Annotated in this window: 51 protein-coding genes (2 of these 51 cut by a window edge); 15 read left to right on the top strand and 36 right to left on the bottom strand. The window is 68.3% G+C overall.

Annotated elements, in window-relative coordinates; all coding sequences use genetic code 11:
• The 3 genes from H570_RS0108720 to ppsR form a co-directional block, all read right to left on the bottom strand.
• Positions 1-58, bottom strand: the start of a protein-coding gene (locus tag H570_RS0108720) for a hypothetical protein (RefSeq protein WP_027080400.1). The gene continues 125 nt to the left of window position 1, outside the view; the window shows 58 of its 183 coding nt (coding positions 1-58); its start codon is at positions 56-58; its stop codon lies off the left edge, out of view.
• A 107-nt stretch (positions 59-165) separates the two neighbouring features.
• Complete coding sequence (locus tag H570_RS0108715; RefSeq protein WP_036135673.1) at positions 166-654, bottom strand: DUF1249 domain-containing protein; 489 nt, start codon at positions 652-654, stop codon at positions 166-168.
• A 143-nt stretch (positions 655-797) separates the two neighbouring features.
• Positions 798-1619: a posphoenolpyruvate synthetase regulatory kinase/phosphorylase PpsR gene (gene ppsR / locus H570_RS0108710; protein WP_027080398.1), complete on the bottom strand. Its 822-nt coding sequence runs from the start codon at positions 1617-1619 to the stop codon at positions 798-800.
• Positions 1620-1790: 171 nt separating this feature from the next.
• Between ppsR and ppsA the strand changes: the two genes are divergently transcribed.
• Entirely contained in the window at positions 1791-4166 is a 2376-nt protein-coding gene (gene ppsA, locus H570_RS0108705; protein ID WP_027080397.1) for a phosphoenolpyruvate synthase, read from the top strand.
• Positions 4167-4340: 174 nt separating this feature from the next.
• Here ppsA and orn read toward each other — a convergent pair whose 3' ends face one another.
• The 6 genes from orn to folD all read right to left on the bottom strand — a co-directional run bounded on the left by orn (position 4341) and on the right by folD (position 10598).
• The gene (gene orn, locus H570_RS0108700; RefSeq protein ID WP_027080396.1) at positions 4341-4913 is read right to left on the bottom strand and encodes an oligoribonuclease; all 573 of its coding nucleotides are present in this window, start codon (positions 4911-4913) and stop codon (positions 4341-4343) included.
• Positions 4914-4972: 59 nt separating this feature from the next.
• On the bottom strand, positions 4973-5476 hold the full coding sequence (gene tadA / locus H570_RS0108695) for a tRNA adenosine(34) deaminase TadA (protein WP_281167562.1): 504 nt from the start codon (positions 5474-5476) through the stop codon (positions 4973-4975).
• A gap of 47 nt (positions 5477-5523) precedes the next feature.
• Positions 5524-6360: an aminoglycoside phosphotransferase family protein gene (locus H570_RS0108690; protein WP_027080394.1), complete on the bottom strand. Its 837-nt coding sequence runs from the start codon at positions 6358-6360 to the stop codon at positions 5524-5526.
• The gene (guaA, locus tag H570_RS0108685) at positions 6351-7916 is read right to left on the bottom strand and encodes a glutamine-hydrolyzing GMP synthase (RefSeq protein ID WP_027080393.1); all 1566 of its coding nucleotides are present in this window, start codon (positions 7914-7916) and stop codon (positions 6351-6353) included. Before guaA ends, H570_RS0108690 begins: the two co-directional genes overlap by 10 nt.
• Before the next feature lie 182 nt (positions 7917-8098).
• Positions 8099-9556, bottom strand: a complete 1458-nt coding sequence (gene guaB, locus H570_RS0108680; RefSeq protein ID WP_027080392.1) for an IMP dehydrogenase — start codon at positions 9554-9556, stop codon at positions 8099-8101.
• 166 nt (positions 9557-9722) lie between these two features.
• Complete coding sequence (gene folD / locus H570_RS0108675; RefSeq protein WP_027080391.1) at positions 9723-10598, bottom strand: bifunctional methylenetetrahydrofolate dehydrogenase/methenyltetrahydrofolate cyclohydrolase FolD; 876 nt, start codon at positions 10596-10598, stop codon at positions 9723-9725.
• 141 nt (positions 10599-10739) lie between these two features.
• Between folD and H570_RS0108670 the strand changes: the two genes are divergently transcribed.
• Positions 10740-11048, top strand: a complete 309-nt coding sequence (locus H570_RS0108670; RefSeq protein WP_027080390.1) for a DUF1244 domain-containing protein — start codon at positions 10740-10742, stop codon at positions 11046-11048.
• An 11-nt stretch (positions 11049-11059) separates the two neighbouring features.
• Here the strand turns inward: H570_RS0108670 and H570_RS16960 are convergent, their stop codons facing one another.
• The 11 genes from H570_RS16960 to ndk all read right to left on the bottom strand — a co-directional run bounded on the left by H570_RS16960 (position 11060) and on the right by ndk (position 22764).
• Positions 11060-12220, bottom strand: a complete 1161-nt coding sequence (locus H570_RS16960) for a DUF2272 domain-containing protein (RefSeq protein ID WP_156899908.1) — start codon at positions 12218-12220, stop codon at positions 11060-11062.
• A gap of 75 nt (positions 12221-12295) precedes the next feature.
• Positions 12296-13435, bottom strand: a complete 1140-nt coding sequence (gene moeB, locus H570_RS0108660; protein ID WP_027080389.1) for a molybdopterin-synthase adenylyltransferase MoeB — start codon at positions 13433-13435, stop codon at positions 12296-12298.
• Positions 13436-13579: 144 nt separating this feature from the next.
• Positions 13580-14815, bottom strand: coding sequence for a molybdopterin molybdotransferase MoeA (locus H570_RS0108655; RefSeq protein ID WP_027080388.1), 1236 nt, complete (start codon positions 14813-14815; stop codon positions 13580-13582).
• Positions 14816-14832: 17 nt separating this feature from the next.
• Entirely contained in the window at positions 14833-15438 is a 606-nt protein-coding gene (gene mobA / locus H570_RS0108650; protein ID WP_051176246.1) for a molybdenum cofactor guanylyltransferase, read from the bottom strand.
• A 333-nt stretch (positions 15439-15771) separates the two neighbouring features.
• Positions 15772-17187: a ribosome biogenesis GTPase Der gene (gene der / locus H570_RS0108645; protein WP_027080386.1), complete on the bottom strand. Its 1416-nt coding sequence runs from the start codon at positions 17185-17187 to the stop codon at positions 15772-15774.
• Positions 17188-17367: 180 nt separating this feature from the next.
• Positions 17368-18570, bottom strand: a complete 1203-nt coding sequence (bamB, locus tag H570_RS0108640) for an outer membrane protein assembly factor BamB (protein ID WP_036135715.1) — start codon at positions 18568-18570, stop codon at positions 17368-17370.
• Positions 18571-18611: 41 nt separating this feature from the next.
• Entirely contained in the window at positions 18612-19244 is a 633-nt protein-coding gene (locus H570_RS0108635) for a YfgM family protein (RefSeq protein WP_027080384.1), read from the bottom strand.
• Positions 19245-19412: 168 nt separating this feature from the next.
• Positions 19413-20228, bottom strand: a complete 816-nt coding sequence (locus tag H570_RS0108630) for a helix-turn-helix domain-containing protein (protein WP_027080383.1) — start codon at positions 20226-20228, stop codon at positions 19413-19415.
• Positions 20225-21040, bottom strand: a complete 816-nt coding sequence (gene pilW, locus H570_RS0108625) for a type IV pilus biogenesis/stability protein PilW (protein WP_027080382.1) — start codon at positions 21038-21040, stop codon at positions 20225-20227. Before pilW ends, H570_RS0108630 begins: the two co-directional genes overlap by 4 nt.
• Positions 21027-22238, bottom strand: coding sequence for a dual-specificity RNA methyltransferase RlmN (rlmN, locus tag H570_RS16955; protein WP_051176245.1), 1212 nt, complete (start codon positions 22236-22238; stop codon positions 21027-21029). Before rlmN ends, pilW begins: the two co-directional genes overlap by 14 nt.
• Before the next feature lie 100 nt (positions 22239-22338).
• Entirely contained in the window at positions 22339-22764 is a 426-nt protein-coding gene (gene ndk, locus H570_RS0108615; RefSeq protein WP_027080381.1) for a nucleoside-diphosphate kinase, read from the bottom strand.
• Between the two features lie 212 nt (positions 22765-22976).
• On the opposite strand from ndk, the gene H570_RS0108610 reads away from it, so the two are divergent.
• The 3 genes from H570_RS0108610 (at position 22977) to H570_RS0108600 (ending at position 27459) form a co-directional block, all read left to right on the top strand.
• Positions 22977-23594: a TetR/AcrR family transcriptional regulator gene (locus tag H570_RS0108610; protein WP_027080380.1), complete on the top strand. Its 618-nt coding sequence runs from the start codon at positions 22977-22979 to the stop codon at positions 23592-23594.
• 132 nt (positions 23595-23726) lie between these two features.
• Positions 23727-26099, top strand: coding sequence for a 3-hydroxyacyl-CoA dehydrogenase/enoyl-CoA hydratase family protein (locus H570_RS0108605; RefSeq protein WP_027080379.1), 2373 nt, complete (start codon positions 23727-23729; stop codon positions 26097-26099).
• A 157-nt stretch (positions 26100-26256) separates the two neighbouring features.
• Positions 26257-27459 carry an acetyl-CoA C-acyltransferase gene (locus tag H570_RS0108600; protein ID WP_027080378.1) on the top strand — a complete coding sequence of 401 codons (1203 nt, stop codon included), beginning with the start codon at positions 26257-26259 and terminating at the stop codon, positions 27457-27459.
• Between the two features lie 209 nt (positions 27460-27668).
• On the opposite strand, the gene galU is transcribed toward H570_RS0108600, so the two are convergent.
• From galU to cmk, 8 genes are all read right to left on the bottom strand, one after another.
• Positions 27669-28571, bottom strand: coding sequence for a UTP--glucose-1-phosphate uridylyltransferase GalU (galU, locus tag H570_RS0108595; protein WP_027080377.1), 903 nt, complete (start codon positions 28569-28571; stop codon positions 27669-27671).
• Positions 28568-30478 (bottom strand): polysaccharide biosynthesis protein, encoded by a 1911-nt coding sequence (locus H570_RS0108590; protein WP_027080376.1) that lies wholly within the window; start codon positions 30476-30478, stop codon positions 28568-28570. Before H570_RS0108590 ends, galU begins: the two co-directional genes overlap by 4 nt.
• Complete coding sequence (locus H570_RS16950) at positions 30475-31509, bottom strand: MraY family glycosyltransferase (protein WP_051176244.1); 1035 nt, start codon at positions 31507-31509, stop codon at positions 30475-30477. Before H570_RS16950 ends, H570_RS0108590 begins: the two co-directional genes overlap by 4 nt.
• Before the next feature lie 3 nt (positions 31510-31512).
• Entirely contained in the window at positions 31513-32691 is a 1179-nt protein-coding gene (gene lapB, locus H570_RS0108580; RefSeq protein WP_027080375.1) for a lipopolysaccharide assembly protein LapB, read from the bottom strand.
• A 1-nt stretch (position 32692) separates the two neighbouring features.
• The gene (locus H570_RS0108575) at positions 32693-32965 is read right to left on the bottom strand and encodes a lipopolysaccharide assembly protein LapA domain-containing protein (protein WP_027080374.1); all 273 of its coding nucleotides are present in this window, start codon (positions 32963-32965) and stop codon (positions 32693-32695) included.
• Between the two features lie 107 nt (positions 32966-33072).
• Positions 33073-33378 carry an integration host factor subunit beta gene (locus H570_RS0108570; RefSeq protein ID WP_027080373.1) on the bottom strand — a complete coding sequence of 102 codons (306 nt, stop codon included), beginning with the start codon at positions 33376-33378 and terminating at the stop codon, positions 33073-33075.
• A gap of 66 nt (positions 33379-33444) precedes the next feature.
• Positions 33445-35139, bottom strand: coding sequence for a 30S ribosomal protein S1 (gene rpsA / locus H570_RS0108565; protein WP_027080372.1), 1695 nt, complete (start codon positions 35137-35139; stop codon positions 33445-33447).
• Positions 35140-35511: 372 nt separating this feature from the next.
• Positions 35512-36186, bottom strand: coding sequence for a (d)CMP kinase (cmk, locus tag H570_RS0108560; protein ID WP_027080371.1), 675 nt, complete (start codon positions 36184-36186; stop codon positions 35512-35514).
• A gap of 161 nt (positions 36187-36347) precedes the next feature.
• On the opposite strand from cmk, the gene ykgO reads away from it, so the two are divergent.
• The 7 genes from ykgO to H570_RS0108525 all read left to right on the top strand — a co-directional run bounded on the left by ykgO (position 36348) and on the right by H570_RS0108525 (position 42319).
• Positions 36348-36473 carry a type B 50S ribosomal protein L36 gene (gene ykgO, locus H570_RS0108555; protein ID WP_010342887.1) on the top strand — a complete coding sequence of 42 codons (126 nt, stop codon included), beginning with the start codon at positions 36348-36350 and terminating at the stop codon, positions 36471-36473.
• 251 nt (positions 36474-36724) lie between these two features.
• Entirely contained in the window at positions 36725-37054 is a 330-nt protein-coding gene (locus H570_RS0108550; RefSeq protein WP_027080370.1) for a hypothetical protein, read from the top strand.
• A 70-nt stretch (positions 37055-37124) separates the two neighbouring features.
• Positions 37125-38156: an agmatine deiminase family protein gene (locus tag H570_RS0108545; RefSeq protein ID WP_027080369.1), complete on the top strand. Its 1032-nt coding sequence runs from the start codon at positions 37125-37127 to the stop codon at positions 38154-38156.
• 121 nt (positions 38157-38277) lie between these two features.
• Positions 38278-39162: a carbon-nitrogen hydrolase gene (locus H570_RS0108540; protein WP_027080368.1), complete on the top strand. Its 885-nt coding sequence runs from the start codon at positions 38278-38280 to the stop codon at positions 39160-39162.
• A gap of 270 nt (positions 39163-39432) precedes the next feature.
• Positions 39433-40032 carry a TetR/AcrR family transcriptional regulator gene (locus H570_RS0108535; protein ID WP_027080367.1) on the top strand — a complete coding sequence of 200 codons (600 nt, stop codon included), beginning with the start codon at positions 39433-39435 and terminating at the stop codon, positions 40030-40032.
• Between the two features lie 72 nt (positions 40033-40104).
• Positions 40105-40986, top strand: a complete 882-nt coding sequence (locus tag H570_RS0108530) for an alpha/beta fold hydrolase (protein WP_156899907.1) — start codon at positions 40105-40107, stop codon at positions 40984-40986.
• Between the two features lie 112 nt (positions 40987-41098).
• On the top strand, positions 41099-42319 hold the full coding sequence (locus tag H570_RS0108525; RefSeq protein ID WP_027080365.1) for a TraB/GumN family protein: 1221 nt from the start codon (positions 41099-41101) through the stop codon (positions 42317-42319).
• A gap of 128 nt (positions 42320-42447) precedes the next feature.
• Here H570_RS0108525 and H570_RS0108520 read toward each other — a convergent pair whose 3' ends face one another.
• The 4 genes from H570_RS0108520 to H570_RS0108505 all read right to left on the bottom strand — a co-directional run bounded on the left by H570_RS0108520 (position 42448) and on the right by H570_RS0108505 (position 51125).
• Positions 42448-43164, bottom strand: a complete 717-nt coding sequence (locus tag H570_RS0108520) for a CPBP family intramembrane glutamic endopeptidase, BDIM_20840 family (protein ID WP_027080364.1) — start codon at positions 43162-43164, stop codon at positions 42448-42450.
• A gap of 77 nt (positions 43165-43241) precedes the next feature.
• Positions 43242-46349: an efflux RND transporter permease subunit gene (locus H570_RS0108515; RefSeq protein WP_027080363.1), complete on the bottom strand. Its 3108-nt coding sequence runs from the start codon at positions 46347-46349 to the stop codon at positions 43242-43244.
• Between the two features lie 121 nt (positions 46350-46470).
• On the bottom strand, positions 46471-49971 hold the full coding sequence (locus H570_RS0108510) for an efflux RND transporter permease subunit (RefSeq protein WP_027080362.1): 3501 nt from the start codon (positions 49969-49971) through the stop codon (positions 46471-46473).
• Positions 49972-49979: 8 nt separating this feature from the next.
• Positions 49980-51125 (bottom strand): efflux RND transporter periplasmic adaptor subunit, encoded by a 1146-nt coding sequence (locus tag H570_RS0108505; protein WP_027080361.1) that lies wholly within the window; start codon positions 51123-51125, stop codon positions 49980-49982.
• Between the two features lie 231 nt (positions 51126-51356).
• On the opposite strand from H570_RS0108505, the gene H570_RS0108500 reads away from it, so the two are divergent.
• Together H570_RS0108500 and H570_RS0108495 are read left to right on the top strand one after the other, a co-directional pair.
• Complete coding sequence (locus H570_RS0108500) at positions 51357-51761, top strand: c-type cytochrome (protein WP_084499973.1); 405 nt, start codon at positions 51357-51359, stop codon at positions 51759-51761.
• 8 nt (positions 51762-51769) lie between these two features.
• Positions 51770-52207 carry a c-type cytochrome gene (locus tag H570_RS0108495; protein WP_027080359.1) on the top strand — a complete coding sequence of 146 codons (438 nt, stop codon included), beginning with the start codon at positions 51770-51772 and terminating at the stop codon, positions 52205-52207.
• A 207-nt stretch (positions 52208-52414) separates the two neighbouring features.
• On the opposite strand, the gene H570_RS0108490 is transcribed toward H570_RS0108495, so the two are convergent.
• Positions 52415-54139, bottom strand: coding sequence for a hypothetical protein (locus H570_RS0108490; protein ID WP_156899905.1), 1725 nt, complete (start codon positions 54137-54139; stop codon positions 52415-52417).
• Between the two features lie 27 nt (positions 54140-54166).
• Positions 54167-54760, bottom strand: a complete 594-nt coding sequence (locus tag H570_RS0108485) for an NfuA family Fe-S biogenesis protein (protein ID WP_027080357.1) — start codon at positions 54758-54760, stop codon at positions 54167-54169.
• A gap of 193 nt (positions 54761-54953) precedes the next feature.
• On the opposite strand from H570_RS0108485, the gene H570_RS0108480 reads away from it, so the two are divergent.
• On the top strand, positions 54954-55292 hold the full coding sequence (locus H570_RS0108480; RefSeq protein ID WP_027080356.1) for a 4a-hydroxytetrahydrobiopterin dehydratase: 339 nt from the start codon (positions 54954-54956) through the stop codon (positions 55290-55292).
• A gap of 118 nt (positions 55293-55410) precedes the next feature.
• On the opposite strand, the gene H570_RS0108475 is transcribed toward H570_RS0108480, so the two are convergent.
• Positions 55411-56196, bottom strand: coding sequence for an NAD kinase (locus tag H570_RS0108475; protein ID WP_027080355.1), 786 nt, complete (start codon positions 56194-56196; stop codon positions 55411-55413).
• Positions 56197-56308: 112 nt separating this feature from the next.
• Positions 56309-57217: the 3' portion of an NAD-glutamate dehydrogenase gene (locus H570_RS0108470; protein WP_084499971.1), read on the bottom strand. 4059 nt of this gene lie beyond the right edge of the window; only the last 909 of its 4968 coding nucleotides appear in the window; its start codon lies off the right edge, out of view — the gene reads right to left on this strand; the stop codon is at positions 56309-56311.

Here is a 57217-nt window from a genome sequence, read left to right as displayed (position 1 = left end):
TATAGGCCTTGTCGCCGATCTGGACTTCGCGCCGCAATGGCTTGTCGAGCTTGGTCATCGGTGTCTCCTCATGCGCATTCAGGCGCGTTGGAGGGCGATGCTAGCAGCCGGATGTTTGCAGCGCGTAAAGGCCGTGAACGAAGCATTAAAAATGCGGTGCGCGTCTCAGGCGACCCTGGTTTCGGCCGCAGTCGCGCGCAGCGTGGCCACGCCGTGGCCGCCTTCGGCCAGGTACTGCAGCCATTTGCCGAGGAACGTGTTCATGCGCATGCGGTGACTGATCACCTGCGCCGGCGGCGGATACATCCCGATCACGTCCTGCCAGCGCCGCCCCACATAGCAGTGCGTCGCCTCGACCTGGCGCGCGTCGCGATACAGGCGCAGGAAAGCCGACGGGTCGGGCTCGCCGGTCACGGGATCCTGCAGGCCGTAGGTCAGTCGCAGTTCGGTCGTGTAGGCATGCTGCTCGATGACCTGCAGGTGCAGGTCGAGGCCGTCGCCGATCGTCGAGACATAGCGACCCGATGCAAGGTCGGCGGGCTCGAACAGCCGCGTCAGGCGATTGAAGTTTTCCGCATACAGGCCCATCAGCCAGCCGAAGCGGCTGAGCTTCGGAATGCGTGCCGTGCGATCGGTGACGTGGACCCGGGACATGGCCCGATGCTACACGCACAGGCCAGGGCGCGGCAGCATTGACGGAAGCGTTCGCGGCGCCTAACGTGAACCTTCTCCACCGGCATTTTCCGCCGCCGCGATGCGGCTGGCGGGAAGGCGCCTCGCAGGCCCGGACGTCGTGCTCAGAACATCCCGCGCCGGATGCCGAACGTGGTCAGCACCGTGCTGGCGATTTCCTCGATCGACTTGTGCGTGGTGCTCAACACCGGGATGCGCTCCGCGCGGAACAGGCTCTCGGCCGCGGCCACTTCCCTCTTGCAGGTCTCCAGCTGCGCATAGCGCGATTTAGGGCGCCGCTCCTCGCGAATCTGGTGCAGGCGCACCGGATCGATGCTCAGCGCGAACAGCTTGTTGCGATACGGCTGCAGGCGCGGCGGCAGGCGATCGTGTTCGAGGTCTTCCTCGGTCAGCGGGTAGTTCGCGGCGCGCACGCCGTAGTGCAGCGCCAGGTACACGCAGGTCGGCGTCTTGCCGGCCCGCGACACCGCCACCAGGATCACGTCGGCGTCGTCGTAGTTGACGGCGATACCGTCGTCGTGGGTCAGCGCGTAGTTCATCGCGTTGATGCGGGCATGGTAGGTATCGAAGTCGACCATGCCGTGCGCCTGGCCGACCTGCGACTTGCGTTGCTGTCCCAGTTCGCGCTCCATCGGCTCGATGAACGGCGCAAACGTGTCCAGCACCAGCGCGCCGCTTTCGCCGATCAGCCGGGTCAGCTCCGGATCGACGCAGGAACTCACCACCACCGGACGAACACCGACCTCCTCGCCTTTCGCCCGGATCCGCGCAGCGGCCTCGCGCGCGCGCTCCGGGCTGTCGACGAAGGGAATGCGGTCGGTACTGAAGCGGGTGTCGGCAAACTGGGTCAGCAGGCTGTGGCCGATCGTCTCGGCAGTGATGCCGGTGCCGTCGGAAACATAGAAGACCGGGCGCGTGTCAGCCATGTGTAATCGCTTTCCTGTGGGTGCGTGCGGGGGCGGCATGGCCGCGATGCACGGAATCCGGCCCCGAACGTGGCCGCTGCCGTGCGCTGGCGGCTAAAATAGCCAACTTCGGCCGGTCCTGCCTGCCCTCCCCGCTTTCCACTACCGCCCGCACAACCCGGAGTGCCCGTTTTGAGCGCCAATATCCTGTGGCTCCACGACCTGCGACTGACCGATCTGGCCCAGGTCGGCGGCAAGAATTCATCGCTCGGCGAGATGATCGGCGAACTCGCCGGGCTTGGTGTCTCGGTCCCGGGCGGCTTCGCGACCACGGCGGACGCGTTCAAGGCCTTCATCGCCCACAACACCCTGCACCAGCGCATCTTCGACCGCCTGGCGACGCTGGACGTCGAGGACGTCCCGGCACTGACCGCCGCCGGCAAGGAAATTCGCGGCTGGGTGATCGACGCGCCGCTGCAGCCGGAGCTCGACGCCGACATCCGCAAGGCCTACGCGCAGCTGTGCGAACAGAACGGCGGCGGCAGCGTCGCCGTGGCCGTGCGCTCTTCGGCCACCGCGGAAGACCTTCCCGACGCCTCGTTCGCCGGCCAGCAGGAAACCTTCCTCAACGTCACCGGCGCCGACGACGTGGTGCGCAAGGTCAAGGAAGTCTTCGCCAGCCTCTACAACGATCGCGCCATCGCCTATCGCGTGCACCACGGCTTCAAGCACGAGGACGTGTTCCTCTCCTCCGGCGTGCAGCTGATGGTGCGCTCCGACGTGGGCGCGTCGGGCGTGCTGTTCACGCTCGACACCGAATCTGGTTTCCGCGACGTGGTGTTCGTGACGTCGAGCTACGGCCTGGGCGAGATGGTCGTGCAGGGTGCGGTCAACCCGGACGAGTTCTACGTCTACAAGCCGACGCTCGCACAGGGCAAGCCGGCGATCCTGCGCCGTTCGCTGGGCAGCAAGCAGATCCGCATGGTCTATTCCGATGCCCCCGGCGAGCGCGTGCGCACCGAGGACACGCCGGCCGAACTGCGCAGCAGGTTCTCGCTCAGCGACGCCGACGTGCACGAACTTTCGAAGCAGGCACTGGTGATCGAGAAGCACTACCAGCGCCCGATGGACATCGAGTGGGCGAAGGATGGCGTCAGCGGCAAGCTGTTCATCGTGCAGGCGCGGCCGGAAACGGTGAAGTCACGCGCCAAGGCCACGCAGATCGAACGATTCCAGCTGGAACTGCGCGGCGACGTGCTCGTGGAAGGCCGCGCGATCGGCCAGAAGATCGGCAGCGGCGTGGCACGCGTGGTACGCACGCTCGACGACATGAACCGCGTGCAGCCTGGCGACGTGCTGGTCGCCGACATGACCGACCCAGACTGGGAGCCGGTGATGAAGCGCGCTGCCGCCATCGTCACCAACCGCGGCGGTCGTACCTGCCACGCCGCGATCATCGCGCGCGAACTTGGCGTGCCCGCCGTGGTCGGCACCGGCAACGCGCTGGACCTGATCGAGGACGGCGCGCAGGTCACGGTGAGCTGCGCCGAAGGCGACACCGGTTTCATCTATGCCGGCACGCTGCCCTTCGAGCGGATCACCACCGACCTGTCGTCGATGCCCGAAGCGCCGCTGAAGATCATGATGAACGTGGCCAACCCCGAGCGCGCGTTCGACTTCGGCCAGCTGCCCAACGCCGGCATCGGCCTGGCACGGCTGGAGATGATCATCGCCAGCCACATCGGCGTGCATCCCAAGGCGCTGCTGGAATACGACGACCAAGACGCCGACGTCCGCAGGAAGATCGACGAGCGCATCGCCGGCTACGCCGGCCCGGTGGAGTTCTACGTCGATCGCCTCGCCGAGGGCATCGCCACCATCGCCGCCTCGGTGAACCCGAAGCCGGTGATCGTGCGCATGTCCGACTTCAAGTCCAACGAGTACGCGAACCTGCTCGGCGGACAGCGCTACGAGCCGCACGAGGAGAATCCGATGATCGGCTTCCGCGGCGCCAGCCGCTACGTCGATCCGTCGTTCGCCGAAGCGTTTGCGCTCGAGTGCAAGGCCGTGCGCAAGGTGCGCAACGAGATGGGCCTGTCCAACGTGTGGGTGATGATCCCGTTCGTGCGCACGCTCGACGAAGGCCGCAGGGTGGTCGAGGTGCTGGAGGCCAACGGCCTGAAGCAGGGCCAGGACGGCCTGAAGATCATCATGATGTGCGAGGTGCCGTCCAACGCGCTGCTGGCCGACGAGTTCCTCGACATCTTCGACGGCTTCTCCATCGGCTCCAACGACCTGACCCAGCTCACCCTCGGCCTGGACCGCGATTCGGGCATCGTCGCGCACCTGTTCGACGAGCGCGACCCGGCGGTGAAGAAGCTGCTGTCGATGGCGATCCAGACCGCACGCCGCAGGGGCAAGTACGTCGGCATCTGCGGCCAGGGCCCGAGCGACCACCCGGACCTGGCGCAGTGGCTGATGGAAGAAGGGATCGAATCGGTGTCGCTGAATCCGGATACCGTGGTCGATACCTGGCTGAGGCTGGCCAGGTCGAAGGCCGCTTCCTGACGAGAAGATCGCTTGCCTGTCGAAACGAAACGAAGCCGGCCACAAGCCGGCTTCGTTCTTCGTGGGTTTTTGCGGGAGCGGCGCAAGCCGCAAGCTTCCTACCGACGATTGTGGGCCACGAAGAACTCGCGGCTTCCGCCGCTCTTGCAGAAGCAACGGCGTCGGCAACGCGCGCTAGTGCGGCGCGCCGAACACGCCCATCGCGCTGCGGTAATGCTTCAACTCCGCGATCGAGTCGCGCACGTCGCTCAGCGCGGTATGCGCGGCTTCCTTGCGCACGCCTGCCAGCACTTCCGGCGCCCAGCGGCGCGCGAGTTCCTTGATCGTGCTGACGTCGAGGTTGCGGTAGTGGAAATACCGCTCCAGCGACGGCATCTGCCGGTGCAGGAAGCGGCGGTCCTGGCAGATCGAATTGCCACACATCGGCGACTGATTGTGGCCGACCCACTGCTGCAGGAAATCCAGCGTGCGCGCTTCGGCCTCGGCCATCGGCACGCCCTCTTCCAGGACCCGCCGCCAGAGCCCGGACTTGCCGTGCTGGGTGCGATTCCAGTCGTCCATCGCCTCGAGCGTGGACAACGGGTGGGAGATGGCGAACTGGGGGCCGTCGGCCAGGATGTTGAGCTCGGAGTCCGTCACCACCGTGGCGATCTCGATGATCGAGTCGCGGCCGGTGTCGAGCCCGGTCATCTCCAGGTCGATCCAGATCAACCTGCCGTCGCGCGCGTGTCCGCCATTGCTTGTCATGGATATCCTGCTGCGGGAAGTAGCAGGACATGATAGTCCGCTGCGTGTCGTCGCTGCATTCAGGCCAGCGGCGGTTGCCCGCGCCGGCGACGGAACCAGTTGGTCAGCCGCATGCCGGCTTCTTCCGCCAGCACCCCGCCCCGGACCTCGACGCGATGGTTGTGGCGCGGATCGGCGAGCAGGTCGAATACGCTCCCGGCCGCACCGGTCTTGGGGTCGCTGGCGGCGAACACCACGCGTGCCAGTCGCGCGTGCACCATCGCCATCGCGCACATCGCGCAGGGTTCCAGGGTCACGTACAGCGTGCAGCCAACCAGTCGGTGGTTGTGCAACGCCCTGCCCGCCTGCCGCATCGCCACGATCTCGGCATGCGCAGTGGGGTCATGTTCACCGATGTTGCGGTTCCAGCCCTCGCCGACGACATGGCCGCGGGGGCCGACCAGCACCGCGCCGACCGGAATCTCGTCATCCTCGCGTTCGGCACGCCCGGCCAGGGCAAGCGCGTGGCGCATCCAGCGTTCGTCGCCAAACGCCTGCGCTGCTGGGTCTGGTTGGTTGGTCAAGGCCAAGGCCGTGTGTTCCGTCCTGGAAATCCAGGCGCGCCATTATCTCATGCCGGCTGCGATTGCCAGCCGAGCGCGGCTCCGGCCAGGCTCGCCACCGTCAGGTCGCTGTCTGCAGAGGCCGTGTCGCCGTCTTCCAGGAACCACGCGGCCGAGAGGCCCGCGTACGCCAGCGTCCAGCGCAGCAGTCGCTCCGGCGAAAGGCCCGACGCTGCGGCGATCACGTCGACCTGCCGCGAGAATCGCGCCGGCTCGGTGACCGTGCGCAGCTCCGGATTGCACAGCAGGTTGGCGTAATCGTAGCCACGGTCGCCAACAATGTATTTCGCGTCGATGGCGAGCCAGCCGCGCTCACCGAAATCCAGCACGTTGTCGTGGTGGATGTCGCCATGGAGGGGGCGCGCGGGTTCGGCCGTTGCCAACAGGTCGTCTGCCACTGCAAGCGCGCTGGCGAACATGCCGCCGTCGCGCGCGGCCGCGGTACGCAGCGCCTCGAACCAGTGCTGCAGCGGCACCATGTCGCGCGGCCACGGCGCTTCGCGACGGACATGCAAATGCGCAACGACATCGCATGCAATCCGGCTGGCCGCGTCGTCCTGCCCCTGCAGTGCCATTGCCATCAGCGAACGCCGTCCCTGCGCTCGCTCCATCAGCAGCGCATCGCCTTCAAGCTCGAACACGCGGGCCGCGCCGACGCCGTTCCACCATTGCATCAGTGCCGCGCCCGCGCGCTCGTCGTGGTCGCGCGCAATCTTGAGCATCGCCGCCGTGCCGTTGGGCAGGCGCACGGGCAGCAGGTCGCTGCCCGGCGTGGCAAGGCCGTCGCCATCCGCAGACAACTGCCAGCGCTGCAGCCACGGCTGGAAAACCGCGCCTACTCCCACTCGATCGTCGCCGGAGGCTTGCCGCTGATGTCGTAGACCACGCGCGAGACGCCGCGCACTTCGTTGATGATGCGGTTGGAGACGCGGCCGAGGAAGTCGTACGGCAGGTGCGCCCAGTGCGCGGTCATGAAGTCGATGGTCTCCACCGCACGCAGCGCGATCACCCACTCGTAGGCACGCGCGTCGCCGACCACGCCGACGGACTTGACCGGAAGGAACACCGCGAACGCCTGGCTGGTCCTGTCATACAGGTCGGCCTTGCGCAGCTCCTCGATGAAGATGGCGTCGGCCTTCGCCAGCAGCTCGGCGTACTCGGGCTTCACTTCGCCAAGGATGCGCACGCCCAGGCCCGGGCCGGGGAACGGATGCCGGTAGACCATCTCGCGCGGCAGGCCGAGCTCCACGCCCAGGCGCCGCACCTCGTCCTTGAACAGTTCGCGCAGCGGTTCGACCAGGCCTAGCTTCATGTGCTCGGGCAGGCCGCCGACGTTGTGGTGGCTCTTGATCACGTGCGCCTTGCCGGTCTTGCTGCCGGCCGACTCGATCACGTCGGGGTAGATCGTGCCCTGGGCCAGCCAGCGGGCATTGGCAAGCTTGCCGGATTCCTCGTCGAAGATCTCGACGAACAGGTTGCCGATGATCTTGCGCTTGGCTTCGGGATCGGTAACGCCCTTGAGCCGGTCGAAATAACGCTGCTGCGCATCGACGCGGATCACCTTGACGCCCATGTGCTCGGCCATGGTCGCCATCACCTGGTCGCCTTCTTGCCAGCGCAGCAGGCCGGTATCGACGAACACGCAGGTCAGCTGGTCGCCGATCGCCCTGTGCAGCAGCGCCGCGACCACCGACGAATCGACGCCGCCGGAAAGGCCGAGGATCACCTCGTCCGAACCAACCTGCTCGCGCACCCGCGCGACCTGGTCCTCGATGATCTGCGCGGCGGTCCACAGCGTCTGGCAGCCGCAGATGTCGACCACGAAGCGGCGCAGCATCTGCTGCCCGGAGCGAGTGTGGGTGACTTCCGGATGGAACTGCACGCCATACCAGCGCCGCTTGTCGTCGGCGAAAGCGGCGACCGGCACGCGGTCGGTCTTCGCAGTCACCGTGAAGCCCGGCGGCGCCTTCGACACATGGTCGCCGTGGCTCATCCACACGTCCAGCCGCGGCGGCGCGCCGGGATGGTCCTTGAGCCCTTCGAACAACTGGTCGGCGGCGACCAGGGTGACTTCGGCGTGGCCGTATTCGCGCGAGTCGGCAGCTTCGGTTTCGCCGCCGAGCTGCTTGGCCATCGTCTGCATGCCGTAGCAGATGCCCAGCAGCGGCACGCCGCTGTCGAACACCTGCTGCGGTGCGGCCGGCGCGCCGTGCCCGGTGGTCGACTCCGGACCGCCCGACAGGATGATGCCCCTGGGCGCGAACTTAGCGATCTCGGCCGGGTCGTGGTCCCAGGCCCAGATTTCGCAATAGACACCGAGCTCGCGGATGCGGCGCGCGATCAGCTGCGTGTACTGCGCGCCGAAGTCGAGGATTAGGATCTTGTCGGTGTGGAGGTCCATGGAAACCTTGGTTCGTCATTCCCGCGAAAGCGGGAGGTGCTTTGCAACAGACAAAGGCTGGTCATCCAGCGACTTCGCCGCGGCCATCCATGGCGTCGCCGTCCGGCTTTGGATCGTCGGCCCGGCCATCCATGGCCGGGCGTTCGGCGGCGCGCGAACCCGTGGTCCGCGAAAGCGCCGCCTTACCCCGCGCGATAGTTCGGCGGTTCCTTGGTGATCTGCACGTCGTGCACGTGGCTTTCGCGCTGTCCGGCGCCGGTGATCTTCACGAAGTTCGGCTTGGTCCGCATGTCCTCGATCGTTGCGCAGCCCACGTAGCCCATCGTTGCGCGCAGGCCGCCGGCGAGCTGGTGGACCACGCCGCTGAGCGGTCCGCGATACGGCACGCGGCCCTCGATGCCTTCCGGCACCAGCTTGTCGGCATCGCTGCTGTCCTGGAAGTAACGGTCCGAGCTGCCCTTCTCCATCGCGCCCAGGCTGCCCATGCCGCGATAGTTCTTGTAGCTGCGGCCCTGGTAGAGCTCGGTCTCGCCCGGGGTTTCCTCGGTGCCGGCGAACAGGCCGCCGATCATCACCGTCGACGCGCCGGCGACCAGCGCCTTGCCGATGTCGCCCGAATATCGGATGCCGCCGTCGGCGATCAGCGGGATGCGGTCCTGCAGCGCCTCCGCCACCATGTCGATCGCGGTCACCTGCGGCACGCCGACGCCGGCGACCACGCGCGTGGTACAGATCGAGCCGGGGCCGACGCCGACCTTGACCGCGTCCGCGCCGGCATCCATCAGCGCCAGCGCGGCGTCGCCGGTGACGATGTTGCCACCCACCACCTGCAGCTTCGGATACTGCTTCTTGGCCCAGGCGACGCGATCGAGAACGCCCTGCGAATGGCCGTGCGCGGTATCGACGATGATCACGTCGACGCCGGCCGCGGCGAGCAGTTCGATGCGCTGCTCGGTGTCGCCGCCGACGCCGACCGCGGCGCCGACCAGCAGGCTTTCGGAAACGTCCTTGGCCGCGTTGGGGTTGTCGTGCGCCTTCTGGATGTCCTTGACGGTAATCAGGCCGCGCAGCGCGAAATCATCGTTGACCACCAGCACCTTCTCGATGCGGTGCTTGTGCAGCAGCTGCAGTACTTCTTCTTCGCTTGCCCCCTCGCGCACGGTGACCAGGCGATCCTTGCGGGTCATCACGTTGCGCACCGGGTCGTCGAGCTTGGTCTCGAAGCGCATGTCGCGACCGGTGACGATGCCGACCAGGTGGCCGCCGTCGACCACCGGCACGCCGGAGATGTTGCGCGCGCGGGTGAGCTTGAGCACTTCGCCGATGGTCGTCTGCGGACCCACGGTGAACGGTTCGCGGATTACGCCGGCTTCGAAATTCTTGACCCGCGCGACCTCTTCCGCCTGGCGTTCGGCGGACATGTTCTTGTGCAGGATGCCGATGCCGCCGAGCTGCGCCATGGCGACGGCGAGGCGGAACTCGGTGACGGTGTCCATCGCGGCGGACACGATCGGCAGGTTCAGGCGCAGGTCGCGGGTGAACCGGGTGGCGAGGGAGACGTCCTTGGGCAGGACGATCGAGTGCGCGGGGACGAGCGAAACGTCGTCGTAGGTAAGCGCTTCAGCCTGGATTCGCAGCATGGGAGTGCCGGTGGGGTGAAGCACGGCATTGTATCGCGAATGGCGGCCGATCCGGAGGGGTCGCACCCCATGGATCCGCAACGCTCGGCCTGCAGGAGCGGCTCATGGCGGCGACGCTTTCCCGGACTCTGCGCCGGCGTCGAGAATTCGCGGCCATGGGCCGCTCCTACACTGCGTCCGCGGCTTCCGCGGCTTCCAGCGTGTTCTGCATCAGCGTGGCCACGGTCATCGGCCCCACCCCGCCCGGCACCGGCGTGATCCAGCTGGCGCGCCGCGCCGCTTCGGCGAAGCCGACGTCGCCGACCAGGCGGCCGTCGTCGAGCCGGTTGATGCCGACATCGATCACCACCGCGCCCGGCTTCACCCATTGCCCGGGAATCAGGTCCGGACGGCCGACGGCCACCACCAGGATGTCGGCCTCGCCGACGTGCCGGCGCAGCACGTCCGGCGGCGTGAACTTGTGGCAGCAGGTGGTGGTGCAGCCGGCGATCAGCAGCTCCAGCGCCATCGGCCGGCCGACGTGGTTGCTGACTCCCACGATCGTCGCGCTCTGCCCGCGCACCGGGCGATCGGTGTAGGCCAGCAGCGTGGTGATGCCGCGCGGCGTGCACGGGCGCAGGCCGAACTGGCGCAGCGCCAGGTGGCCGACGTTCTCGGGATGGAAGCCGTCGACGTCCTTGCGCGGGTTGATCCGATGGATCAGGCGGGTGGCATCGGGGATGCCCGGCAGCGGGAGCTGCACGAGGATGCCGTGGATGTCCGGGTCGGCGTTGAGGCGGTCGATCAGGGCCAGCAGTTCGGCCTCGCTGGCGCCATCCGGGAAATCGTGGTCGAAGGCCTGGATGCCGACCTTCTGCGCCGCCCTGCGCTTGTTGCGCACGTAGGACTGCGAAGCCGGGTCGGCGCCGACCAGCACCACGGCCAGCCCCGGCCGCCGCTTGCCCGCCGCCAGGCGCGCGTCGACCTGCGCCTTGAGCGTGTCGAGCAGGTCCTCGGCAATGCCCTTGCCGTCGAGGATGCGGGCGCGGTGCGGTTCGGTCATGCGGGCGGGACCTGCGTACGGCGAAGGCGGTATTGTCCCCGATTCCGCGGCCGCTTGTAGGAGCGCCCCATGGGCGCAATGCTTTCCTGATCGCCCGGACAAAGGCTTTCGCGCCCATGGGGCGCTCCTACGGAGATCGGCATGGCCGCCACTGACCACGAAACCACCGCCATCGAAGCCGACGTCTTCCGGCGCCTGCTGCAGCACCTGATGCGCGACCGCCCCGATGTGCAGAACATCGACCTGATGATCGGCGCCGGCTTCTGCCGCAACTGCCTCGCCGACTGGTATCGCGAGGCCGCCGAGGCGCGCGGCATTGCGATGACGAAGGACGAGGCGCGCGAGACGATCTACGGCGAACCGTTGGCGCAGTGGAAGGCGCGGCACCAGCGCGAGGCAACGCAGGAACAACTGGCGGCGTTCGCGGCCCTGCAGCCGGGCAAGGGCTGAGGCATCCCCGATCAGGGCCGCGCCGGCGTTCCGGCCGGGCAGCGCGGGACGCCCGAGCCGACCACGCAGTCGACGCAGCACTTTGCTGGCAACGGCTGCGGCGTTTCGGCCGGCTTCGGAGGAGGCAGCGGACGCGCGGGCGCCTGCGTTCCCGCCGGGCAACGCGGAATGCCCGAGCCGACCACGCAGTTCACGCAGCACTCCTGCGAAGGGCGCGACTGCTGCTGCGAGGCAGGTGACGGCATCATCGGCAACGCAGGCGGCAGTTGCGCCAGCTGCTGCGCTGGCCGCAATTGCAGCAGCACCGCCCAGTCCTGGCGGCTGGCATCGCACGACGACGGCGCATCCGGCGAGCAGTCCGGGGCCCCTGGCACGCGCATTGCAAGGTTGGCGAACTGGCCGCCCGGCGTGAGCCGCAGCAGGCGCATGGTGACGCCGTCCAGGACGTTGCCGCCAACCAGGTAGGCCATGCCGTCGTTGTCGGGATTGGCCGCGACCACGATGTCGCAGTGCATGTTGAGCCCGGACTCGTTGCTGCTCAACAGTCCGGCAAGGCCGCCGAAGCCGTAGACCCGCGAAGTGACCCGCACGTAGCACAGCAGGTCCCCGGGCTGCGGTCGCGCCGAAACCGGATTGGCAACCTGGTAGGCATTGCCGGCCGGGTCGCGATAAGCGTCGCGCACGTAGCTCACATGGCTGGCCGAGCCGTTGAACCCGGGGACCCGCGCGCGCGCCATCACCCACGACACGAAGGCGGCCGACCACGGCGTATCGACCACGAAGGTACGGCAGGCCGGGGAGGCGTACTGGCTCATGCCGGCGTAGGCGCAATCGCTGGCGCCGGGCCTTGCCGATGCCCGCCCGAGCAGGCCGCTGCCGCGCCAGTAGTCCACCACCCGCAGCCAGGCCGGCTGGCCATTGGCGAGCAGCCCGGCCTCGGCCTCGCGCACGCGCGAACCGGCGTAGCGGCCGTCGAGATCGATGAAAGGGCGATACCAGAGCTGATGCTCCTCGCACGCCGCCGCGGCGATGCGCGTGGACACCACCGGCGAGTCGACCTGCGCGCGCAGCAGCGGGCACGCGTCGGAAGCCCTGGCCAGGCCCGGAATGGCGAGCATCAGCCACCACAGCACGCATGCGAGCAACGTTTTCATCATCGAAGCGGGCTTCATGTCGATCGGGTCCAGGGGCTGCCCGCAGCCGGATGCAAGGCCATGGCCGTCGCCATCGCGCCGCACTGGTGCGGATCAGGCGCCGCTGCAGAACGCGGCATAGTCGATGTAGCCGGGGAACGGCCGCCCCGGCGCGCACAGGGCGCAATCGGGGTCCGGCGGCAGGCGCGTCTCGCGGAAGCGAATCGACAGCGCGTCGAAATGCAGCAGCCGCCCCGCCAGTGGCTCGCCGATGTGCAGCAGCAGCTTGAGCACTTCGGTGGCCTCCAGCATGCCGACCACGCCCGGCAGCACGCCGAGCACGCCGGCCTCGCTGCAGTTGGGCGCGGCTTCCGGCGGCGGCGGCTCGGGGAACAGGCAGCGGTAGCACGGCGCCACGCCGCGCTTGCGGCCGGCGTCGAACACGCTCACCTGGCCCTCGAACCGGTGCACCGCGCCGTACACCAGCGGCTTGCCGAGCTTCACGCAGGCGTCGTTGAGCAGGTAGCGCACCGGGAAGTTGTCGGCGCCGTCGAGCACCACGTCGACATCTTCCAGCAGGCGCTCGACGTTGTCCGACGTCACCCGCTCGGCAATCGCTTCGACGTGGGTGCGCGGGTTGAGCGCCGACAGCCGCGTCTCGGCCGAATCGACCTTGGGCATGCCGATGTCGGCGTCGGTGTGCAGGACCTGGCGCTGCAGGTTGCTGCGTTCGACCACGTCGTCATCGACGATGCGCAGGTGGCCGACGCCGGCGGCGGCGAGGTAGAACGCAGCCGGCGAACCGAGCCCGCCGGCGCCGATCATCAGCACCCGCGCCAGTTCGAGCCGCCGCTGCCCGCGCGTCCCGATCTCCGGCAACAGCAGGTGCCGCGAATAGCGGTCGTGGAAGTCGTGGTCGATTTCGACCGCGGTATCGGGCCGGGTGAGCGGGAAACCGTCCGCGGTCCAGCGCAGCGTGCCGCCGCGCACCGACACGACGTTGCGGTAGCCCAGCCGCTGCAGCACCTCGGCGGCGAGCATCGAACGTCCGCCGCTCTGGCAGATCAGCATGAGCTCGGTGTCGGGGTCGGCGAAGTGGAACGACGGATCTTCCTCGAGTTCCGCGCGCGCGATGCCACGCGCGCCTTCGGCCATGCCGAGATCGCGTTCGTGGTCTTCGCGCACGTCGACCAGCACCGCGCCCTGCGACTGTCGCAGGTGTGCTTCGCGGGGAGTGATTTCCGGGATCGCCATGGTGCGATTATCGCGGAAAACGGCGATGGCAACCCGGCTACGGGTTTACCCGTAGGAGCGGCCCACGGCCGCGAGCTCTTCGGGCCAGATTTTCCGCCGCACGAAAGAGCTCGCGGCCGTGGGCCGCTCCTGCGAGGTGGGGGCTCAATACGGCAACACGTCCACGACAGAGCCCGCCGGATACTCGCGCGCGCCTTCGCCCAGCACGATCAGCGCATCGGAATCGGCCGCGGCCTGCATCCGGTGCGAACCGTCGGCGGGATTCGGCTCGACTTCCAGGCTGCCGTCCTCCCGCGAACGCAGTTGCCCGCGCAGGAACTCCAGCCGTTCGTGCGCCTTGCGCCAGGGCGACGCCAGGCGTGCGCGCCAGCGTGGGCGCGCTGCCGCCCTGCCCTGCATCCGGTCCAGCAGCGGGCGCCCGAGCGCCAGGTACGTTGCCAGCACCGAGACCGGATTGCCCGGCAGGCACAGGAACAGCGCGCCACCGAGCCCGCCGCCCCCGGCAAGCAACACCGGCATCCCGGGCTTCATCCGCACCTTCCAGAAGTGCATCTCGCCCTGCGCCTGCAGCAGCGCGGGGATGTGGTCCTTCTCGCCAGCCGACACCGCGCCGCAGGTCAGCACCAGGTCGAAGGCGTGGCCGGCGTGGCGCAGCGCCGATTCCACCTGTGACGGATCGTCGGGCAGCGTCGGCCACGCGACCGGGTCGAGGCCGTCGCCGCGCAGCAGACCCATCAGCTGCTCGCGGTTGGAGTTGTAGATCTGCCCGGGCGCGAGCGGCAGGCCGGGCTCGACCAGCTCGTCACCAGTGGTGAACACGGCGACGGTCGGGCGCCGCGCGATCTCGATCTCGGCCATTCCCTGGGAGGCTGCGAGCGCGATGCGCGCCGGCGTCAGCGGTTCGCCGGCGCGCAGCAACGATTGCCCCGGCTGCGTGTCCTCGCCGGCGCGGCGCACGTGCTGGCCGGGTTTCGGGGCGACGAGGACGACGACGCGGTTACCGTCGAGACGGGTGTTCTCCTTCATCACCACCGTATCGGCGCCCGCGGGCACTGGTGCACCGGTGGTGATCCGCATGCATTCGCCGGCGGCGATCCGCAGGTCGAGCGTGCGCCCGGCGAACTGCTCGCCGGCCAGCAGCAGCGCGGTTTCGCCGCTGGCCTGCAGGTCGGCATGGCGCAGCGCGAAGCCATCCATCGCGGAATTGTCGAACGGAGGCTGGGCGATCTGCGCCGCCACGTCGCCGGCAAGGATGCCGCCATGCGCGCGTGACAGTGCAATGCGTTCGACCGGCATGCGATGCGCATCGCCGACGCGATCGACGATCGCACGGGCTTGCTCGAAGGAAATGCGGGTCGGGAATGTATGCGCCTGGGACATGCTGTCGACTTCCGGAATCAGGGCACGACGCTGGCGGCGGCAAGGTCGTCGGGCGTGTTGAGGTTGCCGAAGCACACCCCGTCGAAGCGCACGCACGCCATGCCCATGCGCGACTGCAGCGCATGGACGGCGTGGTCACCCGACGCCAGCGCGGTCGCCGCCGCTTCGCGCAGCGCCGCGGTGCGCCACAGCGCAACCAGCGGCTGCGGCCCGTTGTCGTCTTCGGCCCAGGCGCCCTGCGCGCCTGCTGCCAGCAGGCTGCGTACCAGGCAATCATTCACGTCGACCACGTCCACCGGCACGGTCAGCAGCCAGGGAGTCTGGCAGGCGGCAGCGAGTGCATCGATGCCGCCGAGCGGACCGACGCCGGCAACCCGGTCGTGGATCGCGCGCAATCCATGCGAGAGATAGCGCTCGGCGTTGCGATTGGCACTGACGATGGTGGCATCCACTTCCGGCGCCAGTCGTTCGGCCAGTGCGAGCACCAGCGGATTGCCGCCACGTGTCATCCAGGCCTTGTCGCGCCCGCCCAGGCGCGTGGCACGGCCGCCGGCAAGGATGCCGAGGGTGATGGCGTCGTCATGCGAGGGAACGAGATGTGCGGTCACGAAATCGGCGGCCATGGCGACAGGGGCAAGGACAGGATAATCCTTCGCCGGCGATTGAATTTCGGGCGTCGCGGCAACGCACCGGGGAAATCCGGACAACCGCCGTCATGCCCCGCGCAGGCGGGATGTTCGACAAACGAACGCCTGTCATCCACGGTCTCAAGCCCCGGGAAAACCATGCCTTCCGGACTGCGCGGGTACGACGAGCATGGCAGATTGCCCAGATCTCCCATGGAGACGCCACGTGGGAGTCGCTTCAGCCACAAGTCCCCGATCAAGATCGCCTGATTCCCGCCCGCGCGGGCATGACGCCGTGGCAAGGCCGCGCCGAAGCGCGGGCGGCACGCATCACTTGCCGCGTTTGGCGTGGCGGATCAGGCGCTTCTTCTTCACCACCTGGCGCGCGGTCAGGACGTTCTTGCGGTCCTTGTACGGGTTCTCGCCTTCCTTGAACACGAACCGCACCGGCGTGCCGACCAGCTTGAAGCGCTTGCGGAAGAAATTCTCGAGATAGCGGCGATAGGTTTCGGACAGCGTCCGCAGGCGCGTGCCGTGGACGATGAACGTCGGCGGATTCTCGGCGCCCGGATGGGCGAAGCGCAGTTTGGGGACATGGCCGCGGACCACGGGCGGCGGATTGGCTTCATAGGCCATCTCCAGCGCGCGGGTGACCTCGGCGGTGCTGAACTGGCGCGTCGCCGAGCCGTGCGCGCGGTGGATGGCGCGGAACAGCTCGCGCAGGCCGGAGCCATGCTTCGCGCTGATGCGCACCGCCTCGGCCCACGGCACGAAGGCCAGCTTGCGCGACAGCAGCGATTCGACCTGCTCGCGCTGGTAGTCGCTCAGGCCGTCCCACTTGTTGACCGCGATCACCAGCGCGCGCCCGGCGTCGAGCACCGCGCCCAGCACGCTGGCATCCTGCTCGGTCACGCCTTCGCTGGCGTCGAGCATGATCACCGCGACCTGGCACTGCTCGATCGCCTGCAGGGTCTTGATGATCGAGAACGTTTCCACCGCTTCCTCGACCTTCGACTTGCGGCGGATGCCGGCGGTGTCGACCAGCCGGTACTTGCGGCCATCGCGTTCGAGGTCGACGGCGACCGAGTCGCGGGTCGTGCCGGCGACATCGGAGGCAATCATCCGTTCCTCGCCGAGGATGCGGTTGACCAGGGTCGACTTGCCGACGTTCGGGCGGCCGACGAAGGCCACGCGCACGCGCTCTGGATCGTCGTCGAGGGTTTCCGCGTCGCCGTCGGCCGGCAGCCTCGCCAGCACCTGCGCCAGCAGCTCGTCCAGGCCCTGCCGGTGCGCGGATGAAATCGCCAGCACGTCGGTGAAGCCGTAGCGCGAGAACTCGGCAAGCGCCGCGCGCGCGTCGACGCCATCGGTCTTGTTGACCACCAGGAACGTCGGGCGCGAGGCCTTGCGCAGCCAGCGCAGGATGTCGTCGTCCAGCGCCGACGGACCCTCGCGGCCATCGACGATGAACAGCACCAGGTCGGCTTCCTCGGCCCCCGCGCGCGCCTGCCGGGCGGTGGCGCCGGCGAGGTTGCCGCTTTCCAGATGGATGTTCTCGCCGGCGATGCCGCCGGTATCGACCAGCACGAAGGGCCGTGCCTCGTCCAGCCGGCAGACGCCGTAATTTCGGTCGCGGGTGACCCCGGGCTCATCGTGCACCAGCGCATCGCGGGTGCGCGTCAGCGCATTGAACAACGTCGACTTACCGACGTTGGGACGACCGACCAGGGCGACGAGCGGGAGCATGGGAATGAGCCGGGAAGGGAAAACCGGAAACCGTGGATCGATGGCGATCCGCGATTGTTCCGATCATCCGATTCCCATGTTTGATCCTTGTTGGCGACGGTCGCGAAGCGGCGGAACCGGGACGGAGACGGGAAGCAACCGCGTCAGCGGCGGCTCCCCATGTACCGCCCCCGAGCAGGCTTACTGACCGAGGCGGTAGGCGCTGAGCCCGCCGTCGGTATCTTCAGCGACCAGGATGCCGTCGGCGACGACCGGAGCGGCCCGCAGCGGATCGCGGCCGGAGCGCATGCGCGCTGCCAGTTCGCCGGTGTCGAGCTTCAGCCAGTGCAGGTAGCCCTCGAAATCGCCGACCACCGCATAGTCGCCCTGGACCGCCGGCGCGGTCAGGCTGCGCCGCGCCATTGCGGGCTGCGACCACAGCGCGGTGCCGGAGTCCTTGTCCAGCGCCCAGACGATGCCGTCCGGATCCGTCACCACCACCCGGTCCGGCGCCACGCCGACGCGGCCCGTGCCACCGCTGTCGTGCGCCCAGATCGGACGCCCGCTGGGTGCTTCGATGGCGAGCGTCTGGCGCTTGAAGCTGGTGGCATACAGGGTGACGCCGTCGAGCACCGGTGTGCCGTCGACATCGGCCATGCGCTCGAGTTCGGTGCGCCCGTCGGGTTGCCCGATCACCTGGCTCCACAGCTCGCGGCCATCGGCGACCGCCAGGGCCGAGATCGTGCCGTCGTCGTTGCCGACGAAGACGTAGCCCGGGCCGAGCGAAGGCGCATCGTTGCCGCGCACGGTCAGCAGCGGCATGTCATGGCTCCAGAACCAGCGTCGTTCGCCGGTCGCTGCATCGAACGCGGTGACGCGGCCGTCGTTGGAACGCACGAAGACCATGCCCTGCCCGACCGCGGGCGCGGCGATGACTTCGTTCTCCACCTTGGCCTGCCACTTCTCGGCGCCGGTGGCGGCATCCAGCGCGATCACGTCGCCCTCGAGCCCGCCGACCACGACCAGCCCGTCGCCGACCCCGGGACCACCGGAGAGCGCGAGGTCGGAGTCGTACTTCCAGGCCGTGGCGCCGGTCTGCAGGTCGAACGCGTGGACGCCGCCCTTCACCGCCGCGGCATAGACGCGGCCATCGGCGATGGCCGGGGCCTGGCGCACGCCGAGCAGCCCTTCACCCTTGCCGGCCTTGGCGGACCAGATCTTGCTGACGGTCACCGATGGCGCGAATTCGGTCAGCTCCGCCGGCTCTGGGCCCTTGTCCTTCTTGCTGCCGAACCAGCCCTTTATGGTGCTGCAACCGGCCAGCGCGAACACGCACAGCAGCACGACGGCGACGCGCGCCGGCGTACTGCGGCGGGAAGCGCGGAGCCGTCCGGCGATCGTCATCGTGTCCTTCATCGAACCGGCCTTCATCAAATCCGTCCTCATCAAATCCGCGCCTCGGGTTTCGCGGGCGACCCGCCGACGTCGGTGAGCTTGAGTTCCACCAGGCGACGCCCCGGCGAAGCGACGTCAAGCTTGGCCAGGACTTCCGAATACGACTTGCGCGCATCCTCGCGCTTGCCGAGCGCCACCTGGGCGTCGCCACGGACTTCCAGGCTGGCCGGATCTTCGGCTTCGCCAAGGAGCTCGAGCGCGTCGGCGGGCTTGCCGGCATCGATCAGGAGGCGCGCGAGGCGCTGCTGCAGGACCTGCTCCAGCGCGGGATTCGGGGATTTCCCGGCCCGCAGGGTGGCGATGGCGGCGTCGCGCTGCCCGGCTTCGGCCTGGGCCTTGGCCAGGTCGAGCACCGCCAGCGGGGCGTACGGCGTGTCATCGAGCGCCGCGGCCTGCGCCTGCGCCTTCTTGATGTCCTTGGCCTCCAGGCTCTTGAGCATCGCCTGGTAGTCGTCGCCGGCCTGCATGTCGCTGGCGGCCTGCCTGGCGCCCCACCACTGCCAGCCAAGGATCAGCGCCAGCCCGATGATGACGCCGCCGATGAGGCCGGCACCGTTGCTGCGCAACCAGGCCAGGACGCGTTCGCTTTGTTCGTGTTCGTCGAGAAGATCGTCGATTGCCATGGGAAAACTGCGTCTCTCCCGCCCGACGGCGTGCGTGGGGCGCGTGTGGAATGGGCTGGCCGCGGCGGGCCGACACTACCAGACCAGCCGGGCGCGAAGCCGGCTGGTCGTGGCCTGGATTCATGCGCCGTTGCCGGAACGCAGGAACTCGCTGGACCCGCTTGCGGGTCAGTCGGAGACCGGCGCGAGGGAACCGTCAGAGGATACCGTAAAGCGCGCCACGTTCGCGCGCATGTAGGGCGCCAGGTCCCGGACCTGGCCGTTGCTGCGCACCTCGACCGCCGAAGCGTTGCCGAGTACGAGGCGGCCGACTTCGCTGGCCGGATAGCTGCGGGTATCGCCCGCCTTGAGCAGGGCTTCCTCGACGCTGTGGCCGTCGGGCGCGACGATCTGGACCCAGCTGTCGCCGGTGAATCGCAGCGACAGCGCCGGCGCCGCGGCAGCCGCGTGGCGCTGCGGCAGCGAGGCCATCGAGGCCACCACCGTGGTCGGCTCGGTCGAGGCGGGCTCGGACGGAGCCACGTTCGCCGCCAGCTTGTCGGCGGGCAGGTCCAGCGGCGCCGCGGTGTCCTGGATGCCGGCCACGTGCGACTGCGTCGCGACCCAGACCGGCAGGATGATCAGCGCGGTGATCACGATGTAGACCAGCCGGCCGCCGACCTGGTCGGCAATGCGCTGCATGCGCGGCGTCTGGGTCCGCGGCACCAGCGGCGTCGGCTCGATCGGCCTCACCCCCGAGGCCATCTGCACCGGTTGCACCGGCAGGCCGAGCAGGCGCGAATAGCTGCGCAGCTGGCCGCGCACGAACACCGGCGCGCCGATGGCCTCCCAGTCCTCGGCTTCCAGCGCCTCGATGATGCGCGAACGCATCTTCAGGCGCGACGCGACTTCCGCCACGCTGAGGCCCGCAGCCTCGCGTGCGGCGCGAAGGCGCTGGCCACAGCCGTGTTCATTGTTCGCCGAATGGTCGTTGGGCGACATCATTGACTGCTATCCCCGGGTTGGAGCGTCCCCATTTGCGGGAATTCCGTCCGCAAACGCTGAACATAACGAGCGGCGGCAGCCCTGTCGCCAAGTTTTTCTTCAATCTGTGACGCAAGTAGGAGCGCCGCGGACGTTGCCGGGGCAGCCGCCAGTCGCCGCTCGGAAAAGGCGCGCGCATCCATGTATCGGCCTGCGTCGTACTGGTACTGCGCCATCGCCGCCAGCGCGGTGGTCTCGGCCGGGTCCAGCGCCAGCGCCTCGCGCAGGTCGCGTTCCACCCGCGCGGTCTGGCCGGCCTTCAATGCGCAGGATCCGGCGTTGGCCAGCGCGGAAGCGCGCTGCCGGTAGCCGGCGTCGGCAAGGGCCCGGTCGAACCAGGCCAGCGACTCGGCCTCGCGGCCGTTGCCGCACAGCCATGCGCCGTAGTTGTTGAGCGCCGCGCCCTGCCGCGGCGCCAGCTCGGCTGCCCTGGCGTAGTAGCCGCCGGCCTTCGCCGCGTTCCCGCGCCGGCCTTCGACCACCGCCAGCAGGGTGTTGGCGTCTGCGGACTTGCCGTCGATCCCGAGCGCCGTCCGGGCCTCCTTCGCGGCCTCGTCCAGCCGGCCGTTCTGCAGTGCGTTGGTGGCAAGCACCAAATGGCCGCGCAGGTCGGCCTGCTGCCTGGCTCCCGGGCTGTCGCGGAACTCGTAGTTCGGCGACGTCTTCTCGTATTCGCCGCTGCCCATGCTCGGCTTGATGAAGGTCAGCCGGGAACAGGCGCTTGCCAGCAGCATCACCGAAACCGCGCAGGCAACGGCACTAGGCAGTCGCATCGTTGCCCCCGGTCACGCCTGCGCCCGCCTGTGCCTGCAGCCGCTTGTTGTGTTCGGCCTGGCGTCGGGTACGGTCGGCCACCTGGCCCTTGAGCTGGCCGCAGGCCGCGTCGATGTCGTCGCCGCGCGTGCGTCGCACCATGGTCAGCACCTGCGCGTCGAGCAGGGACTTCTGGAACGCGCGGATGTCCGCTTCCGGCGAGCGCTCGAAGCGCGTGCCCGGGAACGGGTTGAACGGGATCAGGTTGACCTTGCCCGCGTCCTTCATCTGCACCGCGTTGTCGAACTGCCGCATCAGCCGCGCCAGCTGGCGCGCGTGCAGCGGCTGGTCGTTGACGCCCTTCATGAGGGTGTACTCGAACGTGATCGACGCACGCGGCTTGCGCAACACGTAGCGCTCGCACGCGGCCATCAGTTCGGCAATCGGGTATTTCTTGTTGAGCGGCACCAGTTCGGTGCGCAGCTCGTCGTTGGGCGCGTGCAGCGAGACCGCAAGCGAGACATCGCTCACCTCGCCGAGGCGGTCGATCATCGGCACCACGCCGGCGGTCGACAGCGTCACCCGCTTGTTGGCCAGCCCGTAGCCCAGGTCGTCGCGCATGACGCTCATCGCGCGCACCACGTTGTCGAAGTTCATCAACGGCTCGCCCATGCCCATCATCACCACGTTGGTGAGCTTCCGCATCCTGTGCGGCACGTTGCCCAGGTGCTTCGCCGCCACCCACACCTGGCCGATGATCTCGGCGGTGGACAGGTTGCGGTTGAAGCCCTGGGTCGCGGTGGAACAGAACTGGCAGTTGAGCGCGCAGCCCACCTGCGACGAGACGCACAGCGTGCCGCGCCCCTTGTCGGGGATGTAGACCGCTTCGATCGCATTCTTGCCGTCCATGCCGAGCAGCCACTTGTGCGTGCCGTCGGCGGAGGGCTTTTCGAACTGGACCTGCGGAACGCGCACTTCGGCATGTTCCTCGAGCTTGGCGCGCAGCACCTTGCCAAGGTCGGTCATCTCGTTGAAATCGGTGACGTGGCGGTGGTGGATCCACTTCATCACCTGGTGCGCGCGGTAGCGCTTTTCGCCGAGGGTATCGGCGAAAAATTGCTCCAGGCCCTCGCGATCGAGGTCGAGCAGGTTTTGCTTGGCTGCGGCGTCGGTCACTGGATTTCGAAAGGCTTTGCCACGGATCGACGCGGATGGCACGGATCGCAGGCGAGGAAGATGAAGAATGCCCTCAACCCTTTGCCTGCGTTTTCCTGATCCGTGTTCATCCGGGTTGATCCGTGGCAAGAACGCATTTCAGTCAACGCGCGTAAACGTCGGTGGACGGGAAGAAGTAGGCAATCTCGACCGCGGCGGTTTCAGCAGCGTCCGAACCGTGCACGGCATTGGCGTCGATCGAGTCCGCGAAGTCGGCGCGGATGGTGCCGGCGGCGGCTTCCTTCGGATTGGTCGCGCCCATCAACTCGCGGTTCTTCGCGATCGCGTTGTCGCCTTCGAGCACCTGGATCATCACCGGGCCGCTGATCATGAATTCGACCAGCGCGTTGAAGAACGGGCGCTCGCGGTGCACGGCGTAGAAGCCTTCGGCTTCCTTGCGCGACAGGTGCTTCATCTTCGCGGCGGCGACCTTCAGGCCGGCCTTCTCGAAACGTGAATAGATTTCACCGACGACGTTCTTGGCGACGGCGTCGGGCTTGATGATCGAAAGGGTGCGCTCCAGCGCCATGGGATTTTCTCCGGTCAGGCGGGCCGCAGGGCGGTGCGACCCAAAGGGTAACATGGAAAAACCCGCGTACGGACGCGGGTTTAGCCGACTTGGCTGCGGACAATTCTAGACGAAAGCCCGGCCACGCGCACCTGTTTCCGATGCCGGCGTTTGACGGCGCGGCGGCCCCGGACTACGATCAAACAAGCGTTTGATTCGCATCCGGGGAGCCGATGTCCAACACCCAGTTCTCGACCAAGGACCGCATCCTCGGCGCCGCCGAGGAGCTGTTTGCCCAGCATGGCTTCAGCGGCACGTCCCTGCGCCAGGTCACCAGCCGCGCCGACGTCAACATCGCCGCGGTCAACTATCACTTCGGCAGCAAGGAGAACCTGGTCACAGAGGTCTTCCGGCGGCGCATGGACGACATGAGCGCCCAGCGCCTGGCGCGGCTGAAGCAGGCCCAGGCCGAGTCTCCCGCCGAACTCGAGGCGATCCTCGCCGCGTTCGTCGAACCCGCCCTGGCGCTCGCCCAGGACCGCAACGGTGGCGGCGCCTTCATCCGCGTCATCGCCAGGGCCTACGCGGAGAAGAACGACGGGCTGCGCAAGTTCCTCTCCGAACGCTACGGCCACGTGCTGCGCGACTTCGCCAAGGCAATGGCGACCTGCGTTCCCGGGCTGAGCAAGGAACAGCTGTACTGGCGCCTGGACTTCCTGGCCGGCGCGCTGACCTATGCAATGGCCGACTTCGGCCTGATCAAGCGGCCCTCCGGCGTCAGCGACGCCGATCACCGCGCCCGCGCGGCGCAGGAGCTGATCCGGTTTGCAGCGGCGGGTTTCAAAAGCTGACTTTTGCCACGGGTGAACGGATGACGCGGACCGGGGCAGGCAATGCCTGCTGCCCGATCCGTCCTCATTGGACTTGTTTCGCCGGCGTTGATCCGCGGCTAAATATTTTTGTTTTTCAAGGAGATATGCAACATGCCTGACAAACTGCTTGTACGGCGGGCTGCGGTGCTCGGCGCCGGCGTCATGGGCGCGCAGATCGCCGCGCACCTGACCAACGCCGGGGTCGACACCGTGCTGTTCGACCTCCCCGCAAAGGAAGGCGACCCCAATGGGGTCGTGCTCAAGGCAATCGCCAACCTGGGCAAGCTCAGTCCCGCGCCGCTGGCGTCGAAGTCCCTGGCCGAAGCCATCGTGCCGGCCAACTACGAAGTCGGCCTGCAGAGGCTCAAGGGCTGCGACCTGATCATCGAGGCCATCGCGGAGCGCATGGACTGGAAGCAGGCGCTGTACGAGAAGATCGCTCCGTTCGTGGCCGACCACGCGGTGCTGGCCAGCAACACCTCGGGCCTGGGCATCAACAAGCTGGCCGAAGTGCTGCCGGAGAAACTGCGGCACCGCTTCTGCGGCGTGCACTTCTTCAACCCTCCGCGCTACATGCACCTGGCCGAACTGATCCCGGCCAAGAGCACCGACAAGGCCGTGCTGCAGGGCCTGGAAACCTTCCTGACCACCACGCTCGGCAAGGGCGTGGTCTACGCCCGCGACACGCCCAACTTCATCGGCAACCGGATCGGCGTGTTCTCGATCCTGTCGACCATCCACCACACCGCGCAGAGCGGCCTGGGCTTCGACGAGGTCGACGCCCTCACCGGCCCGCTGGCCGGGCGGCCGAAGTCGGCCACCTACCGCACCTCGGACGTGGTCGGCCTGGACACCATGGCCCACGTCATCAAGACCATGGCCGACACCCTGCCGGACGACCCGTGGCACAAGTACTTCAAGTCGCCGAAGTGGCTGCAGGCGCTGATCGAGAAAGGCGCGCTTGGGCAAAAGACCGGCGCCGGCATCTTCCGCAAGGCCGGCAAGGACATCCTTGTGCTGGACCTGGAGAAGCAGGATTACCGACCCGCCGATCGCGTCGCGGCCCCGGAAGTGGTCGAGATCCTCAAGACGAAGGACCCGGTGGCGAAGTTCGCCGCCCTGCGCGAGAGCAGGCACCCGCAGGCGCAGTTCCTGTGGGCCGCGTTCCGCGACCTGTTCCACTACAGCGCCTACCACCTGGCCGACATCGCCGAAACCGCACGCGACGTCGACCTGGCGATCCGCTGGGGCTACGGCTGGTCGCTGGGGCCGTTCGAGACCTGGCAGGCCGCGGGCTGGAAGCAGGTGGCGCAATGGATCGCCGACGACATCGTCGCCGGCAAGGCGATGAGCGACGCGCCGCTGCCGGACTGGGTGTTCGACGGCCGCGACGGCGTGCATTCGGCCGAGGGCAGCTACAGCCCCGGCAAGAACGCCCGCCTGCCCCGCTCCTCGCTGCCGGTCTACAAGCGCCAGCGGTTCCCCGATCCGCTGCTCGGCGAGTCGTTCCCGCAGGGCGAGACGGTGTTCGAGAACGACGGCATCCGCCTGTGGACCGACGGCGACGACATTGCCGTGGCCTCGTTCAAGACCAAGATGCACACGGTGTCCGACCAGGTGCTCGACGGCCTGCAGGAAGCCGTGGGCCGCGCCGAGCGCGACTTCGCCGGCATGGTGATCTGGCAGCCGAAGGAGCCCTTCTCCGCCGGTGCCGACCTGGCCGGCGCGCTGGGCCTGCTTCAGGCAGGCAAGGTCGACGCATTCGAAGCGATGGTCGCCAACTTCCAGGCCACCAGCCAGCGGATCAAGTATTCGCTGGTGCCGGTGGTGTCCGCGGTGCGCGGGCTGGCGCTGGGCGGCGGCTGCGAGTTCCAGATGCACAGCGCGCGCACGGTGGCGCATCTTGAGAGCTACATCGGCCTGGTCGAAGCCGGCGTCGGCCTGCTGCCGGCGGGCGGCGGCCTGAAGGAGCTGGCGGTGCGCGCCTCGCAAGCGGCCGGCCCGAACGGCGACGTGTTTGCCGAGCTCAAGCGCGTGTTCGAGACCGTGGCGATGGCCAAGGTGTCGACCTCCGCGCTCGAAGCGAAGGAACTGGGCCTGCTGCGCGAGCAGGACAAGGTGGCGTTCAACGCCCACGAACTGCTGTACATCGCCAGGCAGCAAGCGCGCGGGCTGGCCGAAAGCGGCTACCGCCCGCCCCTGCCCGCGCGACGCATCCGCGTTGCGGGAGACGTCGGCATCGCCACCTTCCGCATGCTGCTGGTCAACATGCTCGAAGGCCGCTTCATCAGCGAGTACGACAACGAGATCGCCACCCGCATTGCCACGGTGCTGTGCGGCGGCGAGGTCGATCGCGGTTCGGTGGTCGACGAGGAATGGCTGCTCAGGCTCGAGCGCAAGCACTTCGTCGAACTGGCCCAGCAGGAGAAGACCCAGGCCCGCATCGCGCACATGCTCAAGACCGGCAAGCCTTTGCGCAACTGAGGTTGCGCGGGATTTGGAATTCGGGATTCGGGATTCGGAAGAGCGGTCCCGACTCCCTCCACAATCAACGCCGCCGGGAGCGGGAAACAACCGGGAATGGAATCGCCTTCACGAATCCTCAATCCCGAATCCCCAATCCCGGCCATCGGAGAAAGCCATGAAGCAGATCCAGGACGCCTACATCGTCGCCGCCACCCGCACCCCGGTGGGCAAGGCGCCCAAGGGCGTGTTCCGCAATACCCGTCCGGACGACATGCTCGCCCACGTCCTCAAGGCCGTGATCGCGCAGGCGCCGGGCATCGATGTGAACCGCATCGAGGACGCGATCATCGGCTGCGCGATGCCCGAGGGCGAGCAAGGCATGAACGTGGCGCGCATCGGCGTGCTGCTCGCCGGCCTGCCGAATACCATCGCCGCGCAGACCATCAACCGCTTCTGCTCGTCGGGCCTGCAGGCCGTGGCGCTCGCCGCCGACCAGATCCGGCTCGGCAACAGCGACCTGATGCTGGCCGGCGGCACCGAGTCGATGTCGATGGTGCCGATGATGGGCAACAAGGTCGCGCTCTCTCCGAGCGTGTTCAAGGACGACCACGTCGCCATCGCCTACGGCATGGGCATCACCGCCGAGAAGGTGGCCGAGGAGTGGAAGGTCTCGCGCGAGGAGCAGGACGCGTTCGCGCTGGCTTCGCACCAGAAGGCGCTGGCGGCGATCAAGGCCGGCGAATTCCGCGACGAGATCTCGCCGTACGAAGTGGTTTCGCACCAGCCGGACCTGGGCGGCAACACCATCCGGCTGAAGAAGCTGCTGGTCGAGAACGATGAAGGCCCGCGCCCCGACACTTCGCCCGAAGGACTGGCAAAGCTGCGCCCGGTGTTCCGCAACGGCCAGTTCGGTGGCACCGTGACCGCCGGCAATTCCTCGCAGATGAGCGACGGCGCCGGCGCGGTGCTGCTGGCCTCCGAACAGGCGATCAAGGACTACGGGCTGACGCCGCTGGCGCGCTTCGTCTCGTTCTCGGTCGCCGGCGTGCGCCCGGAGGTGATGGGCATCGGACCGATCGCGGCGATCCCGAAGGCGCTGAAACAGGCAGGCCTGACCCAGGACCAGCTGGACTGGATCGAACTCAACGAAGCGTTCGCCGCGCAGTCACTGGCGGTGATCCGCGACTGCAAGCTCGACCCCGGCAAGGTCAATCCGCTCGGCGGCGCGATTGCGCTGGGCCATCCGCTGGGGGCCACCGGCGCGGTGCGCACGGCGACCATCGTCCACGGCCTGCGCCGCCACCAGCAGAAGTACGGCATGGTGACGATGTGCATCGGCACCGGCATGGGCGCGGCCGGGATCTTCGAGGCCGTGTGACGTCGTAGGCGCAAAGCGCCTGCACGAATTCCCTGCCCCTTCAAAAGGGTGGGGACGCCCCGCTTGCGCGGCACTGCCGCGCGTGCCGTGCGGACGCCCGGCACGCTGCGCCGGGGCCGCACAGGCAGGGACGGGAATGGTTTCCGCGACGGCGCGCCAGGCTCCATTCCCTCCCCGCCCGCTTCCCTGAAGGAGAGAGGGGGAAAGCGTCAGTCGATGTGGATCACGCCGAGGTCGGCCAGCGTGCGCGTCATGCTTTCGCGTGCGGCGTCGCTGATCTTCTCGTGGTCCAGCGCGAAGCGGATCGTTGCCTCGACCAAGCCCAGGTGGGTCCCGCAGTCGAAACGCGTGCCACGGAAGCGGTAGGCATCGATCCTCGTGGTATCGAGCAGGCTGGCGATCGCGTCGGTGAGCTGGATCTCGCCGCCGGCGCCGCGGCCGGTCTTTTCCAGCGCGTCGAAGATGCCCGCCGGCAGCACATAGCGCCCGACCACTGCCAGCGTGCTTGGCGCGGTCTCCGGACTCGGCTTTTCAACCATGCGCCGGATCCTGCCCGAGCGTTCGCTGAAGTCGCTGGTGGCGACGATGCCGTAGCTCGCGGTCTGCTCGCGCGGCACGTCCTGCACCGCGATTGCCCCGCCGCCGGTGGCCTCCGCGTGGTCGGCCATCTGCTTGAGCGCGCCCGGTGCGCCCTTGTTCCAGATCAGGTCGTCGGGCAGCACTACCGCGAATGGTTCGTCGCCGATGACGGATTTCGCGCACAGCACCGCATGGCCCAGGCCCAGCGCCTCGGTCTGGGTCACGAACACCGCGCGCACGCCTTCGGGCAGCACGTTGCGTACCAGGTCCAGTTGCCGGTGCTTGCCGGACTTCTCCAGCTTCTGCTCCAGCTCGTAGGCCTTGTCGAAGTAATCGGCAACGGCATGCTTGTAGCGATTGGTGACGAACACCAGCGTGTCGCACCCTGCCTCGATCGCCTCGTCGACCGCGTACTGGATCAGCGGCTTGTCGACGATCGGCATCATCTCCTTCGGGACGGTCTTGGTGGCCGGGAGGAAACGGGTGCCCAGGCCCGCCACGGGGAAAACGGCCTTCCTGATTCGTCTGGTCATGTCCTGCGGGATACTCTTTCCGGGAATGCCACCACCGTACCCACCCTGCGCGGCAGTCTCGGCGAATCGGCGGGGACGAACTCGGGCACGGCTTCACGCAACAGCGCAGCCAGTGCCTCGAGGTCGTAACGGGCGTTGGCTTCGCGCAACCTGGCGCAGATGCCGTTGATCCTTTCGACCACGACCTCGCGCGCCTCTGCCTGGAGGATCTTGGGATGCGCGGTCGGGCGATAGCGCTCGTCGGCGTGGAACAGCGTTTCGTGCAGCTTTTCGCCGGGCCGCAGGCCGGTGTAGACGATGGCGATGTCGCGCCCCGGCTGCTTGCCGGCCAGGCGGATCATCTGCTCGGCCAGCAGCCGGATCGGCACCGGCTCGCCCATGTCCAGGGTGTAGATCGCCTGTTGCGACCCGATCGCCGAGGCCTGCAGGATCAGCTGGCAGGCCTCCTGGATGGTCATGAAGTAGCGCGTGACTTCCTCGTCGGTCACGGTGATCGGGCCACCGCTGCGGATCTGCTCGCGGAACAGCGGCACGACGCTGCCCGCCGAATCGAGCACGTTGCCGAAGCGCACCGTGATCAGGCGCGTGGTGAGCGAATCGGCCATCGACTGGCACACCATTTCCCCGAGGCGCTTGCTTGCGCCCAGCACGTTCGCCGGATCAACCGCCTTGTCGGTGGAGATCAGGACGAAGGTGCCGACGCCGGCCTGCAGGCTCTCCTTGAGCACGGTCTCGGTGGCCAGCACGTTGTTGCGGATCGCTTCGCGCAGCTGCGTCTCGAGCACCGGCACGTGCTTGTAGGCAGCGGCGTGGAAGACGGCATCGGGCCTGGATCGTTCGAGCGCATGGCGGACCACGGCGGGGTCGCCGCAATCGCCGAGCACCGGCACGCACTCGATCTGCGGGAAATCGCGGCGCAACTCGGCTTCGATGGTGATCAGCGCCAGTTCGTCGATCTCCAGCAACGTGATCTGGCGCGCGCCGTGCTTGGCGCACTGCCGGCACAGCTCGGAACCGATCGAACCACCAGCGCCGGTCACCAGCACGCTGCGGCCGCCGAGCCAGCCGCGGATGGATTTCCAGTCCGGCTTCATCGGCTGCCGCCCGAGCAGGTCCTCGATCGCGACTTCCTTCAGTTCGCCGGGCAGCGAACGCCCTTCGAGCAGGTCGTCGAGCCGCGGTACGGTGCGGAACGGCAGCCCGGTGCGCTCGCAGGCCTCGACCACGCGGCGCATGGCCACGGCATCGATCGATGGCATCGCGATCACGATCAGCTTGGCCGCAGTTTCCGGCGCGACCTTGCCCACATCCTCGATCCGGCCGAGCACGGGCAGGCCCTGCAGGTAGCTGCCCCGCAGCTTTGCAGCGTCATCCAGGAACCCGACCGGCTGGTAGGCGCCAGCGCGGCGCAGGTCGCGAACCAGGGTTTCGCCGGCCTGCCCGGCGCCCAGGATCAGCACCCGCAGCGCCGCCTTGTCGGTACGGGCCAGACCGTGGTCCTTCCACGTCCGGTACAGCAGCCGCGGCATGCCCAGCAGCGCCGTCAGCACGATGGGGTACAGCACCAGCACCGAACGCGGCACCAGGTCCAGACGGTTGTAGAGGAACAGCGCGAGCACGATCGCCAGCAGCCCGGCGAGGCTCGCCTTGAGGATATTGAGCAGGTCCGGCAGGCTCGCGAAGCGCCAGACGCCGCGGTAGAGGCCGACCTTCCAGAACACCAGCCCCTGCGCGAACAGCACCAGCAGCATTTCCGGCGACCAGAACGGCAGGTCGAGGGAGACGATCTCCATGGAATAGCGGAACTGGTTCAGCCCGGCCCAGCACAGCCACACCATGAACAGGTCGTGCGCCACGATCGCAGCCCGTGGCAGCCCCGCCCCCACCCGAATTCTCCAAGCACTCATTCGCTCTGTTTTCCCGGCAAACCCGACTTACGGCTGCGATACAGCTGGAACCGCAGCCACAGGATTCCTCCCCCCAGGTACCACGCGCTGCCGGCGTACATGATAGACGCTTCGGGCAGATCCCGGCCCAGCCACGCCAATACGCTTCCCGCGACTGCCCATGCTGCGTAGGCGAACGTGACTGGCCAATGACTGCCCGCGGCCCTTGCCCAGCGCTGGTAGGCGTGCCCGACATGGGGTGTCCACCAGCGCTCGCCGCGTACGATGCGCGAAACCAGTGTCAAGGTCGCGTCGACAAGGAACGCCGAGGCCGGCAGGAACACAACCATCCACGTCGAAAGCGACGATTCCCTGCCAGTTCCGCTCGCCACCAGCACCATGGCCAGCGCAAGTGTGTAGCCCAGCGCCCCGCTGCCCACGTCTCCGAGAAAAATTCTCGCCCGCGGCAGGTTCATCGGCAGGAAGCCCAGGCAGGCCGCGCCCATGGCAAGCGAGAGCCAGCGCGAGGCCGCGTCGTGCGCCAGGAGCGCACACGCGCCGGCAACGACCAGTGCCTGCAGCGACGCGATGCCGTCGATGCCGTCCATGAAGTTCCAGATGTTGACCAGCACCATCGCCAGCACGAATGCGAGCAACGCCACGGCCACCTGCCCACTTGCGCGATAAGCCACCGCGGCCAGCAGGACGGCAGCGACCGCGTGCACGACCAGGCGCGACCACGGCGTCAGCGGCCGGTGATCGTCAAGCCAGCCGATCCCTGCGACCAGCAGCAGGCCCGTTGCCGAAAGCACCATCGCCATCGCCTGCGCCGGGTCCCGGCATGCAAGCAGGCCCATCGCGACGAGCATGGCAAGCACGATGCCGATGCCGCCGCCGCGGGGCGTGGCCACGACGTGGCTGCGACGCTCGCCTGGATGATCGAGCAGGTCGCGCCGCAGCGCGTAGCGGCGCGCGGCGACCGTGCCGGCCAGGCTGATGCCGGCCAGCAGCACGAGCCAGGCGATCGTGCCCGCTGGCGTCCCCGTGCCCAAGACTCAAACCACCGCGTAGTTCAGCAGCGGCTTGATCGTGCCCCACTCCTTGCAACTCGGGCACTGCCAATGGTGGCTGCGCGCACCGAAGCCGCAGCGACTGCAGCGATAGCTTGGATTGCGCACCAGCAGCTGGTCGGTGATGTGCTTGAGATCCTGCAGGGTCGCCGCCGGGTCGGCGCCCGCGGCCAGCGTCAGGTCGATCAGCGCGGCCTCGCCGCGCACTGACGGCCGATCCTTGAGCTGGCGTGCGAGGTAGGCACGCGCATCGGCCACGCCGTCTTCGGCTTCGACCAGCCGGGTCAACGCGAGCACCGGCGCGATGCCGCGATAGTGCTCGCTCATCTCAGACAGGAAGTTGCGTGCGCCGGGCCCGTCGCCGACGCGCTCGTACGCGGCAAGCAGCGGAGGCAGCACCTCGGGCAGGAATTCCGGATCGTGTCGCGCCGCGCGCTCGAACGCGCGGATAGCGGCCACGTCGTTGCCGGCATCGACCTCGATGCGCCCTTCCAGGATCCCGGCGCGCACCAGGTTGGAGTCGGCGGCATAGGCGCGCGCCACCGCCTCCCGCGCACCGGCGGCGTCACCGGCCGCACGCAGGCGTTCGGCGAGCTCGCATTCGAACTGCCCGATCAGTTTGCCCATCGGTTCCCCGGTGGCAGCCTCGTAGCGCGATGCATTCTCGATCGCCTTGGGCCAGTCGCGTTCGGCCTGGTAGATGCCGATCAGGTGCTTGAGCGCCTGCGGTGCGCGCTGGTCGATCTTCGCCAGGTCGGTGAACACCGTCTCCGCACGATCGAGCAGGCCCGAGCGCATGTAGTCCTCGCCCAGCGCCAGCAGCGCCTGCACCTTCTGCGGATCGCTCAGGTCGGGCCGCTGCACCAGCCCTTGGTGCAGGCGGATCGCGCGGTCCACTTCGCCGCGCCTGCGGAACAGGTGGCCGAGCGCGACCTGGGTTTCGAACGTGTCCTTGTCGAGTTCGGCGATGTGCAGGAACAGTTCGATCGCCTTGTCGGGCTGTTCGTTGAGCAGGTAGTTCAAGCCGCGGAAATAGGTGGTCGACAGGCGGCTGACCTGGGTGTCGCTATGGCGTTCACCGCCGCGGCGGCCGATCACCCAGCCGCTCAGCGCGGCGATGGGCAACAACAGGAAGAGCCAGAACCACTGGGTGATGAAGTCCATGTCATGGGTCGCCGGGTTGCGGGTTTGCAGGCGTTGCCGGTCGCTGCGCGCGCTGGCGCCGGAGCTGTGCCCGCAGCGGCACCACCACTGAGGCAGCGAGCATCAATCCGCCGGCGATGGCGCCGGCGAGCAGCGCGACCAGCAGTGAAACGCCGAGTGTGCCGCGCAGCGTGACGAAGCCGAAATCCATGGACACCGGTTGCGGGTTCAACGCGCCCACGAGGACGCCGGCCGCGATGCACAGCAGGGCAATGAGGAATCGGATCAATCGCATGGTGCGTGCGCCTGTGGAGCCATGACGCCAAGCTTACGACGAGCCGGCCTGCAACGCCCCCTGCCTGTTGCGGGCCGTGCGTGGCCGGGCCGCGGCCAGGACGGGATTCAGCCCTCGTCGGGCGGCAACGGCATGACGTCGCTGACGCGTTCGCGCAGTTCCTTGCCCGGCTTGAAGTGCGGCACGTGCTTGCCCGGCAGCGCAACGGCGTCACCGGTCTTGGGGTTGCGGCCGGTACGCGGCGGCCGGTAATGCAGGGAAAAACTGCCGAAACCACGGATCTCGATGCGTTCGCCGTGGGCCAGCGACCCGCCCATCATTTCCAGCAGCGACTTCACGGCCATGTCGACGTCCTCGGCTTTCAGGTGACCTTGGCGCTGGGTGAGGATCTCGATCAATTCCGATTTGGTCATGGACGCTGTCATCGTGGTGGCCGGCCGATGCGGTGGTCCGGCCAATGCCGGACCACCGCGTACCGCTTACTCGGACTTGTTCTCGAGCTGCTCGCGCAGCAGCGCACCGAGCTTGGTGGTACCGCTCGAGGCATCCGAGGACGAGGACGACTTGCTGTACTCGGCCAGGGTCTCGGCGGTCTCGGCTTCGTCCTTGGCCTTGATCGACAGCTGCAGCGAACGACCCTTGCGATCCATGCCGGTGAACTTGGCTTCGATCGTGTCGCCGACCTTCAGGTGATGGCTGGCGTCGTCGACGCGCTCTTCCGAGATGTCACGCGCGGCGACATAGCCTTCCACGCCGTCGGCCAGTTCGATCGTCGCACCCTTGGCGTCGACTTCCTTGACCGTGCCGCTGACCTTCGAGCCACGCGGATGCGCGGCCATGAACTGGCCGAACGGATCCTGCTCGAGCTGCTTGACGCCCAGGCTGATGCGCTCGCGCTCCGGATCGACCGCCAGCACGACGGCTTCCAGAGTGTCGCCCTTCTTCAGGTTGCGCGCCTCTTCCTCGCCGGTGGAGTTCCAGCTCATGTCGGACAGGTGGATCAGGCCGTCGATGCCGCCGTCCAGGCCGATGAAGATGCCGAAGTCGGTGATCGACTTGATCTGGCCCTCGACCTTGTCGCCCTTCTTGTGGATGGCCGCAAAGGTCTCCCACGGGTTGGAAGTGACCTGCTTGATGCCCAGCGAGATGCGGCGACGCTCTTCGTCCACGTCCAGCACCATCACTTCCATCTCGTCACCGACCTGCACCACCTTGGACGGATTGACGTTCTTGTTGGTCCAGTCCATCTCGGACACGTGGACCAGGCCTTCGACGCCCGGCTCGATCTCGACGAACGCGCCGTAATCGGTGACGTTGCTGACCTTGCCGAACACGCGGGTGTTGGACGGGTAGCGGCGCGAGATGTTGTCCCACGGATCCTCGCCCAGCTGCTTGAGGCCGAGGCTGACGCGGTTGCGCTCCTTGTCGTACTTCAGCACGCGGACGTCCAGCTCCTGGCCGACTTCCACGACCTCGGACGGATGGCGCACGCGCTTCCACGCCATGTCGGTGATGTGCAGCAGGCCGTCGATGCCGCCGAGGTCGACGAACGCGCCGTAGTCGGTGAGGTTCTTGACGACGCCCTTGAGCACGGCGCCCTCGACCAGCTTCTCGAGCAGCTGCTCGCGCTCTTCGGAATGCTCGCTCTCGACCACCGCGCGGCGGGAGACGACCACGTTGTTGCGCTTGCGGTCGAGCTTGATGAGCTTGAACTCGAGTTCCTTGCCTTCCAGGTACACCGGGTCGCGCACGGGGCGCACATCGACCAGCGAACCGGGCAGGAACGCGCGGACGTCCTTGATGTCGACGGTGAAACCGCCCTTGACCTTGCCGCTGATGCGGCCGGTGATGGTCTCGTTCTTCTCGAGGGCTTCCTCGAGCTCGTCCCACACCATGGCGCGCTTGGCCTTCTCGCGCGACAGCACGGTCTCGCCGAAGCCGTTCTCGAGGGAGTCGAGGGCAACCTTGACGATGTCGCCTTCGGCGACGTCGATCTCGCCGTCGTCGTTACGGAACTGTTCGATCGGCACGATGCCTTCGGACTTGAGGCCGGCGTTGATCACGACCACGTCGGTGCGCACCTGGACCACGGTGCCGGTGACGATGGAGCCCGGCTTCAGTTTCGCCAGGTTGGTCTGGCTCTGTTCGAACAGTTCTGCGAATGATTCGGTCATTGGAAAATTACTCGGTTGATGACACAGACCGCAGGCGCGTGGCGCATGCCGGTCCACCCGTTGTCGGCTTGCGCGGGATTGCGCCTGGCCGTGAGTGTTGTGGTTGGAAAACCCGGCGGCGAACCGACGGGGCCTGTTGCACCCGCTCACGAAAGAGCGGGCTTCTTGCTCCCTCCCCTACGGGGACGGCTGGCACTGGAGGGGCGAGTTCGAGTGCGAGCCTCGCGGCACCGTCCCGGAAATCCCTCCCCATCCTTGCCTTCCCCTTGAACAGGGAAGGAACTTCGTGAAGTCGCGATGCAACCGCGACCCCGGTTTACTCATCCCGTCCTTATCCTTCTCCCGCAGAGGGGAAGGAAACCGGAGCAGGCGCTACGCGCCTACGACTTCCAGCACGCGTGTGACCACCTCGTCGATCCCCATGCCGGTGGTGTCGATGCGGACGGCGTCCGCGGCCGGCCGCAGCGGCGCCACCGCGCGGTTGGCGTCGCGGGCGTCGCGCGCGAGAATCTCGCGTAGCAGACCGTCCAATGTAACGGAAACCCCCTTGTCCTTCAACTGTTTATAGCGCCTTTCGGCCCGCTCTCCGGCACTCGCGGTCAGGAAAACCTTGAACGGGGCGTCAGGGAAGATCACCGTGCCCATGTCGCGTCCGTCGGTCACCAGGCCCGGCGGCTGGCGGAAGGCCCGCTGGCGGTCCATGAGCGCGGTCCGGACCTCGGGGATGGCGGCGATGGCCGAAGCCACCGCGCCCGCGGTTTCGGTGCGCAGCTCGTCGGTGGCGTCGTTGCCGTTGACCAGCACCCGCAGCTCGCCGCCGGCGTCCTCGCGGAAGTCGACCGCCGTGTCGAAGGTGCAGTGCACGAGCGCCCCTGCATCGCCCAGGTCGAGGTCGCCCCACGCCGCCGCCACCCCGACCGCCCGGTACAGGGCGCCCGAATCCAGATAGTGCCAGCCCAGGCGTCGCGCCACCATGCGGCTGATGGTGCCCTTGCCCGAGCCGGACGGCCCATCGATGGTCAGGACCGGAACCTCGCTTGCCGTCATTCATCTCTCCCCGGATATTCGGTTTGCGGCATTCTACGGGGCCGGGCGACGACCCACCCTGCCGGGCCCGCGAAAAAAATCACCGCAAGCGCTTGAGTGGCCGGGGAAATGTCCGCTAGAATGGCGGGCTCGCTCGTCCCAACCGTCTTTTGAGGTACGTCATGAAGGTCCTGTCCTCCCTGAAATCGGCGAAGGCCCGCCACCGCGACTGCAAGGTCGTCCGTCGCCGCGGCAAGGTCTTCGTGATCTGCAAGAGCAACCCGCGCTTCAAGGCGCGCCAGCGCTGAGGGATCTCCTCCCCGGCCCTGCCGGGAGCGGTGTGTTGCAGACGAAGGGCCGCAGCGATGCGGCCTTTCGCCGTTGTTGCCATGGATTCCTGCGGCCACCCGGCCATGCGCCCATGCCGCCCCGGATGCGCGAACGCGGGCGTGACGCCGTGCCCAGTAACATCGGCAGGCACCACCCGCCCCGGCCGTAATCTGCTACAACGCTGCGGCATTCATCTTCAAGCCCGCATTCAAGCCCTTGGGAGTCCGTCATGTCGCGAGTCCTGATTTCGTTGTCCGCCGCCGTCCTGCTGGGCGTGGCCGGTGCCGCCTCCGCAGATGTCCTGCTGGTCGATCGCGTGCAGCAGGAAAACCGGATGGCCATGCCGACCCGCGGCATGAGCATGGCCCAGGTCGAAGCCCGCTTCGGCGCGCCCAGCGAGAAGCTCGACGCGCGCGGCGGCCAGAAGCGCCAGTGGCCTACGATCAACCGCTGGGTCTACCCGGGGTTCGTGGTCTATTTCGAGAAGAGCCGCGTCATCGACGCGGTCGCGCAGAAGGCTGCGGCGAACGAAGTCGGCCCCAAGCCGCCCATCCGCTGACGCGGATCCCGCTCCACGCATCCACACACCACCCGCGCCGCGTCCGCGCGGGGTTTTGCCGAAGGTTTCCATGACCGATTCCAGGCTGCGCTTCCCCGCCGAGTGGGAGCCCCAGTCCGCCATCCTCGTCGCCTGGCCGCATGCCGGCACTGACTGGGCGCAGCGCCTCGGCGAGGTCGAGGAGACCTACATCGCCCTGGTCGCGGCGATCACCCGCTTCCAGCGCGCGCTGGTGTGCGTGGCCGACGACGACGTCGAGGCCTACGCCCGCGCGCGACTGGCGTCGGCGCGGGTCGACATGGACCGCGTGCGGTTCCTCCCGGTCGAGTACGACGACACCTGGCTGCGCGACTCCGGCCCGATCACCCTGCGCGACGGCGATGGCTTCCGCCTGCTCGACTTCCGCTTCAGCGGCTGGGGCGGGAAGTTCGAGGCCAGCCGCGACGACCGCCTTGTCGAGCATCTCGACAATGCAAATACGTTTCTCAACAGTTCTCGGCAAACCATTGATTTTGCGCTGGAAGGCGGTGCAATCGAAACCGATGGCGCCGGCACCCTGCTGACCACCTGGCAGTGCCTTCACGAACGCCATCGGGACACCAGCCGCGAGGACCTGTCGGCGAAGCTGGCCGGCTGGTTGGCGCAGGACCGGGTGCTGTGGCTCGACCACGGCTACCTCGAGGGCGACGACACCGACGCCCACATCGACACCCTCGCCCGCTTCGCGCCCGGCGACGCGATCGTCTTCCAGGCCTGCGATGACCCGGCCGATTCGCATCACGCCGAACTCCAGGCCATGGCCGATGAGATCGCGGCGCTGCGGACCCAGGCCGGCCAGCCCTACCGGCTGTTCCCGTTGCCGTGGCCGCAGCCGGTCATCGACGAAGGCCGTCGCCTCGCCGCCAGCTACGCCAACTTCCTGGTCATCAACGGCGCGGTGCTGATTCCCGCCTATGGCGACGCGGCCGACGCGGCCGCCGCGGGCGTGCTCGCACAGGCATTCCCGGACCGCGAGATCGTCCAGGTCCCATGCCGCCCGCTGATCTGGCAGAACGGCAGCCTGCACTGCCTCACCATGCAACTCCCGCAGGGCCTCGCGTAGGTCGGGGCTACGCCCGCGAAGCCCCGCGTGTCCGGATACCCGATCGTCGGTCGGCCGTTGCCAAGACGTCGGGGCCGTAGCCTCGACCTACAATGATCGTTCCTTCCGGAATCGTGTCGACATGAAGAAGACCACCCTCCCCGTCGCCCTGGTGCAGGAACGCAACCACGGCAGCGCCGAAGACAATCTCGCCGTGATCGAGCAGCGCGTCGCCGAGGCCTCGCGCCAGGGCGCAAAGCTGGTGCTGCTGCAGGAACTGCACAACGGCCCCTACTTCTGCCAGCACGAGTCGGTGGACGAGTTCGACCTGGCCGAAACCATCCCGGGCCCGAGCACCGAGCGCCTCGCCGCACTGGCGAAGCGGCACGGCGTGGTGCTGGTCAGCTCGCTGTTCGAGAAGCGCGCCACCGGCCTGTACCACAACACCGCGGTGGTGTTCGACGCCGACGGCTCGACCGCCGGCAAGTACCGCAAGATGCACATCCCCGACGACCCGGGCTTCTACGAGAAGTTCTACTTCACCCCCGGCGACCTCGGCTTCGAGCCAATCGACACCAGCGTCGGCCGCCTCGGCGTTCTGGTGTGCTGGGACCAGTGGTATCCCGAGGCTGCGCGCCTGATGGCGCTGGCCGGCGCGGAACTGCTGCTGTATCCCACCGCGATCGGCTGGGATCCGAGCGACGACCAGGCCGAGAAGGACCGCCAGCGTGATGCCTGGATCCTCAGCCACCGCGGGCACGCGGTCGCCAACGGGTTGCCGGTACTGAGCTGCAACCGCGTCGGACACGAGCCTTCCCCGATCGGCGCTACCGGCATCGATTTCTGGGGCAACAGCCACGTGCTCGGTCCGCAGGGCGAGTTCATCGCCGAGGCCGGCGGCGACCCGACGCTGCTCGTCTGCGACGTCGACCTGGGCCGCAGCGAACACGTGCGCCGCATCTGGCCCTTCCTGCGCGACCGTCGCATCGATGCCTACGACGACCTGCTGAAGCGGTATCGAGACTAGCGGGCACGAGGCGGCCGGAGTCCGGGGTCGGGGACGGATCCAGGCCGATGATCTCGGATAAGAAAACGGCTCAGAAATATCCGCTACCAAATTGAAATAGATAGGTTTCCTTGACTGAAACAGGATGAGAACGGACGCCGCCTGCCCGGACATCCGCTGTATTTCCACTCCCCACTGCCGTGCTCATCCGCATGAATCCATGGCAAGCCACTCCGGCTCCTCCCGACGAACGGCAGCAATAAAACGAACGATCGTGCTATCGTTCGCCGCATGTCCAGCCTGACTGCCACCTCCAAGGGCGCCGCGACCCGCGAGGCCATCCTCGACCGGGCCTACGAAATGGCCCGCCAGACCGGTCTGGAAGGCCTCTCGATCGGCCCGCTCGCGCAGGCGGTGGGGATGTCAAAGAGCGGCGTCTTCGCCCATTTCGGTTCGCGCGAAGACCTGCAGTTGGCCGTGCTCGATTCGGCGGCGCGCCGGTTCGGGGAGTCGGTGCTGGTGGCCGCCCTGTCGCAGCCGCGCGGCCTTCCGCGCCTGCGGGCGCTGATGCGCAACTGGTTCGAATGGGGGCGGCACGCGACCGGCGGCTGCGTGCTGGTTGGCTCGGTGACCGAGTACGACGACCGCCCCGGCGTCCTGCGCGACCAGGTCCTGCACAACGAACAGCGCTGGCGCGATGCGCTGGAGCGCGCCGCCCGGCTGGCGATCGAATGCGGCCACCTGCGCGACGGCGACACCGATCAGTACGCGTTCGAGCTGTACGCGATCCCGCTGGCGATGCTCCACGAAGCGGGCCTGTTCGGCTACGAACGCGCGCGGCGCCACGGTGACGCCGCCCTGGACCGCTGGATCACCGCCCACTCCCCCTGAGTCCCGACGACCACCCCGAGGTGTGCCATGCCTGCGTCTTCCGCCAAAATTAGCACGATCGTTCGTTCTCACATGCTCCGCCTGTGGCTGCGCGCCAGCTTCCGCTTGGGCGGCGTGCTGCGCCCGCAGGCCACGCTGCGCCGCGCCGGGGACCTGTTCTGCACGCCGTTCCCGAGCTCGCGCGAACGCGCCCTCGCCGCGCCGACCGGCCGCGCCGCGGAGGCCGACCTCGACCTCGCCGGCCAGCACATCCACACCTACGTCTGGGGCGATCCACAGGTGCAGCCCTATGTGCTGTTCGCGCACGGCTGGTCCAGCCACGGCACGCGCTTCCTGCCGTGGGTCGAGCAGCTGCGCGCCGGCGGATATGCGGTGGTGGCGTTCGACCAGCCGGCGCACGGCCGCAGCAGCGGACGGCGCGCCACGCTGCCGGAATTCGCGCAGACGCTGGCCGCGGTCGGCCAGCGCTTCGGTCCGGCCGCAGCTCTGGTCGGGCATTCGCTGGGCGGCGCCGCGGCCGCGATCGCGATGGCGCGCGGGCTTGCGGTCGAACGCGCGGTGCTGATTGCGCCCGCCGCCGACCCGGTCGATGCGGCGCTGCGTTTCGCGCGCGTGGTCGGGCTGCCGGCGCGATTGCGCCGGCGCATGGTCGCGATGTTCGAGTCCATGGTCGGCACCTCGTTCGCCGAATACCAGGCCCAGAACAACGCCCCGCGGATCGCCCGCCCGGCGCTGATCGTGCATGACCTGGACGACCGCGAGGTGCCCTGGGCCGAAGGCGAGCGCTATGCGCGCTACTGGCCCGATTCGCGCCTGCTCAGCACCCGCGGCCTCGGCCACAACCGCATCGCGCAGCACGAGGACGTGATCACCGCGGCGCTGCGCTTCCTGCGCGGAGAAACGGTCGGGCAACGCGTGGTGTCGACGCCCGAGCTCCCCTACGGCATCGCCTGAACGACGCCTCGCCTTTCAGCCCGCGCTTTGCGGGCAGTGCGGGCGAGCGTCTATGCTGCCGGCCCCGTCGTGGCGATGCCGTGGCGCCCCGCCCGCACCGCACCACCGCCTGATGACGACCGAAACCGTTTCGCCCGCCCCCCTCGACGCCCTCGCCGGCCAGCCGCACGCCATCGTCGAACGCGACGGCGTGCGCTACACCCTGCTCGGCACCGCGCATGTGTCCCGCGACAGCCTCGATGCAGTGCGCGCAGCGGTCGACACGGGCGCGTTCGACGCCGTCTCGGTCGAACTCGACACCCAGCGCATGCAGGCGCTGAGCGACCCGGACGCGCTGGCCAAGCTCGACCTGGTGAAGGTGATCCGCGAGGGCAAGGCGGCGCTGTTCGCGGCCAACCTCGGCCTGGCCGCCTACCAGCGGCGCCTCGCCGAGCAGCTCGGAATCGAGCCGGGTGCCGAACTCAAGGCCGCCGCCGACGAAGCGCGTGCGCGCGACCTGCCGGTGCACCTGATCGACCGCGAGGTCGGGGTCACTTTCAGACGCATCTCGGCGCGGCTCGGCTTCTTCGGCCGCATCCGCCTGGTCAGCGGCCTGCTCACCGGCCTGCTGGTCGACGACGAGGTCGGCGAGGACGAAATCGAGAATCTCAAGCAGGGCGACATGCTCGAAGCCAGCTTCGGCGAATTCGCCAAGCAGAGCCCTGCCCTGTACGACACCCTGATCGACGAGCGCGACCAGTACATGGCGTCGCGCCTGCGCGAGACCAGCGGCGAGGCGCGCAACGTGCTGGCCGTGGTCGGCGCCGGACACCTGCAGGGGCTGGCTCGCTACCTGCGCGAGGAAACGCGCGACCCGCGCGCGGTCTGCGAAGAACTCGACTTCGTCCGCAAGAAGAAGAGGCTGCCGTGGTTCACCATGGCCATTACCACGCTGGTGCTCGGCGGCATCGCCTGGGGCTTCTGGCGCGGCGGCTTCGCGCTTGGCGCGGACCTGCTGCAGCAATGGATCCTGTTCACCGCGGGGCTGGCGGCACTGGGCTGCCTGCTGGCCGGCGGCCATCCGCTGAGCATCCTTGCCGGCGCGATCGCCGCGCCGCTCAAGCCGTTCCGGCCCGGCGTTCCCTCGGGCATGTTCAGCGCACTGGTCGAACTGCGCGTGCGCAAGCCCGCCTACGGCGATTTCCTCGCCCTGCGCGACGACGCCCAGACCCTGCGCGGCTGGTACCGCAACCGGGTCGCGCGCGTGGTGCTCAACTTCATCCTCACCAACCTGGGCACCGGCATCGGCGTGTGGCTGGCGGGCGCACGGATCGTCGGCAAGCTAATCGCCTGACATCCGCAACATCTGCTGCAGGCGAACGGCGCCCGCTGCGCTCGTCTCGCAGGACGGGCACGCCGGGGATGTTTGCGCGGCCCCTGGTGACCCGTGAAAGCTTCGCTCCCGCAGTCCGCGGCGTCTGGTTAAAGCAGCGCCGGCATGCCGTTGGCAACGTTGTGTGCCAGGACCGGCAATGCCAGGCTGCCTGTACGGGCGCGGAACCACGCTAGCAGCAGCGCTGGTCCGCCGGTGAGCGCGAATGCCAGCGTGTCGAATGTCAGGCCCGCTTTGCGGTAGAACAACGCGTGGCCAAGGCCGAAGGCCACGCTTGCCAGGACGCCGCCCCAGCCGATGCCCGCGAAGCGGCGCGGGACGCCGGAGTCCAGCGCTTCGTTCAAGGCGAGCAGCAGCACGCCGCGATAGAAGAGTTCTTCCTCGATGCCGGGCATCGTCCACTGGAACGCGATCGTATCCAGGGTGTCCGGCCCGTCGCGGTACGCGAATGCAATCACGCACACGATCACCGCGACCACCGCAAACACCAGCCAGGCAGCGCGCGCCCCCTGCTCCTGCCGCCACGTGATGCCGCAGCGTGCCAATCCGAAACCGGGCAACGCGGCCACCGCCAGCAAGCCGGCGGTGGCCAGCAGCTTCCCGGTCCAGGCCCAGTCGCTGCCGGTAACGAAGTTGGGGATCAACCCGTAGCCGCGCAGCACGAGGGCATCGCGCAGCAGCATCAGCAGCAACGCCGCGAGCAGCCATCCCGGCCGTAACCGGCTGCGTGAACACCAGGCGAGGAGCGCGGCCAGCGCGGCAATCACGCTGACATGGATCGAGATTTCGACGAGCGCTGCGTGCACGCATCCTGCTCCGGCATGGACATGGGTGGGCGCCTTCCCGCGCTGCAGGCAGGAAGGCGGCGGGAAAACCTCCGGAACTACAGCGTCCCGACGACTGCCGCTGCCTGCGGCTCGCCCTCGCCTGGTCCGCGCGCGCGCCGGATCACGCGCGCGGTGCCGTGCCGCAGGTCGTCGAGGATCGCGTAGATCGTCGGCAGGAACAGCAGGCTGACCAGGGTCGAGAACGCCAGGCCACCGGCGATCGCGCGCGCCATCGGATAGTAGGCCGGCATGTCGTCGCTCGAACCGGTGCTCATCGCGATCGGCACCATTGCCAGGATCGCCGTGCCCATCGTCATCAGGATCGGCCGCAGCCGCTCGCGGCTGCCTTCGACCAGCGCATCGGTCCTGCTCAGGCCGCGGCGACGCAGGTTGTTGATGTGCTCGATCATCACGATGCCGTTGTTCACCACGACGCCCATCAGCACCAGGATGCCGATGAAGGCCATGATGTTGAACTCGGTGCCGGTGATCCAGAACAGCCAGAAGACGCCGAACACCGAGAACAGCACGCCGCTCATGATCGCCGCCGGGAACAGCAACGACTCGAACACCGCCGCCATCACGATGTAGATCATCACCAGCGCGATCACCAGGTTGAACATCATCTGCGCCATCGCCTCGTCCTCGTCCTGGAAGGCGCCGCCGTCGAACGAGTACGAGTAGCCGGCCGGGAACGCGAATGCCTTCAGCGTTTCCTCCATCGCGGTGCGTGCTTCGGGCATCGTGACCTTCTGCGCCAGGCTGGCCTTGATGGTCAGCGTGGTCTGGCGGTTGGTGCGCTGGACCTGGGTGGCGGCAGGCTCGATGGACACGTCCACCATCGCCAGCAGCGGCACGGTGCGGCCGTCGGGCGCGCGCACCATGAAGGTGGCGATATCTTCCATGCCGTAGTGCTCGGCACCCGCGAAACGCACCCAGACCGGCACCTCGGTCTCGCCACGGCGGAATTCCCGCAGCGGCGCGCCGCGCAGCGCCAGGCCGACGAACTGCGAGACCTCCTGCGCGCTGAAGCCGAACGCCGCCGCCCGCTCGCGGTCGACGCGGACGTTGAGTTCGCTGTTCTGGTCGCCCGCGTCGACGTGCACGTCGCGCAGCTCCTTCCGGCGCGACAGGATCGGCACGATGTTGCGGCCCAGCTCGGCCAGCGTCTGCGAAGAATCGCCGACCAGCTGCACCTGCACATCCTGCCCCGGCCCGCCGCCGCCCGGTCCGCCACCGCCGCCGTTGCGCACGCCGATCTCGGCGCGCGCGGACTTCGGCAGGGCCTTGCTGATCTCGTCGGTCAGCGACTTGATCCGGTCCGGGTCGGCCGAGTCGAACGTCACCTGCGTGCCGGCGTCGCCCTGCTCGCTGAACCACGAGTAGACCTGCTTGACGTGGAACTTCTTGCGGTTGGCGTCGAGGAAGTCCTCCACGCGCCGGACCTCGTCCGACATCTGCGCGACCGTGTACGAGCCCTTCCACTGGTAATAGATGTTGATCTCGTCGCCACCGTCGCCGCCGAACATATTGGTCTTAGTGTGGATGACCGGCACGATGCTGACCGCCACGATCAGTGCGATGCCCAGCAGGCTCTTGCCGCGGTTCTCCAGCGTCCAGCGCAGGAACGTGGCGTAGCGCTTCTGCATGCGCGGGATCAGGCCTCCGGTCTTCTGCACCGCCGGCGGCGTCTTCAGCCGCGCGGACAGCATCGGGATCAGGCTGACCGCGACCAGCCAGGACGCCAGCAGGGAAACCGAAATGGTGATCGCGATCTGCGACAGGTAGATGCTCAGGAAGTTGCGTTCGCCGAACAGGTTGGGCACGAACACGATGCAGTGGCACAGCGTGCCCGCGGTGAGCGCGATGGCCACGTGGCGGGTGCCGATGATCGAGGCCAGCTTCGGCTTGCCGGGGATCTTCTCGCGCTCCTGGTAGATGCTTTCCACCACCACCACGGCGTTGTCCACCAGCATGCCCACCGCCAGCAGCAGGCCCATCATCGTCAGGATGTTGAGGGTGACGCCGGCAAAGTACATGAAGCCCAGCGTCATCACGAAGCAGATCGGGATCGCCAGCGTCACCATCAGCGTCGACGGCCAGTGGCGCAGGAAGAAGAACAGCACGATCACCGACAGCACCAGGCCGATGGCGCCCGCTTCGGCCAGCTCCAGCAGCGAGCTGGTCACGTCCTTGCCCAGGTTCTGGATCACGGTCACGCGCACGTCGCGCAGCGCGGACTCGTTCTGGATCACCTCGATTTCGGCCAGCACGCTGCGCGAGACCTCCACCAGGTTGGCGCTGCGTTCCTTGAAGATATCCAGGCCCACCGCCGGCTGTCCTTCCAGCCGCCGCCCCATGTCCAGCCGCGCGGACTTGAGCCGCACGCTGGCGATATCGCCCAGGCGCAGACCGCTGTCGTTGATCACCAGGTCGCGCAGCTGCTGCAGGTCGACGATCTCGCCGACCGGCTGCACGCGCAGGCGCCGGCCGCCATCCTCGATCTCGCCGGCGGAAACGGAGAAGTTCAGCTGCTGCAGCCGCTGCGCCAGCTCGTTGAGGCCGATGTCGTGGGCAGTGAGGCGGTCGGGCGCGATCGCGATCTCCACCTCGTTGGGCATCGCGCCGGACACATCCACCCTGGCCACGCCGGCAATGCGCTCCAGCCGCCGCTTGAACTCGCGGTCGATCAGGTCGTAGTCGTTCGACAGGTCGATGCCGTTGCCGGCGGCCAGTCGCACCCGCAGCACCGGCTGGTCGGTGGTGGAGAACTTCATGACGAAGTAGCGCTGCAGGTCGTCCGGCAGCTCGTCACGGATCGCATCGATGCGTTCACGCGCCTCGGAGGCGGCGATGGCGACGTCCTTGCTCCAGTCGCTGAACTGGATGAACAGCTGGGCGCCGTCGGCACGTGCCTGGGAATCCATGCGCTTGATGCCGGTCATCGTCGACAGCGCTTCCTCCGCCGGCCGCAGCACCGTGCGCTCGATCTCCTCGGGCGTGGAACCCGTGTACGGCAGCGACACGAAGATGAAGGGCGGCGAGACCTCGGGAAACGCTTCGAGCGGCAGCCGCACCGCCGCGATGATGCCGATCACGAACAGCGACACGAAGAACATGATCGTCGTGACCGGACGACGGATGCTGAACTCCGCGACGCTCATGGCTTGAAGCCCTCCCCTTCACCAGGGTGAGATCGGTCTGCTTGCGCGGCACTGCCGCGCGGACCGACCGAACGACCGGCGCGCTGCGCCGGGCCGGACGGGTTGCAGGGACGTGCACGCCTCATGCTGGATCCCCGTCGGCCGCGATGGCGTCATGCGCGTCGCGATCCTCGGCGCCGGACAGCTTCGCGCGGGCCAGGTAGTAGTCGTCCGCGCGGCGATCAAGCAGGTCGTACACCACCGGGATCACCACCAGCGTCAGCAGCGTCGACACCAGCAGGCCGCCGATCACCGTGATCGCCATCGGCGAGCGCACCTCGGCGCCCTCGCCCACCGCCAGCGCCAGCGGCAGGAAGCCGAACAGCGTGCACATGGTGGTCATGATGATCGGCCGCAGGCGCGAACGGGCGCCTTCCACCAGCGCTTCGCGCTTGGCCACGCCGGCCTCGCGCAGCTGGTTGACCTTGTCGATCAGGATGATCGCGTTCTTCACCACCAGGCCCACCAGCAGGATCAGGCCGATGAACACCACCACCGACACCGGCGAGCGCGTCAGCAACAGTGCCAGCACCGCGCCGACCATCGCCAGCGGGATGGTGAACAGGATGACGAACGGATGCAGCAGCGACTCGAACTGCGACGCCATCACCAGGTAGACCAGGAAGATCGCCAGCCCGAATGCCATCAGCAGCGAGCGGATCGAATTCGACAGTTCCTCGCCCTGGCCACCGATGTGCATGCCGACGCCGGCACCGACCGGATGGTCGCGCACCAGCTGCTCGACCTCGCGCACCGCGCCGCCCAGGTCGATGTCGCGCAGGTTCGCCGAGACGATCGCCACGCGCACCTGGTCGGCGCGGTGGATCTCGCTGGGACCGGTGGTCTCGACCACGTCGGCAACCGCGTCCAGGGTCACCGGGCGCGCGCTGCCGGGGTTGACGATCAGGCGGCGGATGTCGGCGACGGACGCGCGGTCGGACACCTGCGCGCGTACCAGCACGTCGATCTTGCGGTCGCGGAAGCTGTAGCGCGTGGCCACGTCGCCGCGCACCTTCTTCACCACGATGTCGGCGATCTGGCGCGTGGTCAGGCCCATCGCGCCCGCGCGCTCCTGGTCGAAGCGGATCTGTATCTCCGGGAAGCCCTGCTCCACCGTCGACTTCACGTCGGCGTAGTGCGGGTTGTCGCGCAGCAGCGCGGCGAGCCTGCGGCCTGCATCCTCGATCGACGCCAGGTCCTGCCCGCGCAGTTCGATCTCCAGCGGCGTGGAGAAGCTGAAAAGTTCCGGTCGGCTGAAGTCGACCTGCGCGCTGGCATGGCGCTTCATCGTCGCGCGCAGCTTCTCGGTTTCCGCCGCCTCGACTTCCTTGCTGCCGCCATCGGCCATCACCACGGTGAGCTTGCCGATGTTCTCGCCGCTCTCGGTGGGGTTCGCGTCCAGCCGCGTGCCACTGCCGCTGACGCCGTACAGCGTGCGGATGCCTTCGTCCTTGTCGTGCTCGGCCTGCAGCTCGCGGATCAGCTGGTCGGTCTCGCGCAGCGGCGTACCGGGCGGCAGCTTCACCGTCATCTCGAAGCGGTCCTGCGCGAACTGCGGGATCAGGTCGGCGCCGAGCATCGGGATGGCCGCCAGCGTCAGCCCGAACGCCAGCGCCGCGAAGCCGAGCACCAGCCCCGGCCGCCGCAACGCGCCGGGGAGCAGCCTCAGGTAGCCGCGCTCGGCGCGACCGTAGGGTGCCATCGCCAGGTCGCTGGCCTTGCGCATGAATGGGCCGACGACCGCGACGATGCCGCGCCACAGGCGGATGAACAGCCATGCGATGCCGAAGAAGAAGCCGCGGATGCCGGCCCCGATGCCGCGCCCGGTCGCGGCGACCGGCTTCTGCCATTTCCGGCCCGGCTGCCACTGCGGGTGCGGCGGTTCCTCCGGGAACGCCATCGGCGCGTGGCCCTTGAGCGCGCTGAGCATCGGGATCAGGGTCATCGCGACCGCCAGCGAGATCGCGATCGCGATCGCCACCGTCAATGCCTGGTCGCGGAACAGCTGCCCGGCGATGCCTTCGACGAACACCAGCGGCAGGAACACCGCGATCGTGGTCAACGTGGACGCGACCACCGCCATGCTGACCTCGCGGGTCCCGGCGACGGCCGCCTGCAGCACGCCCAGGCCGCGCTCGCGCGCCTTGGCGATCGATTCGAGCACCACGATCGAATCGTCCACCACCAGGCCCGTGGCCAGGGCCAGGCCGCCGAGCGACATCACGTTGAGGCTCAGGCCCAGCTGGTCCATGAAGAAGAACGTGGTGACGATCGACACCGGCAGCGAGAGCGCCACCACGAAGGTACTCCAGCCGTCGCGCAGGAACAGGAAGATCACCAGGATCGCGAGGATGCCGCCGATGACCGCGTCGAGCTTCACGTCGGCGATGGCGTGGCGGATGAAGGTGGACTGGTCGTCGATCGTGGTCAGTTCCACGTCCGGCGGCATCTGCGCCTTGATCTGTTCCAGCCGCTTGGCGATGGCGTCGGCGGTGGCAACGGTGTTGGCGTCGCCTTCCTTGTAGATCGCAAGCTCCACGGCTTCGTTGCCGGCCAGGCGGATGATCGCCTCGCGCTCCTTGTAGCCCTGGCGCACCGTGGCCACGTCCTTGAGCCGCACCGGAACGCCGCCGGCCACCACGCCCGAGCCCGCCGACGACGCGCTCTGCACCGACGCCGCGGCTGCCATTGCGCTGGCGTCGCCGGTCGCCGCCGCCACGCGCGCCATCTGCTGCGCCGCATTCTGCGCGTCGGTGCCGCCGGCGCCCTGCGTGGTCACCAGCATGTTCGCAATCTCGTCGACGCTCGCGAACTGGTTGACCGTGCGCACGAGGAAGCGCTGCGAGCCCTGTTCGAGGCGGCCGCCGGAGATGTTGATGTTCTCCTGCTGCAACCGCTGGATCACGGTCTCGATCGGAAGCTGCAGCTGCGCAAGCTTCTGCTGGTCGATGTCGACCTGGATCTCATCCTCCAGGCCGCCACCCACCTTGACCGCGGCGACGCCTTCGACCGGCTCGAGCTTCTTCTTCAGGTCGTCGTCGGCGTAGCGGCGCAGCTGGATCAGTTCACGGATCGCATCCTGGTCGGTTGCCGCCTTGGCCTTCGTCGACAGCGCCAGCCGCAGGATCGGCTCGGTCGACGGATTGAAGCGCAGCAGCACCGGCGCCTCGGCTTCCAGCGGCAGCTGCAGCACTTCCATCTTGTCGCGCACTTCCAGCCCGGCCTGGTCCATGTCGGTGCCCCAGGCGAACTCGAGCACCACGTCGCTCTGGCCGGTGCGCGAGACCGACTTCATCGTGCGCAGGTTCTTGACCACGCCAACGGCTTCCTCGACCGGCTCGGTGATCAGGGTTTCGATCTCCGACGGCGCCGCGCCTGTGTACTCGGTGCGCACGGTCAGCGTGGGATAGCTCAGGTCCGGCAGCAGGTTGACCTTCAGCGACGACAGCGCAATCGAGCCGAACAGCAGCATCGTGATCCAGAACATCGCCACGGTGACGCGACGACGCGTGGACAAACCGACCAGGCCATGGCCGATGCCGTCGTCCGGCCGCGGCGAGTCGGACGAACCCGGTTCGCGCATGCCGCCACTCACTGCTTGTCTTCCGTGCCGGCTGTGGATTTGGCCTTGGCAACCGGCTTGTCCGTCGGCTCACCGATCACCTGTACCGCGCTGCCTTCGCGCAATGCCACCTTGCCCGCGGTCACCACCGCCTCGCCGGGCTTCAGGCCGCTGCGCACTTCGGTCCACTCGCCGTCGGTGTAGCCGGTCTTGATCGGCACGCGCACGGCCTTGCCCTTGCGCACCACGTAGACCGCCGGCGCGCCCTGGTCGTCGAGCAGCGCGACGCGCGGGATCACCAGCGCATTGGCGCGCTGGTCGTAGTCGATCCTGATGCGGCCGAACATGCCCGGCTGCAGCGCACCGCCGCCTGCGAATGCGCAGATCACGCGGAACGTGCCGCTGCCCGAGTCCACCACCGGCGCAACCCGGTCCACGATGCCGTCGAACGACTGTCCCGGCAGCGCGTCGACCTGCAGCTTCACCGGCTGCCCCGCCTTCAGGGTCGCGATCTCGCGCTCGGGGACGTTCAAGGTCAGCTCCAGGCGCGAGTCGTCGACGATGCGGAAGATCGGCGTGTTGATCTGCACGAAGTTGCCGGGCTTGATCGAACGCGAGGCGACCACGCCGGAGATCGGCGCGACCACGCTGGTATAGGACAGCTCGAGGTTGGCCATGTTGTTGACCGCGCGCGCATTGGCAAGGTCGTACTTGAGCTGGTCGAGGTCGTTGGCGCTCACCATCTGCTGCGCGGCCAGTTGCTTCGCGCGCTGGTAGTTCGCCTCGAGCTTGCGCACCTGTGCTTCGCTCTGCGCCGCCTGCAGGCGCGCGCGGTCCGCGTCCAGGCGCACCAGCGCCTGCCCGGCCTTCACGTGCTGGCCTTCCTCGACGAACACCGCCATGGCGATGCCGGAGGTCTTGGCCACCACCTGCGATTCGGCCCGCGCGTCGAGCGCGCCGGTCCCGGTGTAGCTGGCGGCAACCGCGCGGTGCGAGGCCTTCGCGACCTCCACCGGAATCGCGTCGGCGGTCTTTTCGGCGTCCGGTGCCTTGGCCTTGGCCTGGGCTGCGCCCTCCCCGTCGTCCCTGCATCCACTCACCGAAGCCACGCCGGCCGCCAGCACGATTGCCAGCAGCGTCTTCGCGAAGCCCGAAAACACGGTGTTCTTGTCCATCTTCTGAGATAACCCCTACGGTGTTGTAGCAAGGTATATCACCGGCTTCGGAAACAGCATCCGCCAGAGGTCATGGTGACTGCCGGCGGATGTCGGCCGGGCGTTCGGCGGGCAGGTCCATTTTGGGTTGGTCTCAAGCTGTCGCTATACTGTTGCGGTTGCGCATCGCGGCCTGCGGTGGCGTCGACAAGCCAGATTCTTTCCAGCCATTCACGATTGCGGATACCCGACATGACGCGACCGTTGCAGATCGCCGCCAGCCTTGCCCTTGCCGCTCTCTCGTCCGCGGCGTTCGCCCAGACCGAGACCGCGCCCGCCACCAGCGAACCGGCCCCGGCTCCCGTGGCGGCTGCCCCTGCAGCCAGTACCCCGGCCACCCCTGTCGGCTCGGTGGAACACGGCAAGCTGCTTACTTTCACCTGCCAGGGCTGCCACGGCGTCACCGGCTACAAGAACGCCTATCCGAACTACCACGTGCCGCGCATCGGCGGGCAGTCGGCGGTGTACCTGGCCAACGCCCTGACCGAATACAAGAAGGGCGCGCGCAAGCACCCGACCATGGAAGTGCAGGCGCAGAGTTTTTCCGAGCAGGACATCGCCGATATCGCGGCCTATCTTTCGGAGCTGAAGCAGTGAGCCGCGCCATGACCCGTTCCGCCTCCATCCTTGCCATCGCCCTGGTCTTCGCGCTTGCCGGCTGCTCCGGCGGCGACACCCCGGTTGAGCACTCCGCGTCCGACCGCGACGCAGGCCATACCTCCTCGTCCGCCGGCCTGCCCAACGGCCACATCGACGCCGGCGAGAAGCTCGCCCACACCAAGGGCAAGGCCACCGGCCAGTCCTGCGTGGACTGCCACGGCGAAGAAGGCAACGCCCCGATCGATGCCAGCTATCCCAAGCTGGGCGGCCAGTACTACGACTACATCGCGCACTCGCTGCAGCAGTACCGTGACGGCAACCGCACGCATGCGCTGATGTCGCAGCAGGCCAAGGATCTGACCGACCAGCAGATCGCCGACCTGGCGGCCTACTTCGGTTCACGCCCCACCCACCTGCGCGACCTGCACGGCGTCAACAACTAGCCGACCGGCGCGCCGCGCCTGCAGCGACACACGAACAAGGCCCGCGCGAGCGGGCCTTCTTCGTATGCGGAACCCGGCAGGTTCGCCGTCACCTCTGCCCCGGTGCAAGCGGCTTCGGTCGCCAGGTTGCCGCGGCGCTCCCCGGGAATCGCGCGGCTGACGCCATGCGCGCGAGCCGGCGCACACGCCAGCACCTTGCGCCACCGGTCACTGCGTCCCGGGCGGCTTGCCCAGCGCCTCCTGGTTTTCCTGCAGCTCGGGCTTGAACGGCACGTCCGGCGGCTTGCGCGCCTCGGCTTCGACGTCCTGCATGTTCGGATCGGTGATGTCGCAGGCGCCACCCAGCGCCAGCAGGACCACCGAGCACTTGATGCTCTTCGACGTCCCCGGGATCGGGATCAGCACTTCCTTGATGCTCCGCCGCACCCATTCCTGCAGCAGCGTCTCGTTGGGGATCCAGAACTTGTCGAAGGCGGTTGGCGTGTAGTCGATCGGCGGGCGCTTGAGCCAGGTGCCGTTGCGGTCGATCTTCTCGAAGTCCTCGGTGATCGTGCCCGGCGGCAGGCCACCGCCGACCTTGCCGTCGCCCGACGCGAGTTTCGGCGTGCCGTCGGCGTTGAACAGTCCCGGCGTGCCGGCCTGGCTGCCCGGGCGGTTGCGGGTCGACGCGCCCCAGTCGTCGCCGCGCTTCGGCGACGGCAGCGCGCCGGGCTTGGGCGAGGATGTCGCGCCGCTGCCGCTGGAGGTCCCGGCCTTGCGCGTGCCCGTACTTGCCGTTTCGCTGCCGCTGGCAGGCGCGGTGCTGGTGGACGTCTTGCCCGAAGTGGCTGCCGTCGCCGTGGAGGATGCCGGCGACCGCGCGTCTTCCACGCCCGCATCGGCGTTGGGCCGCGCTCGCGTCGCCTCGCCCGGCGGCGCCGGAGCAGGCGCGGGAATGGCACGGACCGCAACCTCCGGCGCGCGTGCCCGCAGGTCCGGCGCCGCGCTCGGCCGCACCGGTACGTTCGGCACGCTGACCGGCGCCAGCGGCACGGGAATCTCGCGCATCGTCACCTGTTCGGGCTGCCGCTGCAGGGTCGGTGATGTCACGCGCGGCGTCGCCGTCTCGCGCGGCTGCAGTACCGGCGCCACCACGGGTGTCGGTACCTCGACCACTTCGATCTCCGGCGCCGGCGCGCTCAGGTCAGGAACCGGAGTCGCCGGCCGTGGAGCGGCCGCGATGCTCACCGGCGGCACGGTGAATACCTGGTCCGGCTCCGGCGTTTGCGTGACCTGCAGCGGCTGCGCGACCGGCAGCGCCGGCGCGGGCGGCGATGGCTGGGGCGGCTGCGCTGCCACGTCGGCGGCCGCGGGCGGCGGCGACGGCTCGCTGGGCTGGGCCGTGGCGCGGTCTGGAGTCGACGCAGCCGCGGCATCGGCGGCGGGCGCCGGCGTTTCCTGCGCGGCGGCTTCACCCTGCGATGGCCCGCCGCCAGACTCGTCCGGCGTGCCGTCACCGATGTACTCGACCTGGATCACGTCCTCGCCCGCGCTGGCCTGCTCGGGAACGCCGATGAGTCGCACCTGGGCCACGTACAGCAGGAACACGGCAAGGAACAGGTGCGCGACCAGCGTCACCACGCTGGCGATGAAGCGGACGCGCCAGTCGCCGTCTTCGCTGGCCGGATGCCACTGCTGGCGCCACAGGGCATTGAATGCCTGCCAGCGATTGAGCTCGGCCATCGCGCGCGGCGGCAGCTTCGGCTCACGGGCGACGAAGATCGCCAGGATCGCCTCGGCGGTGGCGCCGGTTACCGCGCCGACGCGCGCCTGCATCGCGTCGAACCACGCCGCCCATCCCGGCGGGAACTCGCCTGCGGGCTGCCCGGGCCGCAACGACCGCCGCCTGCGTCGCCACAGCGCGTCGATCAGTTCGGCAGAAGAAAAAGTCATCCAGTGGCCGTTGGTGCGGCTAGCGCGTCACGCCGAGCTGCGGGCGATGTACGGCGCCGCGCCGCTGTCGTGGTCGGTCGCGTCGCGCACCGCGGTCACGCCCGGCACCTTCTCCAGCAAGGTCTTCTCGATGCCCTGCTTGAGGGTGACGTCGGCCATGCCGCAGCCGTGGCAGCCGCCACCGAAGCGCAGCACCACCACGCCGTCGGCAGTGATCTCCTGCAGCGCCACGTTGCCGCCGTGCTGGGCCAGCTGCGGGTTGATCTCATGTTCGATCAGCCAGCGCACGCGCTCGACCAGCGAGGCCGATTCGGCCGGCGCCTCGCCCTTGATCTTCGGTGCCCGGATCTGCAGCTGGCCGCCGGTGGCCTGGGTCGTGTAGTCGATTTGCGCGCCGTCGAGGAAAGGCGCGCTGCCGGCATCCAGCCACAGCGTGAAACCCTCGCAGTCGATCGCCCATTCGTCGCCGTGCAGGTCGGCCGGTTCGGCAAACTCCAGCCGAACGTCGGCACGCGCCGTGCCGGGATCCCTGGCCGCCAGCCGCACGCCCATGCCGGGCACGGCTTCGCGTTCGATCAGCTTGCGGAAGTGCGACTGCGCGGATTGTGAAATGTCGATCATTGCCTGCCATCCTGCTGGTGCGGCCGTGCGCGCGGAAGCGTCCGCGCGGTTCGGAAGTTGCCGGCCGTGGAGCGTATTCTATCGACCCCGCCGATTCGCGTTCGTTCCGGTTCCGTAAAATCCCGTGCGGAACCACGCGGCGAGCATTTTCCGTTCAGCACGCCATCGCGCCCCGCCACTGACAGGAGCCGACATGACAGACCTGATTCCCCTTGCCCAGGCCCATTGCACCCCGCGCAAGGGCAGCGAGCACAAGCTCGGCCCGGCCCGCATCCAGGAACTGCTGCCACAGGTCCCGGGCTGGGAACTGCTCGAAAACGGCCACGCCCTGGGCAAGACCTTCGGATTCAGGGACTACTACCGCACGATGTCGTTCGTCAACGCGCTGGCCCACATGGCCAACCGCGAGGACCACCACCCCGACCTCGGCGTGCACTACGACCGCTGCGTGGTGCGGTATTCCACGCACGACGTGGGCGGCCTGAGCGAGAACGACTTCATCTGCGCGGCGAAGGCGGACGCGTTGGCGTAGGAACCGCCCACCCGTCCTACGGTTCTTCAAGCAGGCGCGGCGATGCCGGCAAGATGCATCCGCATCCGCTCCACGCCCTACATCCGCGATTGCCGTGGAAAGCCGGAAGGCCGTTCGCTCACCCGCTGGTGAACTGCTCGGCCAGCATCCGCTCCTCGAGGTTGTGCTCGGGATCGAACAGCAGGGTCACGGTGCGGTCGCGCGACTCGCGGATCGTCACTTCCACCACGTCGCGCACCTCGTGCGAGTCGGCCGTCGCGCTCACGGGCCGCTTGTAGGGATCGACGACGTGGAAGCGGATTTCGGTGTCGGCCTTGAGCACCGCGCCGCGCCAGCGCCGCGGGCGGAACGCGGCGATCGGCGTGAGCGCGACCACGTTCGACCCCAGCGGCAGGATCGGGCCGTGCGCGGAGAAGTTGTAGGCCGTGCTGCCGGCGGGCGTCGCCAGCAGCACGCCATCGCAGACCAGTTCGTCGAGCCGGGTCTGGCCGTTGAGGTCGATGCGCACGTGCGCGGCCTGCCGCGTCTGCCGCAGCAGCGACACCTCGTTGTAGGCAAGTGAGCCGACGCTGGCACCCGACTCGGTCTGCGCCAGCATCTCCAGCGGCTTGAGCACCGCGGGCTCGGTGGCAGCGAGGCGCTCGAACAGCCCGCCCGCCGCGTCCTCGGCACGGTAGTGGTTCATCAGGAACCCGACGCTGCCCAGCTTCATGCCGTACACCGGCTTGCCGAGGCCGCCGTGGCGATGCAGCGTCTGCAGCATGAAACCGTCGCCACCCAGCGCGCACAGCACGTCGGCGTCTTCCGGCAGGTGCTGCCCGTGCGCGCGTGACAGCGCGGCCAACGCCGCCTGCGCGTCGTCGGTCTGGCTGGCGAGGAAAGCGATACGCGGATTCGCGGTCATCGGCGGCTCCATGGACGTGCCACGAGCATAACCCGGGCCGCGCCCGCGGCCCGGTGTCCCGGGTTCGAATCGTGCCGGCGGGCTTGCACGCCCGCCGGCACGGATCACCGCATCAACCGTTCGCGGTCAGCTGGGCGAGCCTGCGCACGGCCACCGACGCGGTCGGGTAGTCGAGCGTCTTCTGCGCTGCCAGTTCGTTGAGCATCGACAGCGTGAAGCGCAGCGCTGCGTCGTCGCGCCCGATCCAGCTGCGCACCTTGGCGTCGGCGCCGCTGCCCGGGGCGGACAGCACCTGCCCGACCAGCGCCCGCTGCTGCGCGGCCAGTTCGTCGCGCAGCACGCCGCGCGCGACCGCGTGCCAGCGCCCCTCCACCGGCAACTGGTCGATCTGTTGGACCAGCCACGGGAGCCGCAGCGCGTCGCCGAGGCGGAAGTGCACCCTGGCCACGTCCACCGGCTTGAGCTTGCGCTCGCGGGCCACCTCGATGATGTCGCAGCACGGCTCCAGGTACGGCAGCGCCGCCAGCTGCAGGGCGAGGTCCGCCGGCACGCCGCGCGACTTCCACTCGGCCAGGCTGGCCTCGTACTCGGGACGCTGCGAATCGGGAAGGATCGCCTCGCCCGCACGGATGTCGCGGAAGCCGTCGTGGTAGCGCTCCACGGCCGTGGCGATGCCCGGGATTGCACCCGGACGCGCCAGCAGCCAGCGCGTCATCGAGCGCTGCAGCGACCAGATCACCTGCAGCGCGTCGATCTGCACCGCCTCCGGCACCTTGCTGTCGAGGCCGTCGATCTGCGCCCACAGGTTGCGAGCGTCGAGCGTCTCGCGGGTGATGGTGAACGCCTTGGCGACCTCGCCCGGGCTGCGGCCGCTGTCTTCCTGCATGCGCATCAGGAACGTCGCGCCCATCCGGTTGATGGTGGAGTTGGTCACCGCCGTGGCGATGATCTCGCGCTTCAGGCGGTGCTGCTCCATCGCCTTGGCATACTTCTGCTGCAGCGGCTCGGGGAAGTAGCGCAC

The organism is Luteimonas mephitis DSM 12574 (assembly GCF_000422305.1).
Taxonomy (GTDB): Bacteria; Pseudomonadota; Gammaproteobacteria; order Xanthomonadales; family Xanthomonadaceae; genus Luteimonas; species Luteimonas mephitis.
This window is presented reverse-complemented; position numbering and strand designations above follow the sequence as displayed.

Coding starts and splice junctions, on each gene's coding strand:
- H570_RS0108715 (WP_036135673.1), bottom strand. CDS start 654: ATGTCCCGGGTCCACGTCACCGATCGCACGGCACGCATTCCGAAGCTC.
- ppsR (WP_027080398.1), bottom strand. CDS start 1,619: ATGGCTGACACGCGCCCGGTCTTCTATGTTTCCGACGGCACCGGCATC.
- orn (WP_027080396.1), bottom strand. CDS start 4,913: ATGACAAGCAATGGCGGACACGCGCGCGACGGCAGGTTGATCTGGATC.
- guaA (WP_027080393.1), bottom strand. CDS start 7,916: ATGGACCTCCACACCGACAAGATCCTAATCCTCGACTTCGGCGCGCAG.
- guaB (WP_027080392.1), bottom strand. CDS start 9,556: ATGCTGCGAATCCAGGCTGAAGCGCTTACCTACGACGACGTTTCGCTC.
- folD (WP_027080391.1), bottom strand. CDS start 10,598: ATGACCGAACCGCACCGCGCCCGCATCCTCGACGGCAAGGGCATTGCC.
- H570_RS0108670 (WP_027080390.1), top strand. CDS start 10,740: ATGGCCGCCACTGACCACGAAACCACCGCCATCGAAGCCGACGTCTTC.
- H570_RS16960 (WP_156899908.1), bottom strand. CDS start 12,220: ATGAAGCCCGCTTCGATGATGAAAACGTTGCTCGCATGCGTGCTGTGG.
- moeB (WP_027080389.1), bottom strand. CDS start 13,435: ATGGCGATCCCGGAAATCACTCCCCGCGAAGCACACCTGCGACAGTCG.
- H570_RS0108655 (WP_027080388.1), bottom strand. CDS start 14,815: ATGTCCCAGGCGCATACATTCCCGACCCGCATTTCCTTCGAGCAAGCC.
- mobA (WP_051176246.1), bottom strand. CDS start 15,438: ATGGCCGCCGATTTCGTGACCGCACATCTCGTTCCCTCGCATGACGAC.
- der (WP_027080386.1), bottom strand. CDS start 17,187: ATGCTCCCGCTCGTCGCCCTGGTCGGTCGTCCCAACGTCGGTAAGTCG.
- bamB (WP_036135715.1), bottom strand. CDS start 18,570: ATGACGATCGCCGGACGGCTCCGCGCTTCCCGCCGCAGTACGCCGGCG.
- H570_RS0108635 (WP_027080384.1), bottom strand. CDS start 19,244: ATGGCAATCGACGATCTTCTCGACGAACACGAACAAAGCGAACGCGTC.
- H570_RS0108630 (WP_027080383.1), bottom strand. CDS start 20,228: ATGATGTCGCCCAACGACCATTCGGCGAACAATGAACACGGCTGTGGC.
- pilW (WP_027080382.1), bottom strand. CDS start 21,040: ATGCGACTGCCTAGTGCCGTTGCCTGCGCGGTTTCGGTGATGCTGCTG.
- ndk (WP_027080381.1), bottom strand. CDS start 22,764: ATGGCGCTGGAGCGCACCCTTTCGATCATCAAGCCCGACGCCGTCGCC.
- H570_RS0108610 (WP_027080380.1), top strand. CDS start 22,977: ATGTCCAACACCCAGTTCTCGACCAAGGACCGCATCCTCGGCGCCGCC.
- H570_RS0108605 (WP_027080379.1), top strand. CDS start 23,727: ATGCCTGACAAACTGCTTGTACGGCGGGCTGCGGTGCTCGGCGCCGGC.
- H570_RS0108600 (WP_027080378.1), top strand. CDS start 26,257: ATGAAGCAGATCCAGGACGCCTACATCGTCGCCGCCACCCGCACCCCG.
- galU (WP_027080377.1), bottom strand. CDS start 28,571: ATGACCAGACGAATCAGGAAGGCCGTTTTCCCCGTGGCGGGCCTGGGC.
- H570_RS0108590 (WP_027080376.1), bottom strand. CDS start 30,478: ATGAGTGCTTGGAGAATTCGGGTGGGGGCGGGGCTGCCACGGGCTGCG.
- lapB (WP_027080375.1), bottom strand. CDS start 32,691: ATGGACTTCATCACCCAGTGGTTCTGGCTCTTCCTGTTGTTGCCCATC.
- H570_RS0108575 (WP_027080374.1), bottom strand. CDS start 32,965: ATGCGATTGATCCGATTCCTCATTGCCCTGCTGTGCATCGCGGCCGGC.
- H570_RS0108570 (WP_027080373.1), bottom strand. CDS start 33,378: ATGACCAAATCGGAATTGATCGAGATCCTCACCCAGCGCCAAGGTCAC.
- rpsA (WP_027080372.1), bottom strand. CDS start 35,139: ATGACCGAATCATTCGCAGAACTGTTCGAACAGAGCCAGACCAACCTG.
- cmk (WP_027080371.1), bottom strand. CDS start 36,186: ATGACGGCAAGCGAGGTTCCGGTCCTGACCATCGATGGGCCGTCCGGC.
- ykgO (WP_010342887.1), top strand. CDS start 36,348: ATGAAGGTCCTGTCCTCCCTGAAATCGGCGAAGGCCCGCCACCGCGAC.
- H570_RS0108550 (WP_027080370.1), top strand. CDS start 36,725: ATGTCGCGAGTCCTGATTTCGTTGTCCGCCGCCGTCCTGCTGGGCGTG.
- H570_RS0108545 (WP_027080369.1), top strand. CDS start 37,125: ATGACCGATTCCAGGCTGCGCTTCCCCGCCGAGTGGGAGCCCCAGTCC.
- H570_RS0108540 (WP_027080368.1), top strand. CDS start 38,278: ATGAAGAAGACCACCCTCCCCGTCGCCCTGGTGCAGGAACGCAACCAC.
- H570_RS0108535 (WP_027080367.1), top strand. CDS start 39,433: ATGTCCAGCCTGACTGCCACCTCCAAGGGCGCCGCGACCCGCGAGGCC.
- H570_RS0108530 (WP_156899907.1), top strand. CDS start 40,105: ATGCTCCGCCTGTGGCTGCGCGCCAGCTTCCGCTTGGGCGGCGTGCTG.
- H570_RS0108525 (WP_027080365.1), top strand. CDS start 41,099: ATGACGACCGAAACCGTTTCGCCCGCCCCCCTCGACGCCCTCGCCGGC.
- H570_RS0108515 (WP_027080363.1), bottom strand. CDS start 46,349: ATGAGCGTCGCGGAGTTCAGCATCCGTCGTCCGGTCACGACGATCATG.
- H570_RS0108510 (WP_027080362.1), bottom strand. CDS start 49,971: ATGCGCGAACCGGGTTCGTCCGACTCGCCGCGGCCGGACGACGGCATC.
- H570_RS0108505 (WP_027080361.1), bottom strand. CDS start 51,125: ATGGACAAGAACACCGTGTTTTCGGGCTTCGCGAAGACGCTGCTGGCA.
- H570_RS0108500 (WP_084499973.1), top strand. CDS start 51,357: ATGACGCGACCGTTGCAGATCGCCGCCAGCCTTGCCCTTGCCGCTCTC.
- H570_RS0108495 (WP_027080359.1), top strand. CDS start 51,770: ATGACCCGTTCCGCCTCCATCCTTGCCATCGCCCTGGTCTTCGCGCTT.
- H570_RS0108490 (WP_156899905.1), bottom strand. CDS start 54,139: ATGACTTTTTCTTCTGCCGAACTGATCGACGCGCTGTGGCGACGCAGG.
- H570_RS0108485 (WP_027080357.1), bottom strand. CDS start 54,760: ATGATCGACATTTCACAATCCGCGCAGTCGCACTTCCGCAAGCTGATC.
- H570_RS0108480 (WP_027080356.1), top strand. CDS start 54,954: ATGACAGACCTGATTCCCCTTGCCCAGGCCCATTGCACCCCGCGCAAG.
- H570_RS0108475 (WP_027080355.1), bottom strand. CDS start 56,196: ATGACCGCGAATCCGCGTATCGCTTTCCTCGCCAGCCAGACCGACGAC.